We start from the raw sequence: 57,671 nt of genomic DNA on the forward strand, positions 1-57,671 counted from the left end.
AAGCAAAAACGCCGTAGGGGGCGAATTCCATGACAATGGCGGTGAGGGTGTACATGATCTCTGCGATGGATTCGCACAACTTTTTAAACGGATCTGCTTTTTCACCGGTGATGTTAATGGCGATGCCCAGGAAGATGGCAAAACAGATAACTTGAAGAACATGTCCGCTGGAAAGGGCCCCGATGGGGTTTTTGGGGACGATGGAGACCAGGGTGTCAATGAAGCGGGGAGCTGCTTTGGCGGTAACAGTTTGTCCCATGTCGATCATCATCCCGGCCCCGGGCTGGAGGATGGTGCTCACGAGCAAGCCGATGCAGACAGCAAAGGCGGTGGTGACAAGATAAATGGCGAGGGTTTTAAGGCCGATACGGCCGAGCTGCTTGCTGTCCTTGAGGCTGGTCATACCCACAATCAGAGACGAGAAGATAAGCGGGATGATGAGCATCTTAATGGCGTTGATGAAGAGCGTGCCAATGGGTTTGATCAGGATCGCTTTCTCCTGAAAAACAAGCCCGGCAACAATCCCCAGACCCAGGCCAATCATAATTTTCATCCAAAGTTTCATTTTTCCCCCTTCTCTTTGTGTTCTTGCGTGTGGAGCCCTTTGGAAGCAGGGACGGTGTTGTCATCCAAGCTGCTTTATCCGACCGAAGTGCAGGGCCTCTTTCCAGCCTTAGCCGGTGTACGGGGAACGCAAACAAAACCCGGAGCACCAAGAGCTGAATCAGTATTTATATTCTGCAAAGCCAGTGCCAGATACGGATTATTTCTGTAATGAGCTGAATAGACAGGTGGAATAGCCCTTCTATGGGCAGGCCGGTATTCAGGCGGGTCTATAACAAAAGGAATAGTTTCTTTCCTGTATTGCGGTAAAGCTAAAATATTACAGGCTCGATTGATGATATAACCAAAGTTATGGCTATAATCTTGGTTATATCCCTTCTCGGGTTATTTTACTGGATAAGGAACATCGGGTGGGCGTTGCCAGGCTATGTTTGCTGTTTATCTCGAAGGAGCTTCATGCGTTTGCTTAGGGCGGGTTGAGAGATTCCCAACAGGCGCGCCGCAATGCTTTGATTCCCTTCCGCTCGTGCCATGGCCTCCATAACGAGCAGCTGGGAGGCCTCTGCCAGTGAGGGCAGGGCGTCCATGGCTGAGAAGGGGTTTTTGTGTGCTTCGGAAGAGGAGGGTGGTATCGCCACCTCCGATCCGGAGTGTGCCTGGATGGCGTCTTTAAAAGAAGCCATGGAGAGGGTGCCGCCATGGTGGCGTGCCACGGCATCGAAGACCATGGATTTGAGTTCGCGTATGTTGCCCGGAAAGTGGTAGGTGGCAAGGAGGATCGGCAGCTCCTGGGGGTACGTGGGCTTTTTTTTGCCGGTCTCTTCTGCGGCCATGCCGAGAAAGGTCTCAAGGAGCACGGGGATGTCGTCTTTTCGTTCCCGCAAGGGAGGCATGTGGATATGATGGGTCTGGAGACGGTAGAAGAGGTCTTTTCTGAAACGCCTCTCTTTGCCCTTGGCTTGAAGATCTTGGTGGGTGGAGCAGACCACCCGTGCGTTGATTTTTTCGGGTTGGTCGCTGCCCACGGGATAGTAATCGCCCTCTTGAAGCAGGCGAAGCAGTTTGACCTGGGACGGCGCGCTGAGGTCGCCGATTTCGTCGAGAAAAAGGGTGCCGTCTGAGGCCTTCTCCACCATACCGCCCCGCCGTGTCTGAGCGCCCGTGAAAGCGCCCCGCACATGGCCGAAGAGGGTGTCCGAGAAGATGGTGTCGTCAAGTCCGGCGACGTTCACCGCTACGATGGGACCGGGCGGGTTCCCGACGCGATGGATGGCGCGGGCAATGAGTTCTTTGCCGGTGCCGCTTTCCCCGGTGATGAGCACCGGTTGCCTTGAGCTGGCCAGAGATTCAATGTAGCTGAAGATAGAGGCCATGTAACGATTCGTGGTGGCGATGTGGCTGAAGATCTCGGGATGGCTCGGTCCTTTCCTGATCGTTGAGCGGATGGCCCGGTTTTCCCGTTTCAGTTCCCAGAGATTCACGGCATTGATGACCGTGGCCACGATGCGTTCTTCGGCGCCTGTTTTGACGATGTAGTCGGCCGCTCCCAGTTTCATGCACTCGACGGCAAGGTCAACCTGATTCATGCCGCTCACCACAATAATGACCGTCTCCGGGGATTCTTCCCGGATAATGGAGATGAGCTCTTCGCCCGGCATGTCGGGCATCATGAGATCCAGGAGGACAATACCGATCTCCTCTTGGGCCACAAGATCCCGGGCTTTTCGGCCATCGGTGAGTTTGTGCAGATGGGTGAAACCGGTCCGTTCCAGAAGCAGCCCTAAGCTGCGAAGCCATGAGGGTTCATCATCAATAAGGAGAATGGGAAAATCGGCGTAGCTCGTGTCTGTCATGGGGCCTCTTTTTCAGATGTGGTTTCGTGCAGGGCCGGGAGCCGAAGGGTGGCGGTGGTGCCCAGGCCCGGTTGCGATTCAAAGGTTAAGCTGCCTTCATGATTTCGAACGATACCTGCTGAGACGGACAGGCCCAGGCCGGTGCCTCCCATGGCTCGCTTTGTGGTAAAGAAGGGGTCCGTGAGATGAGGCAGATGCTCTTGATCGATGCCTATCCCCTCATCAATCACTTTAAGAAAAACTACGCGGTGTAGGGGGTCCGTGCCTGTCTGCAGGCGGATGGCCGCGTTGGGGTTTTCAAGGGCCTGGCAGGCATTGAGCAGGAGGTTGATCACCACCTGTTCGATGCGCTGGGGGTTGGCGCGTAAGGGGGGAAGGGCTTCTTCGAGTTCTACGTGAACGTTTCGGGACGCCTTTTCAACCGCGGTGCGGACGAGGCGCAAGGCGTTGGTGGCGATTACGTTGATGTCGGCCTCCTCTCTCTCATCATCGCTTTGTCTTGAAAAGTCCCGGAGATCCTCCACAATGGCTTTTATGCGAAGGGCCGCGTCCTGGCTCTCCTCCAGGACCAGGGGCAGTTCCTTCCTCATGCGGTCATAAGGGAGGCCCGCGACCTTAAAATTCCCGTGTTCCTTAAAATGATGCTCCAGGACCGGGTGAATCTCTTTGAAGGCGGCTGTCAGCAGGGGGATATTTAAAAGCAGGAGGCCGTTCGGGTTGTTGAGTTCATGGGCGATGCCGGAGACGAGGAAGCCCAGGGATGCCATTTTATCGGCCTGCAGCAGTTGTTTCTGACGGGTCTCCAGCTGCTGGGTACGCAGGGCCACTTCACGCTTGAGGGTTCGCGACCAGAGGAGGTTGCCAATGATCACCAGGGCCATGAGGGTGACCAGAAGGCCGGTGGCAAGGATCAGCTTTCGGGTGGGGATTCCGGGCTCCAGGACGCCCAGCCAGCGATTGTGGATGGCCCGAAGCCGACCTGTCTTTTTTAAAATGGCCAGACCTTCACTGATCTGGGCCATGAGCGCGGTGTTGCCTTTGCGTGTGGCATAGCAGTAGAGCTGGACCGCGATGGGGTTGCCGCGTTTTCGTATGTTCGTGAGTTTGTTTTCACGGATGTAGTAGAGGCCGGGAAGGTTGGCCACGATGGCGTAGTCATAGGTTCCAGAGGCCACAAGCCTCAGGGCGTCGGTCTGGAAGGGGGTGGGGACCGGTTCGATAGGAAGGCCGCTGTGTTTGAGGGTCTCGTGCATGATGCCATTGGTCTGCACCAAGACTTTTTTACCGCTGAGGTGGGGGAGGCTGGTGACGCCCAGGGTTTCCAGACGGGTGAAAATTGAGTGGTGAATCAGGGTGTAAGCCAGGGAAAACTCATACCGCTCCGACCGCTCATCTGAATAGGAGATCCCCTGCATGACGTCGACGTCCCCTCGCTTGAAGGCTGCCATGCTCTCTTCCCAGGGCCCCAGGCGGATTTCGATCTCCATGCCCATCACTTCGGCCAGAGCGCGGGTGAGCTCCACGGTGAAGCCGGCGGGTTCGCCCTGTTCATCTATAAACTCATACGGGGGGTACTGGGCATCCCCCCCGAAGACGATGCGGGCTGGAGGCTCTGCCCGAACGGCTGTTTCCGTCAGCAGCAGGGCAAGGCAAAAAAAAAGAAAGAGCCCACGCCGGGTCATCACCTCTCCTCTCGTCTCCCCATGAGGTGACCCGAATCGGGGGCGGCTTCCAGGGTGACCGGCACCAGCTGGTTCATCAGGTGATCCCCCCCTTCAATCTGCACGGGGATGTAGTGGGAGGTGAGCCCTTTGAGGAGGCCTGTCTGGCGGTCACGCTCTTTTTCCACCATCACCTCGGCCCGGGTGCCTACGGCGGCATCCATGAACCGTTGCTTTGCGGCATTGCCGATGGCTCTGACCCGTGCGGTGCGGTGTTTCATGGTGTCGCTGTCAATCCGTCCATCAAAGGAGGCGGCCGGGGTTCTCTCCCTGGGAGAGAAGGGGAAGACGTGGAGATAGGCCAGGGGCAGGGATTCCAGGAAATGACAGGTGTTTTCAAATTGTGTGTCGGTCTCTCCGGGAAAGCCGATGATGACGTCTGCACCGATGGCGGTGGTCGGAGACAGTGTGTGGATGCGCGTGACCAGCTCTTTAAAACGTTTTGTCGTGTAGGGCCGTTTCATGCGGGAGAGGACGGTGTCATCGCCGCTTTGAAGGGGAATGTGGACATGATCGCAAAAATAGGGTGAGGAGGTGATCAGGTCGACAATCTCGTCGCTGATCTCCATGGGCTCCATGGAGCTCAACCGAACACGCCGGACGGATCCCGCCTCTTTCATCTGTTTGAGCAGTGCATAAAACGAGGTGACTGGGGTGAGGTCCATGCCGTAGCAGCCGATGTGAATCCCGGTGAGAACCACTTCCAGATACCCTTTCTCTCCGAGGGAGGCCAGGCGGTCCATGACCTCTGCCACGGGCATGCTGCGGGATCGGCCCCGGGTGTGGGGGACAATGCAGTACGAGCAGAAGGCGTTGCAGCCATCCTGGATTTTCAGCAAGGGGCGGGTGCGGGTTCCCAGGGCGTCTACATTGATGCCTTTAAAAAGCGTCTCCCGGCAGCTTGCGTTTCGGTCTTCGGAGAAGTGGGCCTCCCCCTTTTCATAAAGGGCGATGATCAGCTCTGGGAGCTGGTGTTTCTCCGTGTGGCTGATGACGGCATCCACCCCTTCAATCTTTTCGATCTCGGCGGCTTCTGTCTGAGCGTAGCATCCGGTGACCACCATCTTGGCAGAGGGGTTCTTTCGAATCGTCTGACGGATGTGGTGCCTGGATTCCACCGAGGCTTTTCCGGTGACGGTGCAGGTGTTGATGACGCAGACATCGGCGTCTGATGGTTTTTGGGTCTCTGTCCAGCCTTGGGAGGTGAGGGCCATGCCCACGGCGTCGGATTCAAACCGGTTGACCTTGCAGCCGAGGGTGTTGATGAAATAGCGTGGCATAATTGGGAACCTGTGCTTCACACCATCCTGAAATGGTGATTATGATTTCTGTTAAATTAAGAAGTGACTCATCGCGACGTTTTTGGAGACAAGACGAGCCTCCTTAAACCGTTTTGTGCGAAATCCAGCCGCCGCCGAGAACTTCGTCTCCTGCGTAGAAGACAGCGCCCTGGCCCGGGGTGATGGCGGACTGGGGTGTGTCAAAGAAGAGGGTTGCCGTCGCTTTTTCGGGACCCAGCTCAATGCGGCAGGGGCTGCCTTTGTGGCTGTAACGGATCTTGCAGACGGCTTCAAAGACGGTGCGTGGCGGAGGCTGGATCCAGTTGAGCCCGGTGACTGAGCAGGAGGCCGAGAACAGGGCCTCCTTTTTTCCCACCACCAGGCGGTTTGTCTCCGGCTCGATGGCCAGGACATAATACGGATAGGGACCCGGGCAGTTGATGCCCCGCCGCTGCCCCAGGGTAAACCCGTGGAGCCCCAGGTGGCGTCCGACTTCGGTGCCATCTTCTGTGACAATGGGACCGGGTTTCATCGCAAACCCCGGACGTTTTAAAAGAAACTCCTTGTAGTCGCCATTCTCAATAAAGCAGATGTCCTGGCTTTCCCCTTTGGAGACGGAGGAGAGTCCCGCCTCGGCAGCTTCTTTTTTAATCTCCTCTTTGACCATGCCTCCCAGGGGAAACACGGCCTTGCCAAGATGTTCCGAAGAGACCATGGAGAGAAAGTAGGACTGGTCTTTTAAGGGGTCTTCTCCCTTTAAAAGGTGAACCAATCCGGTGTCGTCACGCCGTGTTTTGACGTAGTGACCCGTGGCGAGGCTGTGGGCTCCGAGGGTGGCGGCAATTTCCAGGAGAAGCCCGAATTTGATCGCCGGATTGCACCGCTGGCAGGGGTTGGGTGTGCACCCGCTTCGGTATGCCTCCACAAAAGGAACCACCACCTCCGCTTCAAAACGATCGCGGATGTCGATGAGGTGAATGGGCACCTGGAGCTGCTCTGCCACATGGTTCATGGCGGGGATGGCCGTCCGGCAGGTCTCAGCGTGGAGGGTGAGCCAGGGGGAGGGGACCGTGGATAGAGGTTCTCCGCCGCCCTTTTCGTAGCCCGTGATAAAATGAATACCGACGACCTTGTGGCCCGCCTTCTTGAGAAGCCAGGCCGCGTAAAGGGAGTCGATGCCGCCGCTAACCGCGACGGCAGTGGTGAGGTTGTTCATCAGAAGAAATTCTTGTCCTTGGGGTTGGCCTTCATGGCATGGGAGGGGCAGGTGGGAACACAAAGTTCACAGGCGCTGCATTTTTCCAGGTCAAAGAGCACTTCCATGGAGGGGCGTTTGATGGACAGAGCCCCGGTGGGGCAGACCGCCGTGCAGGCACCGCAATGGGTGCAGCGTCCTTCATCCCGCGTGACCTCCTGGTCGGAGCGGCTCACCTTGATCCCTTTGCTTTTCAGATACTCCAGGCCCTTTTTGAAATTTTCGCGGGTGCCTTTCAGTTCGAGGACCATCATGCCTTCACGGCGGGGGAAGATGTTGGCATGGAGAATGGCAAAGGTCAGCTCGTAGTCTCTGGCAAGGTAACAGACCACCGGCTCAGGGGAGGCCTCCTTGGGAAATTTCAGAATAAGTATTTTTGATTGCACGCTTGGGCCTCCGAAGCTGTTGCAGTGTAAAAACCGCCGGTGAACAGGAACGGCTCAGACCGGCTGAACGGTGCGGGCCACTTGCGGGGAGTCGGTCGTGGGCATGCGACCCGTAAGACTCCGAGAAAGTGGGTGACCTGCACCCCTTTTATAAATCTCTTTATGATACCGGGTCTGATCGGGGGTGTCAATATAGCAGCTGAGGTGGATTGGTGCCTTCAGGGGAGGCCGTCCATACGCTCGAGGCTGAGCGTCACGGCGTTTTCCCAGCCACAGACGAAGATGCAGGGGCTGGCGTTGCCGGTTTCGCCAGACCCTGTGGTTTTTTATGGTTCCAGAATATGTCGCACCAGATGGCGTCCCAGGGCCAGGATAATCAGGGTGGGGGGGCGTCCCGGTGACTTGGGAAACACACTGGCGTCGCAGAGGTGGAGATTCTTTATCCCCCTGACGCGAAAATCTTCGTCCACCACTTCACCGATGGCGGCCGTCCCTCCCGGATGCCCACCGATGGATTTCACCACCCGGATGGAGGAGGGCGCCACGCCGGCTTGGGTCATCACCGAGATGGCAAGGTCCGTGGCTTCTCGGGATTTTTGCAGGTCGGCATCCGTCAGGGGTTTGGTCATCTGCCCCCGGGCATCCACCGAGCCCACACGGTCATCGGCCACCTTGATGAACATGCCCATCATACGGTCCCATTTGCCCGACTGCAAAAGGGCCGGCCAGCCGGAAAGGGGGCGCATGAAACGGGTCAACCAGGCCCCTTTGCCGCTGACGTTTCCCAGGATGTACCCTTTTTCATCGGCCCAGGTGTCGCAGGCGTAGCTGAAGGTCATTTCTGTCCCTGTGCTTACCGGTTCATCGGCCATGCCCCAGATGACGTTCATCGGATCCATGAAAAAGTGGTCTCCGGCCTTGTCGATGCCAGAGCGTTGAAGGATGACGGCGGTGCCGACGCCACCGGCAGAGAGCACGGCTGATTCGCAGTCCACACGGAGTTTTCCATCCGGTGTTGTGGCATGAACGGCTTGGACGCGGCCCTCTTTTATTTCGAGATGGCTCACATCCGCTTCCGTGATGACGGTTGCCCCGAGGCTTGCTGCTTTGTCAATCCAGCGCCGAGCCGTCCATTTGGCATCGTTGCGGCAACCCGTCATGCAGCCGTCGCACCCATTGCGGCAGAGAGTCTCATCGATGAATTTCTCTTGGGGCTTCAGGTCCACGCCCAGGCGGTCCCCTGCCTCGCGCAGCCGCTGAATTCCTGTCCATGGCGCACAGAACGCGTCGGAAAAGGGGGCGATGCCGATTTCACGGCTGATCTCTGTCGCATACGGGGAGAGGTCAATTCCCCAGGGTTCAAAGAGCCATGGGGGCGGGTCAAAGGCGTTTCCAGAGAAGACCACGCTGCATCCACCCAGGGTGATGGCCCGATCGATAATGACCCCTTCCCTGGATCGGGAAAAGACGGCCCATTTGTCATAGATGCCGTAGGCATCTATTTTGCTCTTTGTGATGGGGTGGCGCGGTCCTTTTTCAAGGATCACCACATGCTTTCCCTTTTCAGCGAGTTCCAGGGCTGTGGACGCCCCGCCCGGGCCGGAGCCCACTACCACGTACTCCGTAAATATCTCCTTCATGACCGTCTCCTTTCCCGGGTTCATCGTGATCGATGACGGGTTCGGGGGTGAAGTGTTGGGTCCATCTCGACTGCCATCAATGGTGTGACTCTAAGGTTTATGGAAGTAAACAATATTACATAAAGTGTGTAAATAGTTATTTTTGTGGCTTTTTATAAATACTCAAGGACCATGATTTACAAGAACGGATCATTGGTTTAATGAAGAAACCATGCCCCTATGTTTGGGCGTCTTGCCCGATGTCGATCGCCCATGAGGGTAACTCTCGGGATGGACAAATCGCCGCCCTGAATCACAGCCTGGGCTACAAGGTGGGATAACGGCACCAGCTCGGGGCTTGCCGAGGCCCAGAAAATGCGGTGCTGATGTTTTTGTAGGAAGTAGGTGAGGGGGCCGGTTGTTTCGCCCTGCTTTGGCATGCATCCTATATTTCGTGGTGTGCATAATCTGACGGAGCGTCGTTTTATCTCGGCATCCGAGGGCCGGTTTTCCGGACCCCTCATTTTTTCTCCTCCTCCCATTCATTGTTTTTTGATATGACTCGTGTTGACGATTAGAGACGCATGTCGGTGGTTAATGGAGCGTAGCGACGCTTCGAACGAAGAACGGTTTTTACAAACCACCCAGGCCCTTGTTGGTGGCTGTGACAGGGTGTAATTAAATTTTTGTGTGAAGGGAGGACGATGATGAAACGGTTTGCGGGTGTGATAGCGGTTGTTTTGCTTCTGTTTTTTTCAGCCTGCTCAGGGGGGGAGGAGACCGAGGAGAAAACCCGTCTCTATGATACGGAGCGCACGGCCCTTGAAAAAGCCAAAGAGGTGGAGTCGATACTGCTGAAGGCGGACGAAAAAAGGCGGGAAGAGGTCGAAGCCTTTGAAAATAACTAGGGCGGCCTGGCATCCAGGGGTGGGAGGCCGCCGTTACGGAATAGGGGAAACGATGAGAAAACGGGTGATTTCAGCGTGGGTGGGTCTTGTTTTTCTGATGGGCGTCACCTTGAATGCCGGGGCCGAGGAGGTCAGGGTCAAGGCGTTTGTCAGTATTCCTCCTCAGCAAGCTTTTTTGGAGCGCATTGGAGGGGATCGTGTGGAGGTGAGGGTGCTGCTTACTCCCGGGGAAAGCCCGGCGATGTATCGCCCGAAACCTTCCAAGGTGGCCAGACTGGCGGCGTCGGATCTTTTTTTTCGTATCGGGCTTCCTTATGAAACCCTTCTTATCTCGAAAATAAAGAGTATGGCCGGTGATTTGACGGTGGTCGATACCCGTAAAGGGGTGGCCCTGCTGTCCATGGGGGAGCACTCGCATGGCGAGGCATCCGAACACACGAAGGGGAGAGGTCACGGCGAGGATATCGGGAATGACGAAGGCATGGATCCCCATATCTGGCTGGACCCGATGCGTGTGGTCGCGATGGCGGGGACCATGAGGGATGCCCTGGTAGCCGCAGATCCCGAGGGGCGGTTGATCTATGAAGCCGGGAGCGAGTCCTTGATACGGGAGCTTGTTGCACTTCATCAAACCTTATCAGCTGCCCTGGCGCCTTTGGCAGGTGAAACCCTTTATGTCTTTCATCCGGCCTTCGGATATTTCGCCGATGCCTACGGGCTGGTACAGAAGGCGGTGGAGGTGGAGGGCAAGAGTCCCAAAGGCAGGGCGCTTACACGGTACATTGCCCAGGCCAGGGCCGAGGGAGTGCGCGTGATATTCGTGCAGCCCCAATTTGATCGGAATGCAGCAGATAAGGTGGCTGCAGCTGTGGGTGGGGTGGTGGTGCCCCTGGATCCTCTGGCGCCGCATTATTTCAAAAACCTTCGAAGTATGGCCGAGGTTGTGGCAAAAAGGCTGGGAGAGAGGGAACACTGATTTTTTTGTTCGTCTTGATGCGGGACGATTAGGTTAGAAAGAAGAGGGAAGACGGCTTTGGCCGCTTTAGCGGGCGGGTCGTTTGGGTTAGGAATCATTTTATATCAGGTTGGGTCTGGAGGGAAGGGTGCTGGAAAAATGGTGGGTGGCGGATGGCGTGTCTGAAAACGACTCTGGGGCAGCAGAGTCACATCAGATGATAGGGGCGGGGAAGGCTGAAGGTGCAGGTGTTTCTGCAGAGGTTCTTCTTCGGACCAGGGCGGGCGTGGCCTATATCGGGATTGAGCCCAACGGGGTCATCTCCCAGTGGGATGGTTCGGCAGAGAGCTTTTTTGGATATGATGCGGAGCATATGATCGGACGCGATTTGTATCTCCTCGTGCCCTCGGTGGAAGAGGAGGAGACGCTCCGGAAATTTTTCATTAGCTGTCTCAGAGGAGGGGCGGGGGCTGAAGTGTCCACGACCTGTGTGAATCAGCACGGTGACATTTTAGTCTGCCGGTGGTATGCCGTCCCGGCGGTTCAGGCTTCTGCAGACCGGGGGCTGACGGTCCTGGTGAAAAATGTCACGGAGCAGATGCATGCGGTGACGGATCTGAATCGGGTTCGACACGAGGCTCGGAATCTTTTCAGCAGCGCCCCCATCGGTATTTTTCAGGCGGATATCAGGCGGCGCATCGTCGTCGTCAATCCCGAACTCGCGTGGATGCTGGGCTATGAATCCCCTGCGCTTCTCATTTCCACCGTTGAGGATGTTTCCTCAATCTTCGATGATCCGAAGCAGGCCAAAGCCTTTTTGTTTCAGCTCTATGAGGGTGAGCAGCTCAGTCGGTTCAGGTGTCGCTTGCGTCGACGGGACGGCGGTATTGTCTGGGCCTTGTGCTACGGACAGATTACTCGGAATGCAACGGACCGTACGAATGGGTTCTTCGGATTTTGCATTGATATCTCCCAGACCATCCGCGCCGAGACCGAGTTGAAACGTGTCAACGATGAGCTTCGGCTGGTTTCGATTCGGGACGGGTTGACCCGCATCGCCAATCGCCGTCATTTCGATGACTGCATGGATATGGAATGGAAACGTCATGTACGGGAAAAAGCACCGCTTTCATTTATCATCTGCGATATTGATCATTTTAAAAACTATAATGACACCTACGGGCATCAGGCAGGGGATCAATGTCTGGTGAAGGTCGCCGAAGCCCTGGCTTCCTGCGTTCATCGGCCTGGGGATCTGGTGGCCCGCTACGGCGGTGAAGAGTTTGCGGTGATCCTCTCCTGCACCCATCTGAGCGGAGCCCGTCACCTTGCCGAGAAAATGAGACGGCGGGTGGAAGCGCTCGTTATTTCGACGGGAAAAGATGAGGAGACCGCCTGTGTGACCATCAGCTTGGGGCTTGTCTCCATGCATCCGGACAGAAAGAGCTCCGCTGAAGAGTTGATCCGCAGGGCGGACGGTGCGCTCTACGAAGCAAAGGGGAGTGGGCGAAATCGTTGTGTGGCTTGCGGGATGGGTCCGGATGAGGCGAGTCCGGCGGTACAGGATGCCCCTTCTTTTGCCTGATCGGATGATTCGGTGAGTTCTGTCGTGGATACCGGTTTGGCGAGACAGGGCCCTGTGAAGAAAAAAGATAAAAAAAAGCACCCGAAATCGGGTGCTTTTTTTGTAAGAGCGGGCCATCTTGATTCACACAGCGAAAACAACGCCACGTGAAGGGTCTGCTACCGAATGATCATGGTCTCGGGATCGAGGACGGCAGCATCTTTATCTGCCTTGGCACCTTTAACGGCTTTGACGAAAATGGTGTTGTTCTCGGGAATGATCTGGAGCAGGGTCGAGAAGATGTCGTCAACGCCGGTCAGCTGAACGGGAAGTCCATTATCAGCGGGCGCTTCGTGACGGTGGGTCTTGACGGTCAAGAGGGCAAAGGAACCCGTACGGGCGGCAAGCGCTTTGAGCTCTTCCATATCGGCACGGCTCTTCTCTTCGAAGGGGTAACCATCAATGATCATCATGTCGGGTTTAAAAAGGCCCTGTTCGATGAGATCGGTGATGCGCTCTTCGAGTCGTGCGACGGAGAAACCGTCCACATTCATGGTCAGGATCATGCGGTTGGGAAGAATTTCGTCATACGCGGACTGAGGTTCTTCGACACGGTTCAGGTCTGCCAGGTTGGTGAACATTTCATTGTACCAGACGTTGACCTTAACCACGGGCTCATCCAGACTGACATGAAGCACGTTTTTTCCGCATGCCATGGCGTGGAGCGCCATCTGCACAACCATTGAAGTTTTGCCGAGGCCGGCACGGGCCATCACAGCGCCCAGCTCACCCCCGTTGATCATATCATCACAATCGATACCAAGGGCACCGAAAGGGTTCCTGAAGATCAATTCCTTCTTTGTCATAGTATCCTCTCTTGTCGCTGAGGTTCGTACTCAAAAAGACCCCGAGGGTTCAACCCGGCAGCGCCTCACAACACTCAACCAGAATGTTCGGAAGCCGCCGGGTGATTGTGTCCCATCAGGTTACTTGGCGGCTTTCTCTTCGCGCACCCTTTTTTCAATCTCTTCCGATACAGAGGAGGGCACCGTTTTATAGGCGCTGAACTCCATGGTGTACTGGGCTTTGCCCTGGGTGGAAGAGCGAAGTACGGTGGAGAACCCAAACATCTCAGCAAGAGGGACCTGAGCTTCAATACGGCTCATGGTTCCTTCGTCCTGAGAACCAAGGATAATACCCCTGCGCTGGTTAATCAAGCCCATACATGGGCCCTGGAACTCATTGGGGCTTTCAATTTCGACTTTCATGATGGGTTCCTGAACAACAGGCTTGGCTCTTTCATACGCCTGCTTGAACGCACCACGTGCCGCAGCCTGGAAAGCCATCTCAGAGGAGTCAACCGCGTGGAAGCCACCGTCAACGAGGGTGACAGCGATGCCGGTTACAGGGAACTCAAGCTTGGGCCCTTTGGCCATGCAGCTTTCGAAGCCCTTCCCGCATGAGGGGATGAACTGGGTGGGGATACGTCCGCCCACAACCTTGCTTTCGAAGGAGAACTGCTCATCTTCCAGAGGCTCGATGAAACCCATGACTTTACCGAACTGACCGGAACCACCCGTCTGCTTCTTGTGGGTGTAATCGAATTCAGCACGTCGTGTAATGGTCTCACGGTAAGCCACGCGGGGCTTTCCGGTTTCCACTTCTGCGCCGTATTCACGCTTCATGCGCTCAACATAAACTTCCAGGTGAAGTTCGCCCATGCCTTCGATGATGGTCTCGTTGGTCTCATCATCGTTGTAGGAGCGAAAGGTGGGGTCCTCTTTGGTGAAGCGGTTGAGGGCCTTACTCATGTTGATCTGAGCCTTATTGTCCTTGGGCTTGATGGACAGGGAGATAACGGGCTCGGGAACGAACATACTCATCATGGAGTAGTTGATGGCAGGGTCTACAAAGGTATCGCCAGAGGAACAGTCTACACCGAAGAGAGCGCCGATGTAGCCAGCGGGAATTTCGGTGATATCTTCCATGTCTGAGGCGTGCATGCGCACCAGGCGACCGACCTTGATCTTACGGCCGTTCTTGGAGTTGTTGACGGTGTCGCCTTTTTTCAGGGAACCCTGATAGACACGGATATAGGTAAGCTGACCGTACTGCCCGTCTTCCAGTTTAAAGGCAAGGGCTACGGTGGGCTTTTCGCTGTCACCCTCGAGCACCACGGGGGCCTCTTCGTTGTCGAGGTCCAGGGCATCGTTGACGATGTCATCAGGGGTCGGCAGGTAACGCGTTACCGCGTCAAGCAGGGGCTGTACAGCCTTATTTTTGTAAGCGGAACCCATGAAAACAGGGGTAATCTTGCGTGCGATGGTTCCGATACGAATAGCTTCTACGAGCATCTCTTCACTGATTTCAGACTCTTCGAGAATGGCATCGGTGAGGGGCTCAGAAAAAAGAGATGCCTGATCCACGAGCTCTTCGCGCTTGGCCTGTGCTTCTTCGGCGAGCTCTGCAGGGATCTCTTCAATGCGGATTGATTCGCCATTGTCCCCGTCAAAGTAGTACGCCTTCATGGCGACAAGATCCACCACGCCCTGGAGCTGGTCTTCAAGACCGATGGGCAGCTGCATGGCGACCGCGTTGTGGCCCAGTTTTTCGTTCAGCTGGCCAATAACTCGGAAGGGGTTGGCTCCGCTTCGGTCACATTTGTTGACGAAGGCGATACAAGGAACTTTGTAGCGCTTCATCTGGGCATCAACGGTGATGGACTGTGACTGGACGCCGGACACAGAGCAAAGAACCAGAATAGCACCGTCAAGAACACGCAGGGAACGTTCTACTTCGATGGTGAAGTCAACGTGGCCCGGGGTGTCGATGATGTTGATCTCATGTCCCTTCCATTCGCAGTATGTCGCTGCGGAGGCAATGGTGATGCCCCTTTCCTTTTCAAGTTCCATGGAATCCATGGTGGCGCCGACGCCGTCTTTACCTTTTACATCGTGGATCGCGTGGATTCTGTCGGTGTAAAAGAGAATGCGCTCGGTCAGGGTGGTCTTCCCAGAGTCGATGTGGGCGCTAATACCTATGTTTCTAACTGTCTGCAAGTCGGTCTTCATTGTCACGTATCCTTCTTGAAAAAACGATCGAGGCAGCACATGGTACACCCTTAACCTACAGAGAATGAAGATAAATCTTTCCCTGCCCGGTGAGTATAAACCACACGTTACCCCGGTTTAACGAGCCTTTCCAGATTGTGCTCATGGTGATTTGTTTGCTTAGACCAGACAAAAGGCCGGCGTCAGGAGCAATCAAGGGCACCGAATATATATAAAAGCCTATGATTGTCAATGTTAAATTCTCTCGAGAGAACCTTTTGTTCTCATTAAAAAGGGGTTTCCATAGAGCACAGGGCAGAAACGAAGAACAGAAGAAGCACGAAAATGGAGACTCATAGTATTTTCGGATTTCGTTTTCATGGGGTGTGTATGGGCAGAGAATGCTTGTGTGATGCGCGGGCCAATGGATGAAATCTTAGATAGTTATACCGGATTGGTACCCCGAGGTCAATCCGGGAAGATTTGGCGATGGATAACCGTGAGGGTGCTTCAGCGAAGGGCCTTGATGCGTGGAGGGATCGCAGGGGAATCCGAGGGCTCATTTTTTATTCATTAATTTTCGTTTGCGGGCCATTGGCGAGGCTTTGGTGCCGTCGATGGCGGGTTGTGGACCTCTCGGTACACTGGGGTTGTTTTGCTTGCAAGGCGGGCAGGTAGATGCTACAAGAATCCCAGAATTTGATATGCAATTTAGCTGGGGGTGCCCTGAGAAGGGCTGAGACGGAGAGATTCCAACCCTTTGAACCTGATGCAGTTTGCACTGCCGTAGGGAAGCCCATAGAGATGGTTATGTCGCCGCGCACCCAGCGCCCGATTTGATCGTATCAGGCTGCCTGCGGGCGGCCTTTTTTTTTGCCCGCTCGCGGCTTGGCCCTTTGGACACACGATCCAAAGAGCCCGAAATTTCCTCGGGATCATCGGACCCACGCCATGGAAACCTCTTTCTTGGCATCTCCCCTTATAATTTTTCCGTTTGCCCTCAGCACATTGCCCTGATTCCAAGCTTTTCGGCGTATTTTTTTTGCAGTCGAGGTTTCTAAGGATTCACAGGAGGTGTGTGTATGAGGGTTAATGGGTGCGAAGAGGGCCTTCCTGAGGGTGGGGTCACCCTTGAAGGTTTTCTGGAACGAAAAGGGCTCCACCCCGGCAGTGTCGTGGTGGAACGCAATGGAGAGGTGGTTGAGCGCTCCCGGTTCGGAGTGATCACTCTGGGGAATACGGACATACTTGAAATCCTGCGATTTGTGGGGGGGGGCTGTTGATGAACGATTGGTTTGAAGTGGGAGGAAAAAAATTTTCGAGTCGTCTTTGGGTCGGTACCGGGAAATATCCGACGGATGGGATGATCCCCGCCATGTGTGATGCCTCCGGCGCTCAAGTGATCACCGTGGCTCTGCGGCGTATCGACTTTAGCTCAGAGACCGATAATGTGATGCAGAATATTCCTGAGCAGATGGTCCTCCTGCCCAACACCTCCGGGGCCAGAAATGCGGAAGAAGCAGTGCGCATTGCCCGACTGGCTCGTGCCGCCGGCTGCGGAGACTGGATCAAGATTGAGGTGATCAGCGACCAGCGCTACCTGCTTCCCGACAATCTGGAAACCACCAAAGCCACGGAGGTGCTTGCAGGCGAGGGTTTTCATGTCTTTCCTTATATGAATCCGGATTTGATGGATGCACGGCGGATGGTGGATGCCGGGGCCGCCGCGGTGATGCCTCTCGGGGCACCCATTGGCACCAATCGCGGACTTCGGACCCGTGAGATGATTCAGATCCTGATTGATGAGATCTCTTTGCCTGTCATTGTCGACGCGGGGATCGGTAAACCTTCCCATGCCTGTGAGGCCATGGAGATGGGCGCGGCGGCCTGCCTGGTGAACACGGCCATTGCCTCGTCCTCTGACCCGGTGGGGATGGGGCGAGCTTTTGGGCAGGCGGTTAGCGCGGGGCGAGCTGCTTACTGTTCCGGACTCGGAGCCACGCAGCGAATCGCATCGGCTTCGTCTCCTCTCACCGGGTTTCTCGGACAGGAGAGGGCGTAATGGGCTTTTATGACCTCTGGAAAACCCAGGACCCGGATGAGACCCTCGCCCGGATAGACGCCGCAACCGAAGGCGATGTGCGTGCGGCCCTTGACGCACGGCGACCTACTCTGGACCATCTGATGGCGCTTCTGTCGCCAGCTGCGGTCCCTTTTATAGAAGAGATGGCCCAAAAGGCTCATGAACTCACCCTGAGGCATTTCGGACGCCAGATTCTGCTTTTTACCCCCATCTATATCTCCAACCACTGCATCAATCAGTGTGTGTATTGCGGTTTTAACGCAAAAAACCACATCCACAGACGCCAGCTTACCCTGGAAGAGGTGGCCTTTGAGGCGGCAACCCTTGCCAGGACCGGGTTAAAGCATATTCTACTGCTCACCGGAGAGGCGCCGGGGGTGGCCACCCCCGCCTATATTGAGGAGAGTCTGGCCATTTTGTCCCAGCATTTCACCTCGGTGGGTATTGAGATCTACCCCGTGGATGAGCCGGGATATGTCGGCTTTGTCAAGGCCGGTGCCGACAGCCTTACCGTTTATCAGGAAACCTACAACGCAGAGCTTTACAAGACCCTTCATCCGGCAGGTCCCAAGCGGGATTTCCGGTTTCGCCTGGAGTCCCTGGAACGGGGCGTAAAAGCGAAAATGCGGGGAATCAATTTGGGCGGCCTGCTGGGATTGGATCACTGGCGACGTGAGGCGTTTTTTACCGGCATGCATGCCGACTGGATGATGAACACCTTTCCCGAAGTGGAGCTGGGGCTCTCTCTGCCCCGCATGAGACCCCATGCGGGATGCTACGAGCCCGCCCACGCCGTTACGGATACCGATATCGTCCAGTGCATGACCGCCTTCCGGCTTTTTCTGCCCAGGGTGGGGATCACCATGTCCACGCGCGAAAGCGCCGAATTCCGGGACAACGTGCTCCCTCTTGGAATTACCCGCCTGTCGGCAGGTTCCTGCACCTCGGTGGGAAGTCATACGGAAGAGGAGGGGTCTGGTCAGTTCGATATCAGCGATGAAAGAAGCGTGCTGGAGATGGCCGCTAACCTCAAGACCCGAGGGTATCAGCCCGTGTATCAGGACTGGAGGCAGGCCTGATGGACACCCTCCACGCGGCGCTGGCGGCCCGAATAGGTGACAAGCGAATGGGGCGCATTGCCTCAGCACGCATCGGCATCGCCGGGGCCGGAGGGCTGGGCTCCAACTGTGCCATGCATCTGGTGCGCATGGGATTTCGGCGGTTTGTTATCGCCGATTTTGATCGGGTGGAGCCTTCCAACCTCAATCGGCAGTTCTTTTTCGTCCATCAGGTGGGGGAGAAAAAGGTGGCGGCCCTTTCCTCCAATCTGGCTGCCATCAACCCGGAGGTTGAGGTGGAGGCCCACGGTGTTCGGGTAACGGAAGAGAACATGGGCGGGCTTTTTGATGGTTGTGATGCCGTGGTGGAGGCTTTTGATTGCGTGGAGGCCAAACAGCTGCTTGTGGAACGCTATTACAAAAAAGGAACCTTTCTGGTGGCTGCCTCCGGCATCGGCGGGTGGGGAAATGCCGATCGCATCGTGACCCGGAAAATCAATGCCGCTTTTTATGTGGTGGGGGACGGGGTGTCTGAAGCGGATGAAGTCTGCCCCCCCCTGTCTGCGGTGGTCTCCATTGCTGCGGCAAAACAGGCGGACTTGGTTTTTACGCGGATAGTGGATAGCGATTAGTGAGTGGTGAATAGTGAATAGTGAATGGTGAATGGTGAATGGTGAATAGTGAATAGTGAATAGTGAATGGTGAATGGTGAATAGTGAATAGTGAATAGTGAATGGTGAATGGTGAATAGTGAATGGTGAATGGTGAATGGTGAATGGTGAGTAGCCTCCGCAAGCGACGAGAGCCGATGCGCATTCGCAAACCCGCTTCGAGGTGGCTCACCTCGCCGCCGGAGTTATTCCGGTTAATGTCAACCTATGAGTCACCAGTGAAACGCCGTCGGCTCACGCATGTGCGACGCACGAGGCTGACCGTCACACGTAGGGCGAATGCGGATGCATTTCAGTCTCAAGAGGCGCCTCCCGATGCGCATTCGCAAACCCGCTTTCAAGGTGGCGCCACCTTGCCGCCGGAGGCAAGAATTTTTTAATGTCAGGAGAAAGACCATGAGATCTATAGCGGGTGCCGATATCTACGGCATCACCAGCGAAGAGCACTCGCTGGGGCGGGACAACATCACGGTGGTCAAGGCAATGATCGATGCCGGCATCACCCTGATTCAGTACCGGGAAAAAGAGAAGACCCTGCTGGAGAAATACCGGCAGTGCGAGATCCTGCGCAGGCTGACAAAAGATGCGGGGGTGACCTTTATCGTCAATGATCACGTGGACCTTGCCATCGCCATGGAGGCTGATGGTGTTCATGTGGGGCAGGATGACCTGCCCGTTTCGGTGGTGAGGCAACTCGTGGGGGCGTCTGTCATCATCGGGCTCTCCACCCACAGCCCCGCTCAGGCAACAGCTGCAGCCGAGGCAGGAGCCGATTACATCGGTGTCGGCCCTATCTTTGCCACCCAGACCAAAAAGGATGTCTGCGACACTGTGGGGTTTACCTACCTCGATCATGTGGTGAAGATGCAAAAAATTCCCTTTGTGGCCATCGGGGGGATCAAAGAAAACAACATCGCTTCAGTGCGCGCTCGCGGTGCGGAAACCATCGCTTTGGTGTCTGAGATCGTCGGAGCCGACACTATTTCAACGCGGGTAAAAAATATCCGTAAAAACATGGAGAATAAGTGACATGACCTATACCACTCAGATGAACGCAGCCCGTAAAGGGATCGTTACCGGTGCCATGGAGACCGTGGCCAAAAAAGAGAATATGCCCCTTGAGACTCTGATGGCACGTATGGCCGCAGGCACGGTGGCGATTCCGGCCAATAAAAATCATCTCAGTCTGGATCCCGAAGGGGTCGGCGAGGGGTTGCGTACCAAGATCAACGTCAACCTGGGAATCTCAAAAGACTGCTGCAACCTTGACACAGAGATAGCCAAGGTGCGCGCAGCGGTTGCCATGAAGGCCGAGGCGATCATGGATCTGAGCTGCTTCGGGAAAACCCAGGAGTTCAGAACCCGTGTTATCGCTGAATGTCCCGCCATGATCGGGACGGTTCCCATGTACGATGCCGTCGGTTTTTATGACAAGAACATCAAGGACCTCAGTGTGGATGAGTTCTTCAAGGTGGTGGAGCGTCATGCCGCGGACGGGGTGGACTTTGCCACGATCCATGCCGGTCTGAACCGCGCTACCGCGGAGAAGATCAAGCGGCAGGATCGCCTCACCGGTATCGTTTCCCGCGGTGGGTCGCTTCTTTACGCGTGGATGATGTTAAACGATGCGGAAAACCCTTTTTACGAGCACTTTGATCGCCTCCTTGAGATCTGCACCAAATATGACCTGACCTTGAGCCTTGGGGACGGCTGCCGGCCCGGGAGCATCAACGACTCCACCGACGCCGCTCAGGTGGAAGAGCTGATCACCCTGGGAGAGCTGACCAAACGCGCCTGGGAGCAGGATGTGCAGGTGATGATTGAAGGCCCCGGTCACATGTCCATGGATGAGATCGCCGGGAACATGATGATGGAAAAACGCCTTTGCCATGGGGCTCCCTTTTATGTCCTCGGACCCATCGTGACCGATGTCGCCCCCGGGTATGACCATATCACCAGCGCCATCGGCGGGGCCATCGCCGCCGCTAACGGTGCTGATTTCCTTTGTTATGTGACTCCGGCCGAGCACCTGCGTCTGCCCGACTTAGAGGACATGAAAGAGGGGATTATCGCCACCCGCATCGCCGCCCACGCCGCTGACATTGCCAAGAAAATCCCCGGTGCCCGGAATTGGGACAATGCCATGAGCAAGGCACGCGCGGATCTGGATTGGGAAAAGATGTTCTCCCTGGCCATGGACCCCGAAAAGGCAAAGCGCTACCGTGAAAGCTCCAAGCCGGAGTTCGAAGACAGCTGCACCATGTGTGGCAAGATGTGCGCCGTTCGTAATATGAAGCGCGTTCATGAGGGCAAGGATATTCACTTAAACGATTGATCAGGCTCTGTGGATCGGGGTTGTGCCTTGTGCGTCAGAGGCATGACCCCAAAAAAGGGAAGGGTTTGTCCGGCTCGCCCGAAGGGTGAGAAAATCAAACAGAATCGCCTAGGGTGCGGCTCCCGCACCTTCTACCGTAGAGAGGACCATCGGCCTCGCAAGTTCACGATGACCACGAGTCTTATTTCAACATGCGGTGTTTCCGGTTTACGATCCGCCTGACGGTGCGCATGGCGCACCCTAGGCATCCACCCGGTACTTCATTTTAGAAATGAGGACGATACGGATTTTCATAGATGGATCCCCGCCTGCGCGGGGAAGACGAAAAGCCTAGGGTGTTGTCAGACCGGGGTCATAAAGAAAAAAGGGGTCGCTGAATAGTTACCCCTTTTTTTTAATTAATATGAGAGACTTCGGGGATGATGCGAAGGGAAACGTACGGGTTGGAGAGAGTCCTCAAACTTCAAAATAACTGTTGCAAAACAAGAATGAAATTATAATACTGCGTTTAACAATCTCATCGTTTAGAACGACAACCACTCAATCCTCTGAGTTATTTAAACCACATCACGTCTTCTGTTGTCTGAAAGAGAAAAATTTCCCCCCCATCTGATTGTGTTTTTTCAAATAATTAATTCGCGGCCTGTTATCCTCTCGTAAAAATGTCAGCAGGACTTTCCTGTTGCCTCTGGCCTGTTCAGGTTTGTTTCTGAGTCGAGATAACACTTTGTTATCGTATGATAATTTTTTATTAGCATGGCTATGGCAGCGATCTAATGATGGCTGTCTTGTCTCTTGCTGTGAGTCATTCTTCAGCGTTTGTTACGCTGCGATCCTTATAGAAGTGAAACTGTTTATCCTAACCGGTGGATTGGCCCCTGAGCAAAAAAGTGGGGTGTAAGCCGACGGGCGAAGCTATCCCGGATATTTCATGAGAAAGAAATCAGGACTATGGAATAATTTGTAATTACAGTCTTTTATAGTAATATTTCAGCCGTTTCAAAAAAGTAAAATGTAATCCACGGTATTCTGTCTGATTTTCTCACCCTTCGGGCGAGCCGGGCTATGGCTTTTGCAGCACGGCGGATAAAAACCGTTCACAAAAAGAGAGCGCCGCATGATCATTGAAAAATTTTCGCTAAAAGCCCAGGAATGGATTGAGGGCGCATGTCGGCTGGCGGTCAGGAAAGATCACAGATATGTCACGGCCTGGCACCTGTTTGCCCTCCTTATAAGCAAGAAGGACGGGGGTTCCGGGCATTATCTGGCACCCCTCAGCCCGGACATGGACATCCTTGGAGCGCGGGTTGACGGCCATTTATTGACGCTTCCCAAGGCAGACGCCGCGTCTCAGCAAACCCCGTTAAACCGTGATCTGGAGAGAGTCTTTATTCTGGCTGAAGAGATCGCAACCCGGTGGGGGGAAAAATATATAGGGGTGGCGCATATTCTGGCGGGCATGGTCGACATAGACGAGATACTCAAGGCGCTCACAGATGCCGGCGTTGACGCCCTGGACATCGAGACGCTGCTGAAACAGCCGGGCCAGAGCCTCAATGCCCCCTTCGCGGAGGGGAATTTCGAATATCTCACCAAGTATGCCATCGATCTGACCGAGCGTGCCCGCAAGGGAGAACTGGACCCCGTGATCGGTCGAAATCGGGAGGTGGAGCTGACCGTTCAAGTGTTGGGGCGGCGGATGAAAAACAATCCGATTATTATCGGAGAGCCCGGAGTCGGCAAAACAGCCCTGGTGGAGGGCTTGGCCCAGCGCATTGTCAAAGGGGATGTCCCGGACGATATGAAAAAGGCGGCGTTGCTCTCCCTCGATATGGGGCAGCTCATCGCGGGGGCCAAATTCCGGGGGGAGTTTGAAGAGCGTTTCAAGCGCGTGCTTCAGGAAGTCGCGGATGCGGGAAATGTGATCCTGTTTATTGATGAGATCCACATGCTTGTGGGCGCTGGGGGTGCCGAAGGCTCCATGGACGCGGCCAATTTGATCAAGCCGGCTCTTTCCAGAGGCGAAATTCGCTGCATTGGCTCGACGACCCTGACGGAGTATAGAAAACATATTGAAAAAGATATGGCGTTGATGCGCCGTTTTCAGGTGGTCCTCGTCGAGGAACCGGCCTTTGAAGAGACCCTTTCCATTCTTCGGGGCGTCAAGGAACGGTATGAGCTCCACCATGGCGTTCAGTTTCTCGATGCCGCGCTGGTGGCTGCGGTGAAACTCTCCAGCCGATATCTTATGGATCGGTTCTTGCCCGATAAGGCGGTGGATCTCATCGACCAGACCGCCTCTGCCGTTCGGATCAGGCTCTCTGCCAAGCCTGTGGAGATCAGTGAGATGGATGGCCGTATCGTGGAACTGGAAATTGAGATCAGGGCGCTAAAAAATGAAACGGATGCGCTCACCCTGAAGCGCCTTGAGGCTTTAAAAGCAGAAATGTCTGAGCTTAAATCGACCAGCGGGGTGCTGACGGAAACATGGGAGACAGAGAAGAGGGCTCTGGCAGATATTCAGGCGGCCCGGCAAGCGCTGGAAGAGGCCCGAAGGGAGATGGAGCTGAAAGTCCAGGAGGCTGATTTTTCTCGTGTCGCAGAGCTTCAGTACAAAACGATCCCTGAGCTTGAAAAACGGTTGAACGACTTTTCCGATGTGGACCTGTCACAGCAGGCGTTTCTGCAGAAGACGATCAGCGAAGAGGATATTGCCGATACCGTCTCGCGGTTGACCGGCATTCCGGTGTCCAAAATGAAGGGGACTGAAAAAGAAAGGCTGCTGAATCTTGAGGCCTTGTTGGGTCGGAGGGTCGTCGGCCAGGCCGATGCCCTTTCAGCGATATCAAAGGCCGTTAGGCGTTCACGGGCGGGGGTCCAGAACCCGAATCGTCCCATCGCCTCCTTTTTAATGCTGGGTCCCACCGGTGTCGGGAAAACGGAGGTGGCCAAGACCCTGGCCGAATTCATGTTTGATGATGAGAAGGCCCTGACACGAATCGACATGAGTGAATTCATGGAGAAGCATTCGGTGGCCCGCCTTGTGGGAGCGCCCCCAGGATATGTCGGCTATGAAGAGGGGGGTGTGCTGACGAACAGTGTCCGCAGAAAACCCTACAGTGTGATCTTGTTTGACGAAGTGGAAAAGGCCCACGGGGATGTGTTCAACCTCTTTCTTCAACTGCTGGATGACGGCCGTCTGACGGATAGTCAGGGCATGACCGTGGACTTTACAAATACCATTGTGCTCCTGACCTCCAATCTCGGGTCTGAAAGTATCAAACCGGCAGAAACAGACGAAGAGAGAGAGACGATGAGGGAGGGGATTATGCAGGCCGTCCGGTCCCATTTTCGGCCGGAATTTTTAAATCGTCTGGATGATATCCTGATTTTCAGGCAGCTGACATATGAGAATATGGTGCCCATCGCCGACATTCAGTTGGCCCGTCTTACGGCGTTGCTGCACGAAAAAGGCATCGGCCTCACGGTCAACGATGAGGCCAAGGCCCTTCTGGCCCGGCGGGGGTTTAATCCGCTCATGGGGGCACGCCCCTTGACTCGTGTGATTCAGTCTCTTTTGCAGGACCCCCTTGCCGAGGAGATGATTGCCGGCAGGATTCAGCCCGATGAGACGGTCTTTGTGACCGCCCCGGAAGAGGCACTGGTGATCTCCACCTCCGATGAAGGCTCCCCCATAACATCATAAAATGGCTGGAACAGTATGAAAATCATAGAGAACCTCAAGGGTTTCTGGGTCTGGAATAACTGGCTTTATTTTGTGACCTTTTTGATTCTTATCCTTATTTTCGTGATGGCGTTTTATTTTTTTAAAAAGCGAGGCAAGTCCCGGAAGGCGGAGAAAAGCACCGGCAAAGAAGAGGGTGCCACAGGGTTACCCCCCTTAAGCCTGGTGAAGGCATGGAAAGCCTTTTTAAATCAAATCCCCTCCGAGTTCCGGCGGCTGATCATGGTGTATCAGCATTTTGTTGTGTTCGGGGAGAGTGGGGCGGGAAAAAGCCTGTTGATCAACAGCCATACGGATTGGCAGGGGCATGCGCGACAATTTTATCCCAGTTATACCGCCAATCCCCTGCTTCAGGTTTATTTGGGGTCCAAGGTGCTGGTGCAGGAGATCCCGGCCTCTTTGCTTAACGATACGTCGAAAGCAGCACGGAAAGCCTTGATTAAGCTGTGGGCCCCTCTTTTCAGGCGCAAAGATCCCACCGCTATGATTGTGTTGAACAGCGCGTCGTTCCAGACGGACGAACCGTTGTTTTTAAAAAAACAGGCCCAGATGATCCGTGGGAAGATCAATCTGCTGGCCCGCATCCGAAAACGCCCGATAAAAGTACGGCTTGTCCTGACCAATATGGAGCGGTATGAGGGGTTCCCGGAATTTTCCAGGTTCCTTGCCCGTTACGGCATCCCGCTGAAGCTTGAGTTCAGTTCAAAGGAGGAGCTGGCTCGCCTCGCAGAGTGCCTGGTCCCCTATGAAGAGCATCTGCCTCGCGCGCTGACCTCACTTCCCGCCGAAGATTATCTGAAAATAATGACCTTTATGGATCGCGCCCCGGAACTTTTTAAAGGGTTGTCCCGGTTTATCGCCGTTTTGCAGAGCCCCGATCCCTTGACTCCTGAACCGGAAATCGCCACCCTCTCCCTTGCCTTTCTGTCAGAAGAGCAGGTCTCGGTTTCCAATCCCTTCGCTACCTCGCTTACGTCCAGAGATATCCAGAAATTCAATCCTCTCTTCAGGCACCGTGTCGCCGCGGCTGTTCTGGGAGGGATCGGGCTCATCTACCTGGTATCGTCCTTTTTTTATGAATACAAGCTGATCGGTGAAAGACATCTCAAGATAGCCGTCTTGGAAAAGGCGCCGCTAAGTCAGTACAATCAAAACATGCACAAGCTTTTTGTGGATCCCCTCACCAGCATGCAGCAGCGAACGCTCATGGCCTTTTTGCCTGATTTTTTTCCCCACGCCGATGAAGAGCTTTTCAGGCGTGGAATTGAAAATATTCGAAAATTTTATCTCCTTCCGGAGCTGGAGAAGTTTTCAGTGGCAGAAAATTCCTGGGAGGCGGCTTCACTGGAGGATGTCCGTCAGGTGGGAGATGCCAGGAACAAGGTGGTTTATCTGCTGGGGTTGCTTTATGCGACCCGGGACAATGACCTTGGGGCGTTGATTCTGGATCATATTAAGGAGTGGACTGAGAATACGGGCGTTTCGAGTCTCTTGATCGAGGATTACATCAATTACAATAAGGCTTCGTACAGCGTGATCCTCGATACGAATGATTACCTGTACAGTCGCAAGAAAGGCATTATCGACGATCCCCATGCTTTGCTGGTGTTTCTTGAGAAAATAAATCGGTTTTACAAACAGCCGGTTATTACGCGCTCAGAGTTTCATGAGCTCATGCAGGAGACGGCGGGTTTTCTTGGTAAAATTCGAGCCCTTGAGCGTTACGATCTCTCTTTGAAGGTGGCAGAGCTCTTGCGCAGGGAAGCGCTCTTGAACATCGATGACGTTCAAGATGACACGGCAGGCCTCAAGAGTCAGATTCGACATGAATCCATTAAGAAATTTTTACGGTTTTTACATCAATCACGCATCACCTCTCCCGAGATAACCGATGAGATGAATCTTGCCGGGTTGTATGAAAACCTGAAGGTCATGCACACATATAAGGGGTTTCAAAGCAGCAAAGATGAGCTGTTTCATTTTATGCTGACCGGCCGTGAATTTAAATTTGGAGCGTCCCAGTGGAACAACCTCCTGAATCGCAGCCGGATGACCCTGTTCCTCAATGATTTTATCAACCATAACAAACGAAATGATGGAATGCTCTTTTTCCTTTCAAAAGAGGATTTTCCTGATCTGGTGATGAACACCGCAAACGACGGGATGTTTCTGTTCAAGGGGCAGGCCAGGGTTGACGGCAGGTTTACACGAAATGCCTTTGAAAAACGAGTCAAGCCAGTGCTCACAGAGCTTCCCGGATTTATTGAGTCGCTGCCTGTCCCGGAAAAGGACAAAATCTATTTTTCAAATTTTCTTTTTAAAGAGATTGACGCCTATGGTCGGCGATATGCTTCCGCCTATCAGAATTATTATATGGATTTCGAGATTCAGGCCAGGTCACTGGCCTCTCTGCGTTACGTGTTGCGACAGTTGACCCTGCCAAACTCCCCCTTCATGGAGGTTCTGCTGGCTGTCAAGGACAACACCCTGCTGGATACAGGAGACAATACCTATCTGGCTTCATTCGCCCGGAAAATGGAGGCCTTTGAGTTTCTTCAGCGCCTACTGGCCGAGCACAAAGGGGTCTTTCCAGAGCTGGACAAATACAAGGCCTTTCTGGAGCAGATGCTGTTCGATATCGGCAATGGGTCTTCACAGGCAAGGGACCTTAAGGATTTTAAAAAACGGTTATCCCCCATCGGACAAATCAGTTTTGCTATTTTGCAGGATGGGGAGGAGTCGTACTTAAATCTGATCAAGCAATGGGTGAAGAGCGTCGGTATCCCCAAAGAGTGGCAGGGTGTGTTTAAGGACCCTGTCTACCTGGCTTACTATTTGGGATTGCCTGAGATTGAAGACGAAATAAAGAATATTTGGGACGCATTGTTCGAGTCCGATATCTATAGCCTTTATGGCTTCTTCCCCTTTAATCGGACCTCTACGAGGGATGTGCCTGGGGCCGTCCTTGCGCGGGCGACCCATCCCCATGGCCATTTCTGGCCACTCTTCAGGAGCCTCTTATCTCCTGTTTTTCACGAAGAGGCCGGGGTTTGGCGCGTGCGTCCCTCCCCGATAGAGAATCCGATTCTTCCCGATCAACTCATAGAGACCGTGAATGCCATCTCGCGGCTCACCACCACGCTGTGGGATCCCAAGGGAGAGCCGAAGTCCCTTGAGTTTATGGTGCGGCCTTATCCTCTGGCGGCTGTTCGCGAAAACGTTCCGGTGGTGGCCCTGTCCTATCTGCATGCAGGAGAGTTCTCTCTGTTTGGCTTTAACCAGCAGCCTTCGTGGAAGAAGTTAATCTTCGACTGGTCACGCGAAAGCAGCGCGGCGGTTGGGGTTGAACTTGTCACAGATGATGGCACCGCAAAATTGCAGAATGCGGTTGCCGTCGGGAAATCCTCCTGGAGTTTTTTTCATCTTCTTCAAAAAAGCGACGACATGGTGGTGATGGATGCCTTGACCGATCCAGGCGAGGCACCAGACGCTGTTTTACCCCTTGAACACCCGGGAGATTCTGATGTTTACGGCAATATAGCCATGCTGACCTGGGTGGTCCACTACTCCCAGAAAGATCGTGACACGCATCCCGAGACAGGGTTGGTGAGGGGAGGGGAGGCGGATGCCGTGAAGGTTCGATTTGGCATTCAGACCCGCGATCCCTGGGCGATTTTCATTTTGCCCCAGTGAGGCTTGGCTCAGTTAAACAAAACGGATGGTTTCGGCGATTCTTTGCGTGTTCTCTCATTTTAAAAAGGTCATGACGTTATGAACAGAAAAATGATCGGTGCAGCCACGAGGAAATCGGGCGCAATCTCCATTTTGCTGATGCTTGTGATTCTGATGGCGTTTTGTGGCTGCTCCAATAAGAAGAAGATCACCTTTCATATTACCTCCGAACCAGACATCAATGACGGACGCCCTTTGTATCTTGTGGTTCGGGAGGTCAACCGAAAGGATTTTCTGATTGAATATTACGACGATATCGCGGACATGATTTATTCGGATCCCGATGATGAGAGTCTGTTGTTCTGGCGAATGCTTCTTCCCGGCGAGAAAAAAAAGATCAAGGTCTTAAGGCCCGAAAAAACAGAAATCGGCATCTACGGGATGTTTACCCAGCCTGGAAACAGCTGGAAACTTATGATCCCCAGTCCTTATGAAAAAAAATATGACATCGTCGTGGAAACCAATAACATCCGGTTGAAGCGCGACGACGACGAAGACCCCGAAACCGCGGACGGAACCTAAGGGATGGAGCCGATTTTAAACCTTGCCCTGATAGAGCAGGGATTGCGTCTGGAAGGCGATCAGCGCTTTGAAGAGCAACCATGGCTTGAGGAGAGCCGACACCATCGCAAAGCGTTCTGGCGGGATATGAAGCGATCTCTGGATGAACTCTACGGGTTTCATGGGGCCAGTACCCTTTTCAGCACCTACGATTTTTACCATGACATCACCCAGCGAAACAGGGCCAACCCGGTGCCTGCCATAAGCTGGGTCGATTCCGATGGTGGGCTCCGAGAGATTTCGTACGCAGAACTGGGGCGTGCCGCTGACATCAAAGCCGCCCGCTGGGCTCGCCAGGGACTGGTGCCCGGGCAGACCGTGTGCCTGGTCCGTTTCGAGGGCGTGGAGCTGGCCTCGGATCTTCTGGCAGGTTTGAAATCAGGTGCGGTCATCTCTCTGCTCCCCCCCTGGGGGAGGCACTTTTTGCAGGCTCGACTGGAACAGCTGCAGCCGGATTACATCACCGCAGAGCCTGCGTCGTATCCTCTGCTCAATGCATGGATGGATTCTGTCTTGTCCGACGAGGCGGAGGGGATGCCACCTGTCCCCCAGTTTTTTCATGGCTACCCGGCGGGTGATCCTGTTTTTCGTCTTTTTCCGAGGGGCTCATCGGCATCCCTGGTGCCGGTGGATATATCCAGTGAAGCGGCCTATCTCTCCGCGCTTCGTGATGGGTTGATCAGCCTGGGACTTCGGCCGGGCAAGGTCTACGCAGCCCCTGGCTTTCATCTTTTGGAGACTCAGCCGGCCCTGCTTCTCGTCGGCCTTCTCTGTGGGGCCAGCTGGTGTCATCTGCGGCCTGGCGATCTGGTTTCAGACGCGGGTCTCATGGATGGCAGGCCGATCACGGCCTTTGGGGTGTCATGCCGGGTCCGGGAGATGCTGCTCGATACATCTTATCCTCTCGATGGCCGATGGGAGAGCTGGTTTCGCAACCCCGCAGAGTCTTTCGATCTGGATCGGTGGCAACTCTTTGTTCGAAGGCTCCATCTTGACCGTTCCTTTGCCTTTAACCTTCGGTGGGATGCTGCCCTGGGGGGGTGTTCACTCGTCTCGGCGCGTCGTCAGGGCACGGCCCATATGATGGTGTTGCCCCCAGCAGGCTGTGGCTGGTCCCTTGGCGCTCCGGGCTTACAGAACCCCATGCCGGGTGGGGCGCTGAGTCTCTCGTTGCCCGGAGCGCCCGAAGATCTCATGCACCCCGCGGGGAGCATGCTGACGTCACACAGGCATGAATGGCTTTTTACAGGGGTTGACGGGGTGAGCAGGCATGGCGCGGTTTATCCGGTGGATGAACTGTTGACTGTGCTTCGGGACGGTTTTGCCTCGGTCGATCTCTTCTTTTCCATCGTGGCGTGTCCGCGCAGTGACCGACCCGATGGATGCTGCCTTGTCCTGCTGGTGTTTACAGGCCTGGGGCCGGAGGCTCACCCACCGACCCTTGAGGAAGACAGTCGCGCCCTCATTGCCCGTGAGATGGGGGATGAGTTTCAGCCGGATACGGTGGTCAGCGTGCCTCTGATTCCAAGGTTGCTTTCGGACCGGAAGGTAGATCATGCATGGTGCCGTGACCAGTATCTTTCCGGTTTTCTGGCGAAAAGAGCCCAAGGGGAGGTGTTTCGATGTCTGACCGCCCTGAGAGCCTTTCTTATGCAGGGGTAATTTCTGTGGCCCCAGACCCTTTAAATATAAACCCTTAGATCACATCAAGGAGAAGAGAGATGGCTATTCAGGATGAAATTCCAAAATCCCGTCTGACGCTCAGGTATAAAACCGAGGTCAACGGTCAGCCGGAGGACATGACCCTGCCTCTGAGACTGCTCGTGGAAGGCGATTTTTCCCAGGGAACCTCCACGGACAGGACGGTGGATCTTGAGGAGCGGCGGTTGAGAAATCTCGATGGGACCAACACCGACTCCGTGATGAGAGACATGGGCATGTCTGTGAAGTTCGCCGTGGCAAATAAGATTGACCCGGCGTCTGAGGAAGACATGAACGTGGACATTCCCATTGACAGCATGAGCTCCTTTTCGCCGGACAAGGTCGCCATGCATGTGCCCAAGCTTAAAGGTCTGCTGCAGATGAAAACTCTCCTTGAGGAGGTCGTCTCCAATGTGGACAACCGAAAAGAGTTTCGCAAGCTGCTCAATGAACTCCTGAGCAATGAGGAGGCCCTTGCGAAGATGATGGAAGACCTGAAGGACTTTCAGAGCCTGAAACTTCCGTCGGGAAACCAGTCCTAAGAACCCACTTGACCAAGGAGGCCAAAGAGCGATGGCTGAAGAAACCAAAAAAGCGGTGGAGACCGTGGACGAGACCCAGGTGCTTGATTTGAAGCGTTTCCTTTCGAGCATGCGTCTTCAAACAGAGGTAAGTGAGCCGGTTCCCATGATTCAGGACGAGCTTCAGGTGGTCCGGGAGGATATCAGCGAAGAGAATCGCTTTATCTCCGGATTGGCGGCGCTGCTGTTGAATATTGACACGAGCTCCGGGCGTCTTGACAAGGGCAGCATCCAGGCGTTGATCGCCAGCATTGATCAGTCTGTCAACGATCAGCTGAATGAAATCATCCACCATGAGAACTTCAAAAAAATGGAATCATCCTGGCGATCCCTCGGTGATTTGATTTTGAATACAAATTTTAAAGCAGATATCATGATTGATATTCTGGATGTGTCAAAAGATGAGCTTTTTGAGGATTTTGAAGCCAACGCCGTGGATATCACCGGGAGTGCGCTGTTTAAGAAAATCTATATCAGCGAGTACGATCAGTATGGAGGCAAACCCTTCGGCAGCATTATCGGCCTGCATGAATTCGAACACACCCCGGATGATGAGTTCTGGTTGAAGATCATGGGGAAAATCGCGGCAGCCAGCCACTCCCCCTTTGTGGGCTCCGTGTCACCGAAGTTCTTTGGGTGCGATTCCATTGAAGAGCTCTCCGCCATCAAAGACCTGGAAGGGCTCATGAACCACCCCAAATACGGTTCATGGAGCAAGCTTCGCGATTCTGAAGAGGCCGCTTATCTCGGGCTGACTCTGCCCCGGTATGTGCTGCGGCTCCCCTATGACCCGGAGACCAATCCCTGCCGGGGGATTTCTTTTGAGGAAGAGGTACAGGGAGATCGCGACAGCAGTTATCTCTGGGGCAGCGCCTCGTTGCTGTTTGCCCAGAATATGGTCCGATCCTTCGGTCAGTCCGGCTGGTGTCAGTACCTGCGCGGTCCCAAAGGGGGCGGATTGGTGAATGGATTGCCTGTGCATACCTTTAATGTGCGAGGGGAGGAGGAGATCAAGATTCCCATTGAAATGGCGATCCCTGATTACCGTGAGCTTGAGTTTGCCAACTGTGGGTTTATTCCTCTGATCTATCGCAAAGGGACCGCCGATGCCTGTTTTTTCAGTTGTCAGTCGCTGAAGAAATCCAAGGCCTTTAAAGACCCGAAGGATTCGGAAAATGCCCAGCTTGTGACCAATCTTTCGTATACCTTTTCCATTACGCGCATCGCCCATTATATCAAGTCTATTATGCGCGATAACATCGGCAGCACAGCCGATGCCAGCTATATCCAGACCACCCTGTCAAATTGGATTTATCAGTATGTGACCACCGTGGTGAATCCCGATGACCTGACCCTTCGTTCGTATCCGTTCAAAGCGGCCTTTGTGGAGGTGGTGGAGCGAGAGGGGATGATCGGATGGTACGACTGCAAGATGGGCATACTGCCTCACATTCAATTTGAAGGCATGGATGCAGAGCTCAGGCTTGACGCAAGACTTTAAACAGTCATTTTTTTATAAAAGAGCCTCGCAGCCGTCCGTGTGCAAGCCAGAGGGAGCAACGGAGTCACAGCGAGGCCGTCAACCATATTATCAGGAGGGGTTTCAGCATGGCAGCTATCAGTTTTTCCTGCAGCGTTTCACAGGGCTTCAATTTCCAAAAAGATGCCCAGGACATGGTGGGTCATATCAATAAACTTAAAATTGGGGAGAAGGAGCTGGACGTAGACCTTGGGGTCACCGACCCTGAAGACCTCGCTGGCGATAAAAAAAAGGTGACGGGGGTCGTGTCCGCGATCTATTGGAATGGGGGGTTTGCTGAGTCCATTCAGATCTCCTGCCAGGTCTCCAATGCCAACAAGAAGAATCTGGCCGTGTTGACAAATACGGAATTGAGCAACACCTCGGTGGAGTTTCAGTTTACGATTTATGCCTACGATCCCGACAAGAAGAAATATTACAAGGCCTTTCACTCCAATGACGCTGCCCTGAAAGGGCTGATTGAAAAAGCAGGGGGGGAATTGAACGTATCCATCGACATGGATGAAGGGATGGAGGTGGTCTCTCCCTTGAATTTCTGCCTGAATATCAGCGTAATGCCCGAAGATCTGGAGCAGGAAACACATCTCGCGTTTTCAGTGACGGATAAGGTTGTCAAGCGCTGGGGAGTCACGGTCGCCGCGTAAGGAGTCCCTTCTTCACGGGCTGGCATGAACCGGGAACCCTCCGGCGGCTCTTAAAAATCAACACAGAAAAAAAGTCACGGGTACAAATGAATGAGAAACTTGCGCGCGTAAGCTGGGAGATGGGGCAGGCTCTTTTGCCCGAGCATCTCGTTGCCCTGGAGGAGTCGATCCTTGCAGATATTATTCTTCGGTTTCGGCTTTTGGGCCTTCCCTGGTATGGGGTGGGGGAGCTCAAGTTCAACGGATCTCTTTTAAGCGAAGGGGTCCTCTCCATCGAAGCGATGACCCTTGTGACCGCCAACGGCCTTCTGATTAATGTGCCGGGCAATGCCGGAGCTTCGCAGGTGAACCTGAACCTGACCGGCATGACGACCGTCTCTGTGTATCTGCATGTGCTAAGGCGCGGCGTTGCAGAGACGGATGCCACCAATGGCTGGGGGGGGAAGGAGGGCGATGGCGTCAAACGGACTCGGTACCGCCTGGAGCTGACCGCAGAGCAGGAGTACCCGGAAGCCCTGGATACCGTCAAACTGGCCGAGATGAAAAAAAGTCCCGAGGGTTTCTGGACCCTTTCGTCGGGCTACATTCCCCCCTTGCTCCAGGTGGGGGCCTCCCCTTTTCTGACGGAGGAGATGACCGCGCTCTCCGAGGCCCTGGAGCTGTTTCGCTATAACCTGACCATGGATTCGTCCAGTTATGTGAGCGGGGACAGTCTCTTCAGCGTCAAGCAGTGCCTCAAGTCTGTCTTCAGGGCACAGCGAATGCTGGAAAATTATAAAACCGGGATCACTCTGCATCCCTTTTATCTCTACGATGAAGTGCAAACCCTCTATGCGGATGTCTGTTTTTACAGAAATACAACCCCACAAAATATCACACAGCCTTATCGCCATGATCAACCCGTGCTCCTGAAGGAGGCCGTGGAGCGGTTGAAAAATCAGATGCACCTTGTGCGCAGCAGGCCACCGTACGTTACGTTCACGCTTCAGGACAATCTTTACGAGGTGGGGTTGCCAGACGAAGTCCGCCAGGCCACCGATGTCTATTTTCTGGTTCAACGCGCGCAGCTTACCGATACTTTGTCCTTGGATAACCTTAAGCTCGCCGGGGTGACCCGGCTGCCTTTTGTTCATAAAATGGCGCTGCACGGGATCCCCTTGAAAAAAGTGGAGCGCCCCCCTTTTCAGCATACCTTTGGCTCCGAGGTCGAATTTTATCAGATCAAGGAGAGCGAAGAGTGGGATCATGCACTCAATGAAATGTCGGTGGCGTTCTTCAGCAGACCGGATCTTGCAGAGGCAGACTTTTATGTCTATTGGCGTATGGGACAGTGACATTGTTGATGGGCTGCGGATGTATCACAGGGGTGAACCATGACATTTTTCGATCGGTTCAGTAACCGCGATGGGGCCGGAAAAGGGGATGCCGGGCTCAGGAGTGTCATAGACAACCTGAACCATATCCTGAACACCCGACAGGGGTTTGGCAGCTTTCTTAAGGGCTATGGCATTCGGGACATGAATGAGTACAGTTCCCGTGATCATCTGTCGGCTGCGGTGATGGAGGAGGTCAGGTTCAATATTGAGCAGTATGAACCTCGGCTCGAGGTGATGAGCATCTCCATAGAAAACGATGACGACCCGTTTCGCATTTCCTTTCGGATAGAGTGCAATGTCAAGGAGACCCGAGAGTCTCTGCTTATGGAGTTTAACTCGGTTAATAAGAATCTCAATGTAAAAAGCGTGTGAGACCAAGGCAGGATGCGATGATCTTTACCGATACGTTAGAGATGGAGCTGATGCTTTTTATCGGCACCCAGGCATTTAAGGTACCCGGAGGACATATCAAATCTCTGAAGGTACGGTTGCAGCCCTTTGGCTTTGTCGCCGAAGCCGGGTTCTGGGTCTCCTCCGAAGTGGCGGAGGACACGCTCTTCCCGGAGTTTATCACCCAGGACCTGATCAAGGTTGAGCTGTCATTTCAGGCCCATCTCAGGCCGGATGATGCCGAAGAGACCCCGGTGAAACTCGAGGGGCTCGTGACCGGGAAAGCCTTACTTGAGGAGTTGACCATCAGCAATGTGGACCTTGCGGGAGATCCTGTTCTTTACCGCCGTTACCGGATAGATTTTGCCGATACGGGGCGTGTGCTGTGGTCGCAGCATTTCCCCTGTGATCTCGTCGTTGACGGTACCGTGAAAGAGCTGATCGAAGCGAACAGAGCCGGCGTCGAACTGTCCTGTGACTGGGAACGTATGAATCGGCGTTTTTCCGTGAACACCCTTCCCGGGTATGCCCATGGCAAGGGGGCCAGTTTTTATGATTTTATCCTGTGGTGTGCGGATGCCCAAAACGGGGCCTTGGTGTACGATTACAAAGAGAACAGCTACGCGCTTTTGGGTGAGAAAAATACGGAAGGGGAACCCTTTGAACTGGACGAGGAGTGGATTAAAGAGCTTTCCGTCGAATTCCCGGAGACATCCCGCACCAACGACAGGTTGCTGAACTCTTTTTCAGAAAACGCTCAGACACGAGAGACCGCGCATAAACAGGCCGCTGACGGCCTGTATCAGGATACCACGATGAGCCTTGCCATCACCTCGGATTTTGAAGATGTTTTCTCCGTGGCATCGCTAAAGCCGAAGAGTCGGGGTTATGAGGTGCGCCTTGTCCACAGCCGCTTTCCCTGTGTCGCCTGGGTACCCGGGTGCTTTGTCAAGCTCAGGGAGGCCGTCTGGAATGTGCATATCCTTTCCCATAAAAATGAGTACCGCATGCGAGACACGGTGATCGAGGCCAGTGCCGTATCGGATCACCCGGATTCGGATCGCCATCTTTTGTTTGCACGCTACAAAATAGAGATGCGTTCCACCCTGGAGCTTAAAGAGGAGAAAGCCTTTCTTCTGCCGGAGTACAGGCACCCCTCTTTTCCTGTTTATGTGGAGGGTCGGGTCGTCAGCGAACAGGGCAAGGAAGAAGAGAAGACCTACCAGGTTTACGAGCATCCCGAAACCGCCCTCGACTGCTACAGAGTGGAGATTCCTATTTTTGAAGGGCGGGAGGTTGTGGTGCCGTATGAACCCTTTTTCGCCCCCGGCCATTTCTATTTTCCCGCCTTTAAGGGGCAACGGGTTCTTGTGGCCCTTGAATTTCACGTCGCACGGATCGCACGTTTTCTCGATGTTCGTCCCGGTGGCCGTCTTCCCATGGAGAGCCAGGGTAACCACCTTCTTCTGGGCAAGACCACAGACGACTGCACCTCTATCAGCCATGTGTATGTCGACGGCAAGCCACAGCTCAATATCAAGCGAACCTCGGGCAGCGATACCGAGATCATTCATGTTCAGGAAGGCACCATTATCCTGGAAACAAAAGAAGAGTAACCCACCTTAACTTTGCCGTTACTGGAATGCCATGGGAACCCTTGTGTGTCGTCTGGAGATCAGTAAGGAAAAAGGGATTGTCGTCACGGCTGAGAATCGTGATGACAACATTACCCAGACGTTTATTCTCGATGGCACCCGTATCACGACCACGGTCGCAGGGCCCAGTGAGACGAGTACGATCATTCAGGACTCCGACAGTATTAAGGTGTCGTGTAAAACGTTCTCTCTGGATGCGGAGACCATCACCTGTACGTCCACGAAAAAGACCCACCTTGAGAGTCGTGAGGATTTTGAAATCAAGAGCGGAGCGGTGGCCGTGACCGCAGACCGGGCCGCAGAGTATTCGGCCCTTGATACGACGATTACCAGCTCATCGGCGACGACCGTCAAGGGAACCACCCTGGCCATGGAGGGGACGGCAAGCGCCGAGCTCACGGGGGCCAGCATTAAACTTGAGGCAAAGGGATTGATGGATCTGATTTCAAACGGAATCGCCACCCTTAAAGGCAGTATTTCCAATATCAAGGGGATTGTTAAACTTGGGTGAGAGAGCTTATGCGCATCGATGAGACCCTGTATCAAACGTTTCTGGAGGAGATGGACGAACTGGACCGATTTCGCATGTCCTACACCTCCCTTCACCCCGGTGCTCCCCTGGATCGAGAGGACCCGGATGTCCGGCGGTTGATTGAAGCCATGGCCCTCTTATCCGCACGAACGCGTCTTGCCGGGGTCAGGCACAACAGCGCGACACGTCGCAGGATTTTTCAGCAGTTTTTTCCCTATCTCCTCACACCCCTCCCCTCCATGGCCGTCCTCCAGGCGGTGCCCACAGGAATGTTTGCGGACACCGCCTGTTATCCCAAAGGGTCGGAAATTGTGCTCGCACCGGAGTCCGGGGGGACCGCCATTTTTCAGACCCTGCATACCTTGAACATTCTGCCCGTTGTCCTTGACGACCTGGGGACGGTCCAGCTTCCCGATGCCGTCACCCGATTGATGCTCAGGCTGAAAACGTCCTTTGCGCGAAACGATGAAATCGGACAGCTTCGTTTCTTCATCAATCACTTGAACGATTACGAGACCTCCCTTGCCATCCATTCCGCTTTGCAGAGACATGTCCTGAAAGCGACGGTTGTGTTTGATGAACATGCGGATCAGAAAACCGCCGGTATGCCCTGCGACATCACCTTCGGGAGGGTTCAAGACGAGGTGGATGTGACGCATCCTTTAGAAAAAGAGAGGCTGTTTTTTCACTTTCCCTGGCAGGAGCTTTTTATCAATATAGAGGTCCCGCAGCCCGTGGGCAGCTGGACCACCTTTACCCTTTGTCTGGACCTGGCTCCCGACTGGCCGGTGACTCTGGCCCTGACCCCCGAGCTTTTTCATCTCTTTGCCGTACCCATCGCCAACCTGCGCCAGGATATGGCCAGGCCAGTGCTCTACACGGGAACCCAGGAGCTCTGCGGAATTTATCATCCGGATATGGAGAACGGTTTTGAACTTCATTCTGTTCAGGGGGTTTTTGAAGTCACAAAGACGGGTATGGCTCCCATAGACCCCGGGATCCTCTTTGTATCGGCTCCCTCCTGGGAGTCGGAAGAGATCACAGACAGCGAAGGGCACAAGCACCACCGTCTTAACCTTCACTATCCCACGGCGTTTCAGGATCCGAAGACCCTTTCGATCAACGCGCGGTGGATTCAGCCCTGGTTCTCCAATACCCTGTCACAACGGCTGGAGATTGCCCCCTTCAGTCGGGGCACCGTGGGGCTGGACTGGCGACTTGCCTTGGAGCCGATTCCCCATGTTGAGACGCCCCTGCAGGACAACCTGGATGTTTTTCTTCGTTTTCTTACCCTGACAAACAGGTCGGAGTTGAGCCGCAATGACCTGATGGATATCCTTCAAGCCCTGGGGGTGAAACCGCAGAGCCGGTTTGGCCAGATTCTTTCTCTTCTGGCCGATGTTCGGATCGAAACCTCTGCCCGGCAAGAAGATGGGGAAGGGACGGTTAAGTATGTGTACTGGCTCTATTTCGATGACTATGAGCCCGGTTTTTCTGCTCTGATGGCGTTGTTCCTCAGGCATGTTGAGGCGATTCTCGATGCATGGATTGCAGGCGTCGGCATTGAGGTTCGCATGGCAAGATCGGATGGCAGGCACACGGAATGAGATGGGGGATGACCATGCAAAACAAATACTGGGAAGCGATTCATGAGGTGTATACGAAGCTGGAAACCCTTTGTGGCAAGAGAGTTTTTTCGGAGGAGGGCGGGGGCGCTTCGGATGAGTCCCGGAAGCAGGGCGAGTCTGTGACCCCCGTCGTGGAAGATGAACCCGGGAGGTCCGGGACGGCCGATCTGGTGGCTGTGCGCGCAGATCTTCGCACCCAGCTTGATTTTTTACGGGCCACGCTTTCCGAGCAGTATTCCGAGCGGGATACTTACCTGATTCTCTTCCCCATTGTCGCCCAGATCGATGAGAAGATTCTGGCTAGTTTTCTCGAAAAAATGCATACCAGCTGGCCATCACTTCAGAAAGAGCTGTTTCAAATCGAAAACGCCGGAGAGGTTTTTTACGAAATAATGGATGATATCCTGCTTAAACCCCAGACATCCCTTTTTATTTTTGAGGTCTACTACTTCTGCCTCAGTTACGGATTTCGTGGGCGCTATCAGGACAACCCCGTTAAAATAAAAGAGTACATGAAAAATTTGTCCATTAAACTTGAGCAGGATGAGCTGGCCGTGACGGCTTCTGTGACAGAGGAGAATACCCTTGTCAGTCACCTGGAGTCGCCGTATCTGGGCTATTTGTTTTCAGCGGGCTGCTTTGTGGTTGCGTATCTTGTTCTGGTGGTTGCAGGGCGGAACCTGCTGTGAGCCCAATCAAGACAAAGAGCCCCTCAAGTCCATTGGACGCGCTCTTCTCGCCCGAACGCCTTCGTAAAAGCTGGCGACAGGCCCGACCTCCGGCCGTCGAGACGGTGCTGGAAGAGGCCCCGGAGGAGACCCTGCATTCCTGTTACTCTCGGCTTCAAGCACTTCTTCTCGCACGGTTCAGTGGGGATGAGGCAGAGACCCTGGGCTCGCTTGTCGAGGACTTGGGGGCGCTCATCCAACAGGAGGCCACAAAGGGCCGTGAGGCGGCGATGCATGAACTGCTCAATAAGGTGGAAGATCTTGTTGAGGCGTATGAATTGGGAGGACGCGGGAATCAGACAAAGTGAAGACCGCCGAACCCTCCTCAGCCATCGACGGATCATTTTCTCTTTTTGCCCCGTCTCGGCTCCGTTTCTTTGATTCATCCGCCCCCCAACAACTCTCTGGATTCCCCATGAACAGCCTTGAAAAACAGATCGCCGATAAAATTCACCTCTTTGATATCATTTCGCTTCTGCGACTTTTGATTGAGATGGGATACGGCCCCCATGAGATTCGGTTCAGGGGGCACAACAGTATCTGCTCCCAGCCACGGTTGATCTACAGCGTCCGTTTTGTTGACGTGCCGTTCAAAGAGGTTGAGATCACCCTGTGTCTTGGACTCATGGGAGCTCAATCGCCCCTGCCGGGTTATTTTCGAAAGAAGATTGAGAGCGATATCAGCTCGGGAAATTCCTTTGATGCGTTTATCGGGTACTTCGACCACCTGCTCATCAGGGATTATATCTGTCATATCTATCCTGAAATCAATCGGTTCTTCTTTCTGCCCCAGGAACTGACCATGAGGGACTATCTGCATATTCTTGATTTGAGATCCTGCAGTGCTCTGCATGTGCTTTTTTCCCGGGCCTTTCCCGAAGCGGGCGTTCAGCTTGAAAAGGTCACGTTAACCCGCGGTCTCAAGGCCGACCCGGTTTGCCTTGGGTTCAGCCGTCTTGGCGGTGATGCTGTGTTTGGTCGCACGTCCGTTATTCCAGTCTGCGGGAGGAGGGTGACCCTTCACTGTGAGGACGAGGTAACAGACAGGCAGGTGCCGTGGCCCGAGGAGATCAAAGAACGCTTGAAACGCCTTCTTTTTCCTCTGCTGGCACCGCTGGGCATGGAGATGGAGATCGACCTGGTCTTGGCGTCACAGAAACGAAGGGTGAGGCTTCATCCCGAGACCTACCTCGGGTACGACACCCTTAAAAGTACACAACCCGGCCCCAGGCGGGTTTCCATTTTTAAGGGGCAGGTCAAAGATGTCCGAGGGCGGGAAGCCAATCTTTGTTAATTGGGCTATCAGGCAGAACAACGAACCGTCTCAGGCGGGAAAAAAGGGGACCTGGTTCACTAATAAGCATTTCAGGGTAACTCTGGCCGGGGCAAGCCCCCGGCAAAAAAAGCCGCGACGGAGCACGGCGCGCCCAGGAGGGTCCCGTGGTGCCTTCACTCCACCTTCAAACGTGTAAACCTGATTTGAACCAGGCCAAAAAGGGCTCCTATGCATTGCAAAGGGTGCGGTAGAGATCTTCTGGAACACGAGTATAAAGCCGTGGCTCACTGGTATTTTTGTCTGGAATGCTTTGACGCCCTTCTTCAGGAGAAGAGGGACCCCCCGTCGGCTGCACCCGGAAAGCCAGCCGCAGAGGATGCACATCCGAAGTGTATCGTGTGCAAAAAGACGATTTCCGAAGGCACAGCCCGGGACCTGCTTGGACTGACTTTTTGCGGTCACTGCTATGAAGGCCTTGTCAAAAGGCCAAAACCCAGGCTCCGTCGGGAGAAAGAGGAACAGGTTTTGTCTCCGGCTGTGGAACAGATCCGGGTTGATGTGAGTAAGACCGTTGAGTGCCAGGGTTGTGGAAGAAGAATTCCTGCCATCGGGAGCAAGGACATCGATGGCAGGCCCCATTGTCCGGACTGCTTTTATGCACGCAAGGGGTAAGTTTTCGCTAATGGCGATCCCCTTGTCCTGAAATTCCTGAAAGCTTGAGTCCCCTTTTTTAAAAAAAAATGAACAGGAACCCTCCATGACTATTCAACTGATTACAGGGCCGCTTCAGGTCAGCGACTCCCCCGGTCTGGCCACCATTGATCCCAGGTTCAATGATATCGCTACCCTCGTTCAGGAAGGCCTTTATGAGGACGCTGCTGCCCGTTCAGAGGAACTTCTTACTGAAAAAATCTACGATATTCGGATTATAGGTTATTTCGTCTATGGAGTTTTCCTTACGGAGGGGATCAGGGCCATGGAAGGGATCTTTCACTCCCTGGCAGAAATTCTTGGCGATCAGCTTGAGGCTGTGGGGCCTCTGAAAAACCGTGAAAAGCATATTCAGACGATTTTAAACTGGCTGATGAAGCAGCTTGCCAAGAAACTTCAGTATGAAGAGGAGAAAAAGGCCGGTTTGTGGGAACGCTGGCTCTCGGACATTACACATGATGAGGTTCAGGTGGCCCTTGATGCGGCGGATGAATTCCGGCGGTCCCTGGTACCGGTTCTTGAAGAGAAGGCCACCCCGATTTTGGATGGGCTGGCAAAAATCAATGAGTGGCTGAGTCGTTTTCAGTCTCTCGTGTACAAGGCCCCCGAGCCTGAACCTGAGCCAGAATCGGGGGAGGACGAAACAGAAGCGGAAGAGACGATTATTGAAAACAACCGGTCAGAACAAAAGAACACCGAACCGGCCCCTGCCAATGGCCCCTTTGCCAGCAGCGAAGAGGCCTACCCCCTGCAGCTTCTCATTCGGAAAATCCAGGCGTTTGATCGGTTGATCCATGAAGGCGAAATGTCTCGAGCCGCCCTGGTGGCAGACGATATTAATCATATTATCGAACATTTCGATCCCAGGATTTATTACCCCAGACTTTTTTCCGGGTATACCCTCCAGTATGCAACACACATCAACAGCCTCTCAGCCTTTGAGGAGCATAAAGCCAGTATTGAGTGGCAGGCCATGCAGGAACTCTACAAGGTAGATCTTGAGAGCTTTGTGCATTTCGACTCCGCCGGTGTTCAGCTCGGCATATCGGAACGACCCGGAATGAACACATCAGATATGGCCGGGGGGAGAGGTGAGGAGGACGCGTACGAAGAGAGGCCTGAGGATGAAGGCTATCCTGAGGATGAGGCCCCCGATGGGGATATGGAAGATGATGAATGGTAGGGGCGTGCAGGTTCCCTCTGTGTTTCACAGATGGTCCGACACCGTGAGACGGGTGCAACCCGGATGTAACCGGCTGATTAGAAAATAAGGAGATTCCATGCCCTACGTTGTCACCGGCGGTGCCATGCTCCAATGCTCCTTCGGCCTTGCCCCGTCAACCCTGATGGTTTTGCCTCTGAACAAGGTGTTCCAGACCCTTCCTGTGGCAAACATCATGGACAACAAGCCCTTTGTGAATATCCTCCCCTTTGGCATGTGTACCTCCCTGGCGAATCCCGCCGTGGCGTCGGCAACAGCCGCTGCCCTGGGGGTTTTGGTGCCCATGCCCTGCACACCCATGACCGTTGCGCCCTGGAGTCCCGGCAGCGTCACGGTATTGGTTGGAAATCTGCCGGTGATTGATCAAACCAGTAAATTGATCTGTACCTTTGGTGGGTGTATCCAGGTGATCAGCCCGGGGCAGGCGGCGGTGATGGATTAAGCCCTCTGCAACATCAGTCTCCAAGAGGCGACCAAACGGTAACGCCGGATTAAAGCGAAATGCATTTTCCCATGACATATCCGGCATCGAAAAGCCCATTGAAGCGAACCCTGGAAGGGACGACAACGACACGGAGAGAGGCATGAGAACGTTTCATTTGCGATTTTTTGTTGACCGACCTTACCCCGACGGGCTTGAAGAGTTGCTGGAGGCAGAGGAGGATGAACTGCTGTGGGCCCCTGCGGCCTCAGGGGCCTATGTGATTGGGGCGGGGCAGGGGACGATGTTTACCTATCCCTGGGGACAGTCACCTATTTTCTGGATCGGGGAATCCAGGGATTTGCGGAAGAGCTTTGCCGAGTACCGACGGCTCACTCGTTTGTCCATGGATGACCGGGCCGAGACGACCTGGTGGCCGCAATATCAATATGGGGCATCCTATGGTGCCACGGTGGCGTGGTACGCTGTTGTCGGGGCACAATTTCCGAACAGGCTGCAATACGATTTGATGGCCGCCTTTTATGGCCTCTACGGATCCATGCCCTTGGGCAACCTGCACTGGCCTTCCGGCTTGAGACCGGTCCATGGAGAGTAGCCCGCGCCCGGGGTGTGGCTGATAAGGGAGATGTGAATGAGAGACTTTCATTTGAAATTTTTCGTGGATCGACCTTACCCTGATGGCATTGAAGAGCTTCTCTACACGAAGGATAAAGAGATCCAGTGGGCGCCGGAAGCCTCCGGTGCCTATGTGATCGGGGCGAACAAGGGGATGGTGTTTCCGTATCCCTGGGGACACTCTCCGATTTTTTGGATTGGGGAATCCCGGGCGCTGAGAAAATGTTTTGCCGAACACCGCAAGTACACCTTTTCTGCCAAGAGGGAGAGGGAGTCGACCACCTGGTGGCCGCGTTATCAATATGGAGCCTCCTTCGGCGCAACGGTGGCATGGTATGCTGTGAGAGGTGCCCAGTTCCCGAACAGGCTGCAATACGACCTGCTGGTGGCGTTTTATGGTCGGTATGGAGCCCTTCCCCTGGCAAACAGCCATTGGCCTTCAGGGCTTCGGCCGATTCAAGGGGATCAGGATGGGTAAATATGACACTTTAAACCCGTCAGGCAGACCGGGTGTCCGAGTGTGGATGGGCTTTGGAATGGGGGCTCGGAGGCAGGATCGCCATCGCCTTTTGCCTGGTGATGCAGGCTTTGTGTCCCCTTTTAACCAAATATAAAAAAATGCCGTCCGTTTTCATTTAAAAATGAAGACAGACGGCATTTTTTTTTATGTTCGTTTACTTGTCAGGGCGCCCGTGCCGGAGATATTTCTTCTGCAACACGGGGATATCAAGGCATGACCCCGGCTGTGAGAACGGTTTCTTGAGAATGATCATATCGGGTTGGGTTAACGTGGTTTTTGTGTCGTTTAAAGTCAACGATTGGCACGCGGAGGGGGACTCTGATTTTTGATTCTTCTCAGGGGATGCAGATACCTGCCCGTGGGTTTCTGCTTAAAGGGTTGAAAGTAGTCATGCAACCAGCGTTTTCCTTTCTTGACAGCCTCGAATTGTCCCGGTTAAAAGTAAATCCTTTATCCCATGAATGATAACGGACAGGCATAGCCCCACTGCTGGGGCGCTTTTTAACCAGGCATTTGCTTTTATCAATTATTTATATGAGGACAGGTTCTATGTTGACAGTGCTTAAAAAATCGATGGTGGCGGTTGTGTGTCTTTTGATGCTTCCGGCCCTTTCTGAGGCCGGATATAAAAAGGAATACAAATTAAGCTGCGTGGTGGGTCCCAAAATGCCCTGGGGGGAAGGGGCGACTCTGTTTGCTGACCTGGTGCGGGAGCGCACCGAAGGCCGGGTGAATATTAAGGTCTATACCGCAGGGTCTCTCATGGCCGGCAAGCAGACCAATGAATTTTTGCTTCTGAAGCGTGGGGTGGCCGACTTTGCCTTTGCTTCCCCCATCAACTGGTCGTCCACCCTGAAGCCCTTGAACCTGTTTAACCTACCCTTTTTCTTTGAAGATTATGCGGCACTGGATCGGGTGACGGCCGGTGAGTCGGGTCGGGAGATTGAGGCGATGATCGCGAAAAAAGGGGTTACCGTCCTCGGCTGGGGTGAAAACGGATACCGTGAGCTCACCAACTCCAGGCGCGCCGTCAGAACCCCCGAGGACCTGAAGGGGCTCAAAGTCCGGGTGGTGGGCACGCCGATTTTCATTGATATCATGAAATCCATGGGAGCCAACCCTGTGAACATGAACTGGGGAGAGGCCAAGATCGCCTTCCAGCAGGGGGTCGTGGACGCCCAGGAGAACCCAGCCGTCGGCATCGAGATTCCCCTGAAGATCTGGCAGTTCCATAACCACGTCTCCTTTTGGGGGTATGTGATCGATCCGCTGATGATTACCGTGAACAATCGAACGCTTAAAACCTTTACGAAAGAGGACCAGGCCATTATTCGAAAGGCGGCCGTGGACGCAGGGCTGATGCAGAAAGCGGTTGTGCGCAAGGGCCTGGTGGCCCCGGATCTCTCTGCCCACGAGGTGATGCGCAAAAACGGAATGGAAGTCACGGTGCTCACCCCCGACGAAAAAAAAGCCTTCCGCGCATTAACTGAATCCGTCTATGAAAAATGGGTGCCCCGCATCGGTGAGGCACTGGTTGAAAAAGCGAAAATGGATATGGCTCAATAGGATCCCCCATGAAATACCTGAAATTGTTTGTCCAGAATTTTGAGGAAGTCTCAGGGGCGTTTCTACTCGGCTCCATGTTTGTTTTGGGGCTGCTGAATGTGATAACCCGCTACTTTTTTGAGTTCTCCCTGGCCTTTACCGAAGAGCTGGAGGTGGCCGGGCTGGTTTGGCTCACCATGCTGGGAACCAGCGCCGCGTTTAAAAAAAGCCATCACTTGAATCTGCAGTATTATGAAAAAAAACTCTCCCCCAGGGCGGCCACCCAGGTTCGCATGGGGGGGCTTGTGCTGGCCATCGCTCTTTTTGCGACCCTTGCCGGGCTCAGCTGTCTTCATATCTATGATCTGATTGACCTGGAAATAACCACCGAGGCGCTGGAACTCCCAGAATGGATTTACGTCATGGCGATTCCTGTGGGATCCGCGCTTGTGATTGTTCGCATCGTTCAGGTACTTATCGCTGAGATGGCGACACTGAAGGGGGCGTAACCATGGGATTGTTGCTGTTTTTTATTTTTCTGGTGCTTCTTCTGTCCGGTGTGCCCATTGCCGTGGCCATCGGCCTCTCCTCCGTGGTCGTGATCTGGTTTGCGGACCTGGGGATCGCCGTGGTGTCGCCCAACTTCTATTCGGGGATCGCAAAATTTCAACTCCTGGCGATTCCCTTGTTTATCTTTGCCGGGTTCCTTTTTGAACGGTGCGGCATCTCCGAGAGGCTGGTGCGGTTTGCCAATCTTCTGGTGGGGCGGAAAAAAGGGAGCCTGGCCATTGTGGCGGTGCTGGTGTGCGTCTTCTTTGGCGGCATCTCCGGGTCGGGGCCTGCCGATGCGGCAGCCATTGGCGCTATTTTGATTCCCGCTATGATACGTGATGGTTACGATCGAGGGTTTGTGGCGGCGCTGATCGCAGCCGCCGGTTCCACGGCCATTATCGTTCCTGTGAGTATCGCCCTGATTATTTATGGTGCCTTGACCAACACCTCCATCACCACCCTGTTCGCCGCCGGCGCGATTCCAGGATTCCTGGCCGGGCTTTGCCTGATCATTCCTGCCTGGTGGATTTCCAAAAAACGGGGCTATGGAAGTCAGACCTCCATGGCTTGTGACATCGGGTTGTTTCAGGCCTTTCGAGAAGCGTTTTGGGGACTGATGGCTCCGGGGATTATCCTGGGTGGGCTCTATGGAGGGGTTTTTACGCCCACAGAGGCAGCGGTGGTGGCGGTCTTTTACGGGCTGATTCTCGGTTTTTTCCTGTATCGGACCCTGACGCTGAAAATCCTGTACGAGGTTCTGGTGGAGGCATCCAATGCCTCGGCCGTGGTGATGCTCATCATCACCTTTGCCGGGCTCTTCTCCTGGACCGCGAGCACCCTGGGAGCTCTGGATGCCGTCTCGGCATCCCTTCTCTCCATCAGCGACAACCCCTATGTGGTGCTTCTGGTGATTAACGTCATCCTCTTTTTTGCCGGGATGCTCATTGACGCGATCTCCATTTTCTACATTTTTATTCCGATCTTCCTGCCCATCATGGATCAGTTCGGTTGGGACCCCATCTGGTTTGGGATCATGATGACCTTTAACCTGGCCATCGGACAGTTTACCCCTCCGGTTGCGGTGAACCTCTACGTAACCACGCACCTGGCCGATATCCCCGTGGAAGAGACCTTTAAAGCGGCGATCCCCTTTATCCTGGCCATGCTCGTCGGGCTTTTGATTCTGGTTCTTTTTCCCAGCGTGACCCTGTTTCTGCCACGACTGTTCGGGATGAGCTAAGGACAAAAAACAATGCCTCCGGCGGCAAGGGTGGCAAAGCCACTTAGGCTAAAACACCTTGAAAGCAGGTTGCAAATGCGCTTTGTCCCCATGTCACGGCGTAGCCGCAGGCGAAGACGGATCGCTTGTCGCGCCGGAGGCTTTTGCGTAGGCGGATTCCTCGGGTCAAAGCACATCCGCATTTAAAACAAAATTCATTCAAGAAGAATTTTTTAAGGCCTGTTTGTTAAATTTTTCGTAATCATTCAGCTTGCCTTCGCCAGATCGGTTCGAGGCAAATGACAGAAAGATTCAAATGCCAACCCGTCACGTCTTTTCATCACCGCGTAGGGTGCGGCTCCCGCACCTTCTACCGTAGAGAGGACCATCGGCCTCGCAAGTTAACGATGGCCACGAGTCTTATTTCATAATGCGGTGTTTCCGGTTTACGATGCGCCTGACGATGCGCACGGCGCACCCTACGCATCCACCCGGTACTTCATTATAAAAAGTTAGGATGATACAGCTCTTCATACATGGATTCCCGCCTGCGCGGGAAAGACGAAAAGCGCAGGATACCGTCAAACCGGCCGGTCCCACAAAGACAGAAACAGGTGCGTATCAAAAAGCCCGCTATGCTTCATGAAATCGTCTTCCCCGGCTCTCCGGGGAGTCGTTGCATACGGCCTGACCGCAACTTGAAACACCCTGCAACGCAGGAACAACCAGATGACCGGGGATCCATGCTCGGGTCACGTCACCATAAAAAGACACAACGCATACGCTTTCTCACACCCACAATGGATCCCCGCCTGCGCGGGCAAGACGAAAAGCGTCGGGTGCTGTCAGACCGGGGCCATAAAGAAAAAATTTGGAGGAAGCCATGGTTAGAGTTCCAAAATTTAGGGAACCAACACATCCTGGCGAGATGCTGTTGGAGGAATTTCTTGTTCCTATGTCAATCACCCAACGCGACTTGTCGAAGGCGATTCATGTTCCTTATCAAAGGATCAACGAAATTATAAATGGTCGCCGGGGAATTACTCCCAGTACAGCATTACGTCTTGCGAAGTTTTTCGGCATGTCCGAAGACTTTTGGATGAATATACAGCTTCGTTGGGATCTTTATCGTACGAGACGTTCTGAGGAAAAAGATTTACAAACAATCAAGCCCTATTCCTATTCAACTCATTCGGTTAACTCGTAGGCACTATCCGAATCGGGTAGCCGGATGTTTCTCTCCCCCAGCCCCACCCCCTCACACCACCTGGCATGCGGGTCCGCACCGGGCGGTTCACAAAGATTACCGGACCGTAGCCGGGTAATGGATCTTCACCCACTTCTTTTTAATAGAAATCAGGTCCTGTTTTGCAAGCCAGTCGTTGCTCATGGCGCGTTGTGTGGCAAATATTTTCGATAGATGCCACGGCGCAGACCAGGGGATAGCTGCGACCAGTGCGATCAGGTGCGACCAGTGCGATCAGGTGCGACCAGGGGACAGGCACTATGCGTGCTTTTAATTTTACATCCGCTGAAGTGACGGGAAGGGCTGACCACGAAAAGCACGAAAGACACGAAAAAGGGCAAAAAACTGAGAGAATAAAGGCGGGCTTGGCAAAAGGGCAGCTGATGCCGGATGTCCTTTGCTTCTTTTTCGGCCAGTTAAGAAAGAAACAATATCCATTGACCGTCATTTTCCTGCGTTGTGCAGGGCAGCTTTCAGAAGCCCCAACATAGATCTTTTTCTATGTCTGGGGCTTTTTTTCGTGCCTTTTGTGGCTCATAATTTTTTTTTTATAGCATTGTAACCCATTTGCGGGCTTTTGAACCTGAGGAGTAGGAAATATGAGCCTGTGAATTCTGGGGAGAGCGGTTTAACCCGTATATTTCATGAGAAAACGATCATTCCAAGCCAATGCTTTGTTATTACAAATATTTACTGTGAAAAATTTAGATATTTTAAAAACACAAAATGTAATTCACAGTTTTCTGATCGCTTTTCTCACCCTTCGGGCGAGCCGAGTGCACCCATCTTCTGCGTTATCAGAGCTTTGAGGTAAACCACTACATCTGCAGCTCTGATGCCTTGAATATGGGTGCACTCGACTCGTGAAATATCCGGGTTAAAAGCGAGATTGTTGAAAAAGTCGACATACACTCAGGGCTTTGACAACAGGCGGAGGCTCGTCACCCTCCTGGGCGCGCCGTGCTCCGTCGCGGCTTTTTTGGTCGGGGGCGTTTCAGCCAGAATTATTTTCGAAGCGAGCGGGAATAGAGGGCGGTTGCCATGTGCTTGATATTTTTATTATCGATTGCGTCTATCTTGCACCGAGGACTCGGTTCGAAAGCCAAGGGCCATTTAACCACGAACCACACGAACAGAGCAGCATTCAGCTGCCCCAAATGATTTTGCCTTTAAAGGACAGCTGGGGACGGTATGGAAAAGACATCAAGGAGACCATCTTCCAGGACTTCAATCGGAAAAAATGGGGTGGAATCCTCTGCCGAGGGTGGTTTAAACGTGTGAGCATGGAAAGGGGGGAGACCGTCATCAACGGCCGGGTCCGGGGCTATGTTTCGCACTCTGAATAAAAGGAAGTATACAAACTTAATTTACAACCGGTTATTCAACCTCAAACATGGAAAACTGCGCATATCAACGTCCTAAGATGGAATTGTGGCCATCTATCACGTTATTCAAGACAAAACATGGAAAGTTAAAGGCAGGTATATCAATATATAGTGACGACTCAGGACAGGATTAAAATAGAATGTTCAAAGACAGTTTCAGTTATTTTTTCAAATAAATTATGTCAGTTGAGGTGGGCTTGTCAATCTATTCTTGATTTGGTGTGCAAACTATGATCTCATCTTCAATAACTGGAAAAGATGTTCGGTAGTATTGAACATCAAAACATGGAACCCAACCCCGTCAGATTTTCCATTTTATCCCCTTGGATATCGGATATACTGTCCGAATGTCATGGCTATATAGGTGATAGATAGAAAAAAGAGCGGGTTATTCACAATGTTCTAAAACTTGTCGGAGCTTCTAAAAACGTAAAGGGTTGTGGGTGCTTTCCCCTTCGCCCAAGGGCTTCGTTCTTTGAACTTTTGCACTGTTTCTTACGAGGGTAGGCGGGTAAAACATTGCCAACAAAACCTCAAAATCAGCATTTTGGGTTTTAGGGCGGCTCGTCCATCGTTTTTTGTTCATAGGCTGTCGTGTTCGTGAGCTGTGGCGGTAACTCAAAGGGTGTTGGATTCCTTTCTTTCAATTCGAAAGGTCCTCTTCACTCAGTTGATTCCAAAGCTTTTGATACTATGAACATCTTGAATTCAAGCACGTTTTAGAACAAAGCGTTTTACTCGGACCGGGCTACAGCTGCACTTTTTCAAGCGTTCTCGGTTTGCAAATAATTTTACCTGTTCACCGGTGTCGGTTCTCGCCGCCCGTCCGGTAAACGCCAGCGTTATGCATTAAAATAAGGATCACATGATTTCAAAGATATATAAATTTCGTTCTGTAAATACAAATAACTTGACAGCACTATCGAGTTACCACCTTTGGTTTTCTTCATTACCTGATTTCAATGATCCGTTTGAAGGCGAATATGCGATTAATGAAACACTTTCGAGTGAAGATGAGGCTTTTCTAATTGAAAAGGTTACTCGAATTTCACAAGGCGTAGATCCTGACTCAAACAATTATTATAACACTTTAGAAAGACTCGATGTTGACCCAGAAAGTGATACTTTAATGACTGACTTAGGTATTGCTTTTGCAAAAGATGACATCCATAATCTTCTTAAAATATTACACAATTCAAAATGCATAAGTTTTTCTGCCAAAACAAATCAACATGATCCTCTATATGAAAATCTTCTATGGGCTCATTATGCAGATGGACTTCGGGGTTATTGTTTAGTTTTTGATTACAAAAAACTTTCAGAGTATTTTTATCATTCTATTAAGGAATCCATTCGTCCAATCCAGGTATCTTATCAAAAAAAGCCAAAGGAACTCTTAATTTCAAACTTTATAAGGTCAAAATCATTTCATAATGATACTGACATTTCATATATCCAAACCCTAACTGAAACGATGGCAACCAAATCTTCATCTTGGAGTTATGAAAACGAACTAAGATACATCGCTTTGAAAGGACAAAATGTATATACATATCCTCCTGAATGCTTAAAAAGCATAATCATTGGCGAAAAAATGTCTGAAGACCAGATTAAACTTCTAAAAAAAGTTGCTCTATCTGTTCATCCCAATATTTCAATTAAATATGCAACAATTGAAAAAAACACATACACGATAAAAATAGTCAATGCTTTGCATAACAAGGCTATTTCAGCCGACGCAAAAAGCCGCGCGGCTGAATAGCGGCGTTAAGGTTCTCTTGTAACGTTAATTAGGTGTTGAATGTAATTGTCACTCTCTTGGGAAGCTTTATTTAAATGTTAGAGTGATTGGAGAATTGAAAGTCCTTCCTGAATAAGCTTTGTTGCTTTTTCTAGTTGGGCTTTCCGAAATGCTTCGTCGACTTTATCATTTGCTTTATAAAATGGGTTAATATGTCTATTTTGTCCTTGAAATACGGCACCTGGGTTTTTTAGCTTTCTCCAATTTCCTGAACGAAACTCTTTCGAGCTTTTGTTGTGGAAGTCACCACTGTTGGTAAAAAACCAACCATTTGGGTCCTCGATCTGAGAGATATTTTGTTCAATCAGGTCCTTTTCAAGTGCCTCGACACTTTGTGAGTGCAAAATATTATTGTGGCCTCGTGCATTACCAATAATGCCCTTGGCTTTAAAATATTCAATTCCGCGCTCTTCAAAATAATCATAAGCGTTCATGGTCGTCCTCCGTAGCCTTCTACCAGTGAGTGACAATTACATCTGTATCTCAAATTACACGTAGCGCTACGCGTAGTCAAGGAAATTTTTCGAACCTTAACCATACGCTGCAAGGGACGTCAAAAAGCTGCGCTCGTTCCTCGCGCCACTTTTTGACGCCCCTGAGCGTGGCGTTGTAAGCCTTATCGGAACTTGAAAAAACGGTAAGGGTTGTGGTCCTTGTCCCTTCGCCCAAGAGTTTCGTTCTTTGAACTTTTTCACTGTTTGTCACAGGAGTATCCTCGTGTAAAACAGTGCCAACAATAGGCACAAAACCAGCTTTCTTGGTTTTAGGGTGGCTTGGTTAACGGTTTTGTTCATAGGCCGTTGTGTTCGTGAGGGGTGGCGGCAACTCAAAGGTTGTCGGGTTCCTTCCTTTCAGTTCGAAAGGTCTTCTTTATTTAGTTGTCCCCAAGGCCTTGGATTCTCGGAACATCTTGAATTGAAGCACGGCTTACAACAATGCACTTAACTGGACCGGGCTACAGCTACCCGTTCCCAAACGTTATCGTTAATCAAACGTTTTCGCTTCCAGGCCTGTGTCGTCCTGCGCCGCCCGGCCCGTTAGTGCTGGCGTTCGGCAATTGAACGAAAATATTTGGATTAAATATGGGCCCGGATAAACAATATATTTACACACGCGATGATAAGCAGAAACAATTAAGAGAATTCATTCGATGTGTGGAGGTATTATGCGATTATCTTCCTGATTGTGAGGCGTTTTCATCGAAGGTTGATACCTTTCGTGCCTATCAAAGAATGGCAATGGCATTAAGTAGAAAGAATTTCAATCAGAGCGATTTCACTGAACTTTCATTATCCGTGAAATCTATTATCAATCTTCACAAGGAATGGATACCCCCTTTAAAAGAAACTAATTCAGGGTGGGGCGTTCCCGCATATTATCCAAAGCTTGAAGAGTTACACGAAAAAGTAATGAAGGCTGCCTTTGAACTGAGGGCTATAGGTAAATATTAGTGCCGAACAATTTGCTCAAGGCCGACCCCAAAAAGCTGGCCACGTCTTCAGTAACTTCAACCGCTGCCCCTTACAGCTTTTTGGGGCCGCTTAGCCATGCGTTAGCCCCTAATAAATATGCGAAAAAATATGATTTTTATAGTTCCTCTATGTTTGACGTTCATTCTATTTGGGTCATGGCTTTGTCTCAAGGGTGTTATGAATTGCGTAAAGGCTCATAAGTCAAAAATATGGACACAGGTACAGTGTGTTGTGCAAACGTCATCTATTGAAGAAAAAAGAGATGATGAAGGCGACATGATGTATGAGGCAAAAGTAACTTACCAGTATAATTGCAAAGGTGGTACGTATACTGGTAATAATATCTATTTCGGTTATAGTTCAAGTTCTGATAAAGAAGATTCTAATGTTATCCATAAAGCATTAACCGTTGGGCAAAAAACAACTGCTTATATTAATCCTCAAAATGTAAACGAATCAGTATTAATTCCTGGCATTCAAAGATTTACCTTGGTTAATGCTTGGGGAGGTTTCGGGTTTGCATTTATGGGATTTTGGTTTTTGGTCATGTGGTATTTATTTACTGGTGGTCAGGCTGACATATTTCACAAAACTATCGGTGGGGGCTAACAAACGCATAGTAAGGGACCGCTGGCGCTCCGCGCCAGTGCCCTCGCTACGCTCGGCGGCCCCACATGCGCGGCGTTGAGCCTGTAGAATAAGTCAAAACTGAGCATATAGTGCTGTATTTATTGCTCAATATTTGCTATGATTCACCAAATAACTCAACGAGGTGAACATGGCCCGATACAAAAGTTATTCGCAAGCACAATCGCTTTTTATTCCTGTTTGTTTTGACGAGCAAATCATCCCCGGTACGTTCGTATTCGCCATCAACCACATTGTTGATAACGAGCTGGATCTTTCGATCTTTGAAAAAAAGTTTTTCAATGAAAGAACAGGTGCACCGGCGTACAACCCAGCCGTCCTATTGAAAATTATTCTTTACGCTTATTCCCTGGGTGTTATTTCGAGCCGGAAAATAGCCTGGTGCTGCAATACCAATGTGACGTTCATGGCTTTGAGCGGAGATTCCAGGCCCCACTACACGACCATCGCAAAATTTGTATCATCCTTGAAAGAAGAGATCTCTGCGCTTTTCACTCGTGTGGTTGTCATTTGTTCTATGGAGGGCTTGATCGGAGAAAAAATGTTCGCCATTGATGGGTGCAAACTCAGTTCCAACGCATCCAAAGAGTGGAGCGGAACCCGTAAAAACCTGAAACGCAAGGCTGCCAAGATAGAAAAATCGATTGATGTCATCCTCGAAAAGCATCAGGCACAGGATAAGGGTAGTGAAGAGGTTATTGGCATGACGGCCAAAGAAGAGAAAGCCGTGGAGAATCTCCAAAAGAAAGCCGAGAAGGTTAATGCCTGGCTGGATGAAAACGAAGACAGGATCGGGACTCGGGGTAAACCGATTCAGAGTAACATCACCGATAATGAAAGCGCCAAAATGGCCACATCGCATGGTGTCCTTCAAGGCTATACAGGCATTGCAGTAGCTGATGATGAAAAGCAAGTGATTGTACATGCCGAAGCCTTTGGATCTGCAACAGAGCACCTTTATTTAAAGGAGATGCTTGAGGGCGCACGTGACAATATGCGCCAAGTGGATGGGGTCAAAGATATTTTCAGAAATTCCGTCTTTACAGGTGATACGGGGTTCCATTCCACCGAAGGCCTTGCTTGGGCCGAAAGCAAACATCTTGAAGCGTATATACCGGATAATCAGTTTCGTCAGCGTGATCCGAGGTTTGCAACGGCAGACAGGCACAAGAAGCCTATAGACAAGCGCAAAACTGTGAAGAAGGCTAAATATTTTAAGGCCAGCGAGTTTGTTTATGACCCGGAAAAGAAAAAGTTGATCTGTCCGGCCGGAAATGAATTGTATGTCGAAAACAGCAACTTTAAAGACCAGAAAGGTCTTCGTGGAATCACATACGCTGCAAAGAAGACCGACTGCAGGGCCTGTGATCTCCGTTCCAAGTGTATTCGCGGAAAAAAAGTCGAACACAGGCATGTAACCATATTTACAAACACCATGCGCCAACTGGATACGCCTGTCAGCCGCATGATTAAGCGTTTTGAAACACCCAAGGGCAGGTTCTGGTACAGCAGGCGTATGGGCACCATTGAACCGGTCTTTGGAAATATCCGCAGTACCCTTGGATTGGATCACTTTACCCTCAGAGGGAAGGAGAAGGTTGGTATTCAGTGGAAGCTATACGCGATGGTGCACAACATCGGTAAACTCGCCCACTATGCTTGGAACTGATATGGGTGGCGGTTGATTTCGACGCGAACATGCGGGCATAGTGATTCCCTTGGCATACAAAGGCACGCATGGACAGTAAGCCAGAAACATAAGTTGGATTACTGGCTTGGAAATACGATAGGCATGGCATGAGAATTTATGTTCGCTGAATTGTGGAAAGATGCCAGGGAATGACTTTCAATTTGGCCTGATAGATGATTTCTGAAAAAGGGGTTATTCTACAGGCTCGTTAGATTTAGAGATAAAGATGATTGCAAAATATTTAACAATATCCGGAATGATAGCAACTGTCGCTTGGTTTTTATGGAATCCTGTTGGTTGGGTTTTCGAATGGGAACCTATTGTTGCTTTTATTATGTCATTAGCTGGTTTTGTCACAACAGAATACCAAGATTATAAATCAAAAAAAGGTGATGCTCGAAATTCAAAAGACAAAGAACTATTCGAAAGATTTTGTAACCTACTTCCAAGTAACGAGGTTATGGAATTTATTCGATACCATGATTTTTTAACAGAATTCAAAAGAGAAAAGATTCAACCTCTTTCTGATTTCTCTTATGAATGGGATAACGCCGAACATAAATTTTTGAATAAAAAAATTGAAAAGTGTCGAGAGAATTTTTTATCAGCTGTTCATGAGTTTAAAGAACATATAGCAGAGTATACATGCCCCAATAATAATGGTTTGCAAGCTGTACGTGTTGATTCACAAAAACACGACTCGGTTCAAGAAAAAAGATTTAGGACTGAGGCTTCAATTATTAACAAATCTGCCAATAAACTTTACGACCTTCATCAACAACTAATTTCATTGGGAAGATCTAAATTAACATGATTTTAATCTAACAATTGGCTAATGGCCGACCCCAAAAGCTGGCCATGTCTTTCGTCACTTCAATCGCCTCCCCTATCAGCTTTTTGGGTCGGCATAGCCATGCGTTAGCCCAATAAACGAAATCATGCATTGAATAAATGAAGAGGATAGTATGGAAGTAAGAACTATTGACCATGATGAGGTAAAATCATGGTGATTGGTCATGGTGATTGGGGTCGGGCCAAGACAATATACTGTAAATAATGGCAAAACTGTCAAGATCGCCTCGATATATACGGCTATAATCATCTTTTTAGGATGAAAACAGAACAGAACTATGGCAAGAGCTAAACGACATTACATTCCGGGTCAAGTTTGGCATCTTACGCATCGGTGCCACAAAAGAGAATTTCTGCTTA

Annotated in this window: 50 protein-coding genes and 1 riboswitch; of the genes, 40 read left to right on the forward strand and 10 right to left on the reverse strand. The window is 52.4% G+C overall.

Translation table 11 applies throughout. The annotated features are described in order from the left end of the window. The 7 genes from Q1Q75_RS13190 to Q1Q75_RS13220 all read right to left on the reverse strand — a co-directional run. Nucleotides 1–565 (reverse strand): cation:dicarboxylase symporter family transporter (locus Q1Q75_RS13190; RefSeq protein WP_300671401.1); only part of this gene is annotated, 565 nt, incomplete at its 3' end. A 424-nt stretch (nucleotides 566–989) separates the two neighbouring features. Further along, nucleotides 990–2,417 (reverse strand): sigma-54 dependent transcriptional regulator, encoded by a 1,428-nt coding sequence (locus Q1Q75_RS13195; protein ID WP_300671403.1) that lies wholly within the window; start codon nucleotides 2,415–2,417, stop codon nucleotides 990–992. Then, the gene (locus Q1Q75_RS13200) at nucleotides 2,414–4,099 is read right to left on the reverse strand and encodes a transporter substrate-binding domain-containing protein (RefSeq protein WP_300671406.1); all 1,686 of its coding nucleotides are present in this window, start codon (nucleotides 4,097–4,099) and stop codon (nucleotides 2,414–2,416) included. Before Q1Q75_RS13200 ends, Q1Q75_RS13195 begins: the two co-directional genes overlap by 4 nt. Then, nucleotides 4,099–5,418, reverse strand: coding sequence for a tRNA (N(6)-L-threonylcarbamoyladenosine(37)-C(2))-methylthiotransferase MtaB (mtaB, locus tag Q1Q75_RS13205; RefSeq protein WP_300671409.1), 1,320 nt, complete (start codon nucleotides 5,416–5,418; stop codon nucleotides 4,099–4,101). The genes Q1Q75_RS13200 and mtaB overlap by 1 nt, the downstream gene beginning before the upstream one ends. 103 nt (nucleotides 5,419–5,521) lie before the next feature. Next, nucleotides 5,522–6,634 (reverse strand): tRNA 2-thiouridine(34) synthase MnmA, encoded by a 1,113-nt coding sequence (mnmA, locus tag Q1Q75_RS13210; RefSeq protein WP_300671412.1) that lies wholly within the window; start codon nucleotides 6,632–6,634, stop codon nucleotides 5,522–5,524. Then, nucleotides 6,634–7,059, reverse strand: coding sequence for an NIL domain-containing protein (locus Q1Q75_RS13215; protein ID WP_300671415.1), 426 nt, complete (start codon nucleotides 7,057–7,059; stop codon nucleotides 6,634–6,636). The genes mnmA and Q1Q75_RS13215 overlap by 1 nt, the downstream gene beginning before the upstream one ends. A 326-nt stretch (nucleotides 7,060–7,385) precedes the next feature. Next, complete coding sequence (locus Q1Q75_RS13220) at nucleotides 7,386–8,699, reverse strand: GMC family oxidoreductase (RefSeq protein WP_300671418.1); 1,314 nt, start codon at nucleotides 8,697–8,699, stop codon at nucleotides 7,386–7,388. A 683-nt stretch (nucleotides 8,700–9,382) separates the two neighbouring features. Between Q1Q75_RS13220 and Q1Q75_RS13225 the strand changes: the two genes are divergently transcribed. The 3 genes from Q1Q75_RS13225 (at nucleotide 9,383) to Q1Q75_RS13235 (ending at nucleotide 12,126) form a co-directional block, all read left to right on the forward strand. Next, nucleotides 9,383–9,586 (forward strand): hypothetical protein, encoded by a 204-nt coding sequence (locus Q1Q75_RS13225; protein WP_300671420.1) that lies wholly within the window; start codon nucleotides 9,383–9,385, stop codon nucleotides 9,584–9,586. Between the two features lie 52 nt (nucleotides 9,587–9,638). After that, complete coding sequence (locus Q1Q75_RS13230; RefSeq protein WP_300671423.1) at nucleotides 9,639–10,562, forward strand: zinc ABC transporter substrate-binding protein; 924 nt, start codon at nucleotides 9,639–9,641, stop codon at nucleotides 10,560–10,562. A gap of 127 nt (nucleotides 10,563–10,689) precedes the next feature. Beyond that, entirely contained in the window at nucleotides 10,690–12,126 is a 1,437-nt protein-coding gene (locus Q1Q75_RS13235; RefSeq protein ID WP_300671425.1) for a diguanylate cyclase, read from the forward strand. A gap of 158 nt (nucleotides 12,127–12,284) precedes the next feature. Here Q1Q75_RS13235 and Q1Q75_RS13240 read toward each other — a convergent pair whose 3' ends face one another. Then, nucleotides 12,285–12,971: an AAA family ATPase gene (locus Q1Q75_RS13240; RefSeq protein WP_300671427.1), complete on the reverse strand. Its 687-nt coding sequence runs from the start codon at nucleotides 12,969–12,971 to the stop codon at nucleotides 12,285–12,287. A gap of 120 nt (nucleotides 12,972–13,091) precedes the next feature. After that, complete coding sequence (gene fusA / locus Q1Q75_RS13245) at nucleotides 13,092–15,176, reverse strand: elongation factor G (protein ID WP_300671429.1); 2,085 nt, start codon at nucleotides 15,174–15,176, stop codon at nucleotides 13,092–13,094. A 686-nt stretch (nucleotides 15,177–15,862) separates the two neighbouring features. Beyond that, a riboswitch (TPP riboswitch) is annotated at nucleotides 15,863–15,965 on the forward strand. A 272-nt stretch (nucleotides 15,966–16,237) separates the two neighbouring features. Here fusA and thiS point away from each other — a divergent pair. The 33 genes from thiS (at nucleotide 16,238) to Q1Q75_RS13410 (ending at nucleotide 52,610) form a co-directional block, all read left to right on the forward strand. After that, nucleotides 16,238–16,438: a sulfur carrier protein ThiS gene (gene thiS, locus Q1Q75_RS13250; RefSeq protein ID WP_300671432.1), complete on the forward strand. Its 201-nt coding sequence runs from the start codon at nucleotides 16,238–16,240 to the stop codon at nucleotides 16,436–16,438. Beyond that, entirely contained in the window at nucleotides 16,438–17,217 is a 780-nt protein-coding gene (locus Q1Q75_RS13255; protein ID WP_300671435.1) for a thiazole synthase, read from the forward strand. Before thiS ends, Q1Q75_RS13255 begins: the two co-directional genes overlap by 1 nt. Further along, the gene (thiH, locus tag Q1Q75_RS13260) at nucleotides 17,217–18,317 is read left to right on the forward strand and encodes a 2-iminoacetate synthase ThiH (protein WP_300671438.1); all 1,101 of its coding nucleotides are present in this window, start codon (nucleotides 17,217–17,219) and stop codon (nucleotides 18,315–18,317) included. Before Q1Q75_RS13255 ends, thiH begins: the two co-directional genes overlap by 1 nt. Further along, entirely contained in the window at nucleotides 18,317–18,928 is a 612-nt protein-coding gene (thiF, locus tag Q1Q75_RS13265; protein WP_300671440.1) for a sulfur carrier protein ThiS adenylyltransferase ThiF, read from the forward strand. Before thiH ends, thiF begins: the two co-directional genes overlap by 1 nt. A gap of 435 nt (nucleotides 18,929–19,363) precedes the next feature. After that, nucleotides 19,364–19,996: a thiamine phosphate synthase gene (gene thiE / locus Q1Q75_RS13270; RefSeq protein ID WP_300671443.1), complete on the forward strand. Its 633-nt coding sequence runs from the start codon at nucleotides 19,364–19,366 to the stop codon at nucleotides 19,994–19,996. A 1-nt stretch (nucleotide 19,997) separates the two neighbouring features. Then, nucleotides 19,998–21,302, forward strand: coding sequence for a phosphomethylpyrimidine synthase ThiC (gene thiC, locus Q1Q75_RS13275; RefSeq protein WP_300671445.1), 1,305 nt, complete (start codon nucleotides 19,998–20,000; stop codon nucleotides 21,300–21,302). 1,117 nt (nucleotides 21,303–22,419) lie between these two features. Continuing rightward, a complete protein-coding gene (locus Q1Q75_RS13280; protein ID WP_300671448.1) occupies nucleotides 22,420–25,008 on the forward strand; it encodes an AAA family ATPase in 2,589 nt (862 codons plus the stop codon). Between the two features lie 15 nt (nucleotides 25,009–25,023). Continuing rightward, nucleotides 25,024–28,740, forward strand: coding sequence for a hypothetical protein (locus Q1Q75_RS13285; protein WP_300671451.1), 3,717 nt, complete (start codon nucleotides 25,024–25,026; stop codon nucleotides 28,738–28,740). 78 nt (nucleotides 28,741–28,818) lie between these two features. Next, nucleotides 28,819–29,301, forward strand: a complete 483-nt coding sequence (locus Q1Q75_RS13290) for a type VI secretion lipoprotein TssJ (protein WP_300671453.1) — start codon at nucleotides 28,819–28,821, stop codon at nucleotides 29,299–29,301. A gap of 3 nt (nucleotides 29,302–29,304) precedes the next feature. Next, nucleotides 29,305–31,002 carry a hypothetical protein gene (locus tag Q1Q75_RS13295; protein ID WP_300671457.1) on the forward strand — a complete coding sequence of 566 codons (1,698 nt, stop codon included), beginning with the start codon at nucleotides 29,305–29,307 and terminating at the stop codon, nucleotides 31,000–31,002. Nucleotides 31,003–31,061: 59 nt separating this feature from the next. After that, nucleotides 31,062–31,583 (forward strand): type VI secretion system contractile sheath small subunit, encoded by a 522-nt coding sequence (gene tssB, locus Q1Q75_RS13300; RefSeq protein WP_300671460.1) that lies wholly within the window; start codon nucleotides 31,062–31,064, stop codon nucleotides 31,581–31,583. A gap of 31 nt (nucleotides 31,584–31,614) precedes the next feature. Further along, the gene (gene tssC / locus Q1Q75_RS13305; RefSeq protein ID WP_300671463.1) at nucleotides 31,615–33,123 is read left to right on the forward strand and encodes a type VI secretion system contractile sheath large subunit; all 1,509 of its coding nucleotides are present in this window, start codon (nucleotides 31,615–31,617) and stop codon (nucleotides 33,121–33,123) included. 107 nt (nucleotides 33,124–33,230) lie between these two features. Continuing rightward, nucleotides 33,231–33,806, forward strand: coding sequence for a hypothetical protein (locus tag Q1Q75_RS13310; protein WP_300671466.1), 576 nt, complete (start codon nucleotides 33,231–33,233; stop codon nucleotides 33,804–33,806). Nucleotides 33,807–33,892: 86 nt separating this feature from the next. Next, entirely contained in the window at nucleotides 33,893–35,140 is a 1,248-nt protein-coding gene (gene tssK / locus Q1Q75_RS13315; RefSeq protein ID WP_300671468.1) for a type VI secretion system baseplate subunit TssK, read from the forward strand. A gap of 39 nt (nucleotides 35,141–35,179) precedes the next feature. After that, nucleotides 35,180–35,554: a type VI secretion system baseplate subunit TssE gene (tssE, locus tag Q1Q75_RS13320; RefSeq protein WP_300671471.1), complete on the forward strand. Its 375-nt coding sequence runs from the start codon at nucleotides 35,180–35,182 to the stop codon at nucleotides 35,552–35,554. Between the two features lie 17 nt (nucleotides 35,555–35,571). Beyond that, complete coding sequence (locus Q1Q75_RS13325) at nucleotides 35,572–37,188, forward strand: hypothetical protein (RefSeq protein ID WP_300671474.1); 1,617 nt, start codon at nucleotides 35,572–35,574, stop codon at nucleotides 37,186–37,188. A 31-nt stretch (nucleotides 37,189–37,219) separates the two neighbouring features. Then, nucleotides 37,220–37,738 (forward strand): hypothetical protein, encoded by a 519-nt coding sequence (locus tag Q1Q75_RS13330; RefSeq protein WP_300671477.1) that lies wholly within the window; start codon nucleotides 37,220–37,222, stop codon nucleotides 37,736–37,738. 8 nt (nucleotides 37,739–37,746) lie between these two features. Next, nucleotides 37,747–39,366 carry a type VI secretion system baseplate subunit TssF gene (locus Q1Q75_RS13335; RefSeq protein ID WP_300671480.1) on the forward strand — a complete coding sequence of 540 codons (1,620 nt, stop codon included), beginning with the start codon at nucleotides 37,747–37,749 and terminating at the stop codon, nucleotides 39,364–39,366. Between the two features lie 14 nt (nucleotides 39,367–39,380). After that, the gene (locus tag Q1Q75_RS13340) at nucleotides 39,381–40,076 is read left to right on the forward strand and encodes a DotU family type IV/VI secretion system protein (protein WP_300671483.1); all 696 of its coding nucleotides are present in this window, start codon (nucleotides 39,381–39,383) and stop codon (nucleotides 40,074–40,076) included. Beyond that, the gene (locus Q1Q75_RS13345; RefSeq protein WP_300671486.1) at nucleotides 40,073–40,423 is read left to right on the forward strand and encodes a hypothetical protein; all 351 of its coding nucleotides are present in this window, start codon (nucleotides 40,073–40,075) and stop codon (nucleotides 40,421–40,423) included. The genes Q1Q75_RS13340 and Q1Q75_RS13345 overlap by 4 nt, the downstream gene beginning before the upstream one ends. Continuing rightward, complete coding sequence (locus Q1Q75_RS13350; protein WP_300671489.1) at nucleotides 40,420–41,409, forward strand: hypothetical protein; 990 nt, start codon at nucleotides 40,420–40,422, stop codon at nucleotides 41,407–41,409. Before Q1Q75_RS13345 ends, Q1Q75_RS13350 begins: the two co-directional genes overlap by 4 nt. Nucleotides 41,410–41,619: 210 nt before the next feature. Continuing rightward, entirely contained in the window at nucleotides 41,620–42,063 is a 444-nt protein-coding gene (locus tag Q1Q75_RS13355) for a hypothetical protein (protein ID WP_300671492.1), read from the forward strand. An 85-nt stretch (nucleotides 42,064–42,148) separates the two neighbouring features. Then, nucleotides 42,149–43,285, forward strand: a complete 1,137-nt coding sequence (locus tag Q1Q75_RS13360; RefSeq protein ID WP_300671495.1) for a type VI secretion system protein IglI family protein — start codon at nucleotides 42,149–42,151, stop codon at nucleotides 43,283–43,285. A gap of 97 nt (nucleotides 43,286–43,382) precedes the next feature. Further along, complete coding sequence (locus Q1Q75_RS13365) at nucleotides 43,383–43,766, forward strand: DUF4280 domain-containing protein (protein ID WP_300671498.1); 384 nt, start codon at nucleotides 43,383–43,385, stop codon at nucleotides 43,764–43,766. A gap of 142 nt (nucleotides 43,767–43,908) precedes the next feature. Next, complete coding sequence (locus Q1Q75_RS13370) at nucleotides 43,909–44,361, forward strand: hypothetical protein (RefSeq protein ID WP_300671501.1); 453 nt, start codon at nucleotides 43,909–43,911, stop codon at nucleotides 44,359–44,361. Nucleotides 44,362–44,397: 36 nt separating this feature from the next. Continuing rightward, a complete protein-coding gene (locus Q1Q75_RS13375; RefSeq protein WP_300671503.1) occupies nucleotides 44,398–44,859 on the forward strand; it encodes a hypothetical protein in 462 nt (153 codons plus the stop codon). Between the two features lie 591 nt (nucleotides 44,860–45,450). Beyond that, nucleotides 45,451–46,467 carry a TRAP transporter substrate-binding protein DctP gene (gene dctP, locus Q1Q75_RS13380; protein WP_300671506.1) on the forward strand — a complete coding sequence of 339 codons (1,017 nt, stop codon included), beginning with the start codon at nucleotides 45,451–45,453 and terminating at the stop codon, nucleotides 46,465–46,467. An 8-nt stretch (nucleotides 46,468–46,475) separates the two neighbouring features. Further along, entirely contained in the window at nucleotides 46,476–46,955 is a 480-nt protein-coding gene (locus Q1Q75_RS13385; protein WP_300671509.1) for a TRAP transporter small permease, read from the forward strand. A gap of 29 nt (nucleotides 46,956–46,984) precedes the next feature. Then, nucleotides 46,985–48,238: a TRAP transporter large permease gene (locus Q1Q75_RS13390; protein WP_366945211.1), complete on the forward strand. Its 1,254-nt coding sequence runs from the start codon at nucleotides 46,985–46,987 to the stop codon at nucleotides 48,236–48,238. Between the two features lie 862 nt (nucleotides 48,239–49,100). Next, nucleotides 49,101–49,424, forward strand: coding sequence for a HigA family addiction module antitoxin (locus tag Q1Q75_RS13395; RefSeq protein WP_300671515.1), 324 nt, complete (start codon nucleotides 49,101–49,103; stop codon nucleotides 49,422–49,424). A 299-nt stretch (nucleotides 49,425–49,723) separates the two neighbouring features. Beyond that, complete coding sequence (locus Q1Q75_RS13400; protein WP_300671518.1) at nucleotides 49,724–49,954, forward strand: hypothetical protein; 231 nt, start codon at nucleotides 49,724–49,726, stop codon at nucleotides 49,952–49,954. A gap of 666 nt (nucleotides 49,955–50,620) precedes the next feature. Next, on the forward strand, nucleotides 50,621–50,809 hold the full coding sequence (locus Q1Q75_RS13405; protein ID WP_300671521.1) for a hypothetical protein: 189 nt from the start codon (nucleotides 50,621–50,623) through the stop codon (nucleotides 50,807–50,809). A gap of 904 nt (nucleotides 50,810–51,713) precedes the next feature. Beyond that, nucleotides 51,714–52,610, forward strand: coding sequence for a DUF2971 domain-containing protein (locus Q1Q75_RS13410; RefSeq protein ID WP_300671524.1), 897 nt, complete (start codon nucleotides 51,714–51,716; stop codon nucleotides 52,608–52,610). Between the two features lie 77 nt (nucleotides 52,611–52,687). Here Q1Q75_RS13410 and Q1Q75_RS13415 read toward each other — a convergent pair whose 3' ends face one another. After that, nucleotides 52,688–53,083, reverse strand: a complete 396-nt coding sequence (locus tag Q1Q75_RS13415; RefSeq protein ID WP_300671526.1) for a hypothetical protein — start codon at nucleotides 53,081–53,083, stop codon at nucleotides 52,688–52,690. 648 nt (nucleotides 53,084–53,731) lie between these two features. On the opposite strand from Q1Q75_RS13415, the gene Q1Q75_RS13420 reads away from it, so the two are divergent. The 4 genes from Q1Q75_RS13420 to Q1Q75_RS13435 all read left to right on the forward strand — a co-directional run bounded on the left by Q1Q75_RS13420 (nucleotide 53,732) and on the right by Q1Q75_RS13435 (nucleotide 57,273). Then, a complete protein-coding gene (locus Q1Q75_RS13420) occupies nucleotides 53,732–54,100 on the forward strand; it encodes a hypothetical protein (RefSeq protein WP_300671529.1) in 369 nt (122 codons plus the stop codon). Nucleotides 54,101–54,229: 129 nt separating this feature from the next. After that, the gene (locus tag Q1Q75_RS13425) at nucleotides 54,230–54,730 is read left to right on the forward strand and encodes a DUF3592 domain-containing protein (protein ID WP_300671532.1); all 501 of its coding nucleotides are present in this window, start codon (nucleotides 54,230–54,232) and stop codon (nucleotides 54,728–54,730) included. A 169-nt stretch (nucleotides 54,731–54,899) separates the two neighbouring features. After that, nucleotides 54,900–56,438 carry an IS1182 family transposase gene (locus Q1Q75_RS13430; RefSeq protein WP_300671535.1) on the forward strand — a complete coding sequence of 513 codons (1,539 nt, stop codon included), beginning with the start codon at nucleotides 54,900–54,902 and terminating at the stop codon, nucleotides 56,436–56,438. Nucleotides 56,439–56,685: 247 nt separating this feature from the next. Further along, complete coding sequence (locus Q1Q75_RS13435) at nucleotides 56,686–57,273, forward strand: hypothetical protein (RefSeq protein ID WP_300671538.1); 588 nt, start codon at nucleotides 56,686–56,688, stop codon at nucleotides 57,271–57,273. Nucleotides 57,274–57,671 lie beyond the last annotated feature (398 nt).

Source organism: Desulfoluna sp. (assembly GCF_030145185.1).
Taxonomy (GTDB): domain Bacteria; phylum Desulfobacterota; class Desulfobacteria; order Desulfobacterales; family Desulfolunaceae; genus Desulfoluna.

Excerpts from the sequence above, each read along its gene's own strand:
- Q1Q75_RS13200 (WP_300671406.1), bottom strand. The coding sequence starts at position 4,099 with ATGACCCGGCGTGGGCTCTTTCTTTTTTTTTGCCTTGCCCTGCTGCTG.
- thiE (WP_300671443.1), top strand. The coding sequence starts at position 19,364 with ATGAGATCTATAGCGGGTGCCGATATCTACGGCATCACCAGCGAAGAG.
- mtaB (WP_300671409.1), bottom strand. The coding sequence starts at position 5,418 with ATGCCACGCTATTTCATCAACACCCTCGGCTGCAAGGTCAACCGGTTT.
- Q1Q75_RS13375 (WP_300671503.1), top strand. The coding sequence starts at position 44,398 with ATGAGAGACTTTCATTTGAAATTTTTCGTGGATCGACCTTACCCTGAT.
- tssK (WP_300671468.1), top strand. The coding sequence starts at position 33,893 with ATGAATGAGAAACTTGCGCGCGTAAGCTGGGAGATGGGGCAGGCTCTT.
- Q1Q75_RS13430 (WP_300671535.1), top strand. The coding sequence starts at position 54,900 with ATGGCCCGATACAAAAGTTATTCGCAAGCACAATCGCTTTTTATTCCT.
- thiF (WP_300671440.1), top strand. The coding sequence starts at position 18,317 with ATGGACACCCTCCACGCGGCGCTGGCGGCCCGAATAGGTGACAAGCGA.
- Q1Q75_RS13340 (WP_300671483.1), top strand. The coding sequence starts at position 39,381 with ATGCAAAACAAATACTGGGAAGCGATTCATGAGGTGTATACGAAGCTG.
- Q1Q75_RS13225 (WP_300671420.1), top strand. The coding sequence starts at position 9,383 with ATGATGAAACGGTTTGCGGGTGTGATAGCGGTTGTTTTGCTTCTGTTT.
- Q1Q75_RS13240 (WP_300671427.1), bottom strand. The coding sequence starts at position 12,971 with ATGACAAAGAAGGAATTGATCTTCAGGAACCCTTTCGGTGCCCTTGGT.
- Q1Q75_RS13255 (WP_300671435.1), top strand. The coding sequence starts at position 16,438 with ATGAACGATTGGTTTGAAGTGGGAGGAAAAAAATTTTCGAGTCGTCTT.
- Q1Q75_RS13435 (WP_300671538.1), top strand. The coding sequence starts at position 56,686 with ATGATTGCAAAATATTTAACAATATCCGGAATGATAGCAACTGTCGCT.
- Q1Q75_RS13400 (WP_300671518.1), top strand. The coding sequence starts at position 49,724 with ATGCGTGCTTTTAATTTTACATCCGCTGAAGTGACGGGAAGGGCTGAC.
- Q1Q75_RS13335 (WP_300671480.1), top strand. The coding sequence starts at position 37,747 with ATGCGCATCGATGAGACCCTGTATCAAACGTTTCTGGAGGAGATGGAC.
- Q1Q75_RS13425 (WP_300671532.1), top strand. The coding sequence starts at position 54,230 with ATGATTTTTATAGTTCCTCTATGTTTGACGTTCATTCTATTTGGGTCA.
- fusA (WP_300671429.1), bottom strand. The coding sequence starts at position 15,176 with ATGAAGACCGACTTGCAGACAGTTAGAAACATAGGTATTAGCGCCCAC.
- Q1Q75_RS13420 (WP_300671529.1), top strand. The coding sequence starts at position 53,732 with ATGGGCCCGGATAAACAATATATTTACACACGCGATGATAAGCAGAAA.
- Q1Q75_RS13395 (WP_300671515.1), top strand. The coding sequence starts at position 49,101 with ATGGTTAGAGTTCCAAAATTTAGGGAACCAACACATCCTGGCGAGATG.
- Q1Q75_RS13355 (WP_300671492.1), top strand. The coding sequence starts at position 41,620 with ATGCATTGCAAAGGGTGCGGTAGAGATCTTCTGGAACACGAGTATAAA.
- Q1Q75_RS13280 (WP_300671448.1), top strand. The coding sequence starts at position 22,420 with ATGATCATTGAAAAATTTTCGCTAAAAGCCCAGGAATGGATTGAGGGC.
- Q1Q75_RS13230 (WP_300671423.1), top strand. The coding sequence starts at position 9,639 with ATGAGAAAACGGGTGATTTCAGCGTGGGTGGGTCTTGTTTTTCTGATG.
- dctP (WP_300671506.1), top strand. The coding sequence starts at position 45,451 with ATGTTGACAGTGCTTAAAAAATCGATGGTGGCGGTTGTGTGTCTTTTG.
- Q1Q75_RS13405 (WP_300671521.1), top strand. The coding sequence starts at position 50,621 with ATGATTTTGCCTTTAAAGGACAGCTGGGGACGGTATGGAAAAGACATC.
- Q1Q75_RS13195 (WP_300671403.1), bottom strand. The coding sequence starts at position 2,417 with ATGACAGACACGAGCTACGCCGATTTTCCCATTCTCCTTATTGATGAT.
- Q1Q75_RS13290 (WP_300671453.1), top strand. The coding sequence starts at position 28,819 with ATGAACAGAAAAATGATCGGTGCAGCCACGAGGAAATCGGGCGCAATC.
- Q1Q75_RS13285 (WP_300671451.1), top strand. The coding sequence starts at position 25,024 with ATGAAAATCATAGAGAACCTCAAGGGTTTCTGGGTCTGGAATAACTGG.
- Q1Q75_RS13410 (WP_300671524.1), top strand. The coding sequence starts at position 51,714 with ATGATTTCAAAGATATATAAATTTCGTTCTGTAAATACAAATAACTTG.
- tssE (WP_300671471.1), top strand. The coding sequence starts at position 35,180 with ATGACATTTTTCGATCGGTTCAGTAACCGCGATGGGGCCGGAAAAGGG.
- mnmA (WP_300671412.1), bottom strand. The coding sequence starts at position 6,634 with ATGAACAACCTCACCACTGCCGTCGCGGTTAGCGGCGGCATCGACTCC.
- Q1Q75_RS13295 (WP_300671457.1), top strand. The coding sequence starts at position 29,305 with ATGGAGCCGATTTTAAACCTTGCCCTGATAGAGCAGGGATTGCGTCTG.
- Q1Q75_RS13370 (WP_300671501.1), top strand. The coding sequence starts at position 43,909 with ATGAGAACGTTTCATTTGCGATTTTTTGTTGACCGACCTTACCCCGAC.
- tssC (WP_300671463.1), top strand. The coding sequence starts at position 31,615 with ATGGCTGAAGAAACCAAAAAAGCGGTGGAGACCGTGGACGAGACCCAG.
- Q1Q75_RS13360 (WP_300671495.1), top strand. The coding sequence starts at position 42,149 with ATGACTATTCAACTGATTACAGGGCCGCTTCAGGTCAGCGACTCCCCC.
- Q1Q75_RS13220 (WP_300671418.1), bottom strand. The coding sequence starts at position 8,699 with ATGAAGGAGATATTTACGGAGTACGTGGTAGTGGGCTCCGGCCCGGGC.
- Q1Q75_RS13415 (WP_300671526.1), bottom strand. The coding sequence starts at position 53,083 with ATGAACGCTTATGATTATTTTGAAGAGCGCGGAATTGAATATTTTAAA.
- Q1Q75_RS13330 (WP_300671477.1), top strand. The coding sequence starts at position 37,220 with ATGGGAACCCTTGTGTGTCGTCTGGAGATCAGTAAGGAAAAAGGGATT.
- Q1Q75_RS13365 (WP_300671498.1), top strand. The coding sequence starts at position 43,383 with ATGCCCTACGTTGTCACCGGCGGTGCCATGCTCCAATGCTCCTTCGGC.
- thiS (WP_300671432.1), top strand. The coding sequence starts at position 16,238 with ATGAGGGTTAATGGGTGCGAAGAGGGCCTTCCTGAGGGTGGGGTCACC.
- Q1Q75_RS13310 (WP_300671466.1), top strand. The coding sequence starts at position 33,231 with ATGGCAGCTATCAGTTTTTCCTGCAGCGTTTCACAGGGCTTCAATTTC.
- tssB (WP_300671460.1), top strand. The coding sequence starts at position 31,062 with ATGGCTATTCAGGATGAAATTCCAAAATCCCGTCTGACGCTCAGGTAT.
- Q1Q75_RS13325 (WP_300671474.1), top strand. The coding sequence starts at position 35,572 with ATGATCTTTACCGATACGTTAGAGATGGAGCTGATGCTTTTTATCGGC.
- thiC (WP_300671445.1), top strand. The coding sequence starts at position 19,998 with ATGACCTATACCACTCAGATGAACGCAGCCCGTAAAGGGATCGTTACC.
- thiH (WP_300671438.1), top strand. The coding sequence starts at position 17,217 with ATGGGCTTTTATGACCTCTGGAAAACCCAGGACCCGGATGAGACCCTC.
- Q1Q75_RS13385 (WP_300671509.1), top strand. The coding sequence starts at position 46,476 with ATGAAATACCTGAAATTGTTTGTCCAGAATTTTGAGGAAGTCTCAGGG.